Below are 56,404 nucleotides of genomic sequence, written 5' to 3' on the forward strand. Positions count from 1 at the left end.
CCCCCTCGTCATCGCCAACCCCGACCTCGTCGCCCCGCGCGAAGACGGCCTCTCGCTCGAGCCGGGCCTTTATGCCCACGCCCTGCTCGATGCCCTCCCGCTCGAAACCCACTGGTTCGGCAAACCCTTCCCCGATGCGTTCCACGAAGCCATCGCCCGCGCAGGCCATCCCGCCCACCGCCTCGCCATGGTGGGCGACACGCTCCACACCGACACGCTCGGCGGCGCCGCCGCAGGCTGCGGCACGGTGCTCGTCGCCCGTCACGGCCTTTTCAAGGGCCATGATGTAGCGCCCTACATCACCCGCTCGGGGGTCGTCCCGGATATCATCGTCGAAACCACCTGACTCTTTCCCCCTGACCGTTTCTCCTTGGCTCAAATATCCCGGGGTCCGGGGCAGCGCCCCGGTGCCGACAGCAGGCGTCAGCGCCGCCCTGCAAAGAACCCGCGCAACAAGGCCTCGGCCTCGCCCGCCGCGATGCCGTCATAAACCTCGGGAACATGGTGGCATTGGGGATGCGAAAATACCCGCGCGCCCACCGCCACGCCGCCCGATTTAGGATCGCCCGCGCCATAGTAAAGCCGCCCGATCCGCGCCGCCGAGATTGCCGCCGCGCACATCGGGCAAGGCTCCAGTGTCACGTAAAGGTCATGCCCCACCAACCGCTCCGACCCCAGCGCCGCACAGGCCGCGCGTATCGCCAGCACCTCGGCATGGGCCGTCGGATCGCACAACTCGCGCGTCCGGTTCCCCGCACGGGCCACGACCACGCCACCCCGCACGACCACAGCGCCCACCGGCACCTCGCCCCGCGCCGCCGCCGCCTGCGCCTCGTTCAGCGCCACATCCATGAAAGACCGGAATTCCATGCGCCAACTTACGGCGACCATGCCGGGCGTCAACAGCCCTCGTCGCACGGGCCTCAGGGCAACGGCGTCAAAATCACCCGAACGGCAGCCACGGGCAGCGCCGCGTAACTCTCGCGTTCAGCTTCCGTCGCAGTGGGCCGCAAATGCCGGGCAGGACGGCTTGCCAGCCACAACGGCCCCGCAGCCCCTTCGGGCAGCGCGAGTGTCGCCGCCAGACGCAACCGCACCGCCCCCTTGGGCCGCAGCGCAGACGTATAACGCAGGCGCGCCACATGCCCCGTGGCGGTATGCAACTCCAGACATAACCGCCGCGGCCGGTCAGGCAGCACCACCGCCAACTCCAGCTCCAGCCGGATGCGCCCCACCCCTTCGGCAATCCGGCCCAGCAGCAGGTCCAGCCCCGCCTCGCCCGCCCCTTCTCCCCGCCCGCCGTAGCGCAGGCGCAAGGGCCGCTCCCCCTCGTCAAATCGGCGCTCGCGGGCAAGCCGCACCTGCTTGACCAGCCCGCGCGCCAGCCTGACCGGCACCGACCACTGGCTTCTGGGCCGCGCCTCGAGCATCACGGGCACCCGCGCGATCCCCGCAGGCGACGCCTGCGCCAAGGCAGAAAGCACCGCCTCGGGCACAGCGCCGCCCAAAGGCCCGGCCACATAGCTCAGCGCGATCAGCGCGGGCAAGCTGCCGCCCCCGGCCCCGATCAGCCACAGCGCCCGGTCCCAATCCACCCCGCCCTTCGCAATCGTCGCGGCGCAATCCACGATCCAGTCGCTGTGCACATGCGCGTCCAGCCCGCTGTGCCAAAGCGATGTCGCAAGCAGTCCGGCGGGGTCGGGGTACAGCACGGGCTGGCCCAGAACGGCCCCGCTGCACGCCCCCTGCCACAGCGCCGCATCGACGCCTTGGCTGTCCCGCCCCATCGCCAGACGGTGCAGATCGATGTCCCCGAACCGCCCCGCCTGAAAGTTGACCGACCGCAGATGCCCCGCCCGCGCCCGCAGCGCAAACAGGCTTTCGCCGGTCGTGGGCCGCCAGCCCTGACCGTGAAGCGTATCGATCGCCAGGCCGACCTGCCCCGCAGGCACAAGAATGTCGAGGTCATGCGCCAGCCGCGCCCCCATCGCCTCGGGATGGGCCGCGATCCTTGCGCCCCCCTTCAGCAGCATCACCGTAACCCCGCGCTCGGCCAGCCGCGCCAAAGCGGGCAGGTTGTCGGCAAAGGCCATGCGCGACCGCGTCCACAATTGCCGCTGCAAACCCGCCAGACGCGGATAGGCGGGCAGATCGGCCAACCCCGCACGCCCGAACCGCGCCGCAATCCCTGCCAGCAAACGGTGGTCGCGAAACGTGGCATCGTCCAGCACGCGGTCAGCCAGCCAGACCCCGAACGCCGCCCGCGCCTCGGCCGCATCGCTATGGGCCGCAGCCCGCAAGAGCAGGTCAAGATCGCCCCTCGGCCACGCCCAGCCAAGGCGCGGAAAGTGCCGCGTGGCAGCGATACGCCGCATCATGTCCCGCCCCCGCCTTCTGCCATCGCCCGCCGTCGCATCAAGGCGCGTCGGGCGACCTCGATATAGCCACGGTCGCGCAGCGCATCGCGGCCAAAGGACAGCGACCCGCGATGCACGCGGCGCAGCGCCACCACATCGGGCAGCTCTTCGGCACAAAGCCCGGCGTGGCGAAACCGCGCCAGCCAGTCGAGCATATCCCCCCGCAACCCCGGCATGTCCTCGATCGGCCCGATCCGGTCAAACACCCCGCGCCGTATCACCAGCGTCGGGCGCAACATCCCGCTTTGCACCATGGGCCGGTGCAGCGGGTCATCCGAAGCAAATGTCCTGACAGCCCCCGAGACGATCTCGACCTCCGGCCGCGCCAGAAGCACCGCGATCTGGCGCTCCATCTTGTCGGGAAACCAAAGATCGTCCGCGTCCAGCAGCGCCACCAGCGGCGTATCGGTCGCAGCGATCCCTGCCATGCAGGCCGAACCCGGCCCCGCATTGGCCTGACGGATCAGCACCGCACCGGCGCCCGCCGCCACCTCGGCCGTCGCGTCGGTCGATCCGTCATCCACCACCACGATCCGGCGCGGCGGCACGGTTTGCGCGCGGGCCGAGGCGATGGTCTGCAACAAGGTGCTTGCCGCGTTCCACGCCGGAATGACGACCGAATACTCCATCACAAAAACCCGCTTTCCATCAGGGGGCCAGCGCGAAATCGGGCTTGACCAACCGCAACGCCGGATCGGCCGCCCGCCGCCTGACCGAAAGATGCAGCGCCCGCACGAAATAGCGCCGCACCTCGGCAAGGTCGCGGGTCATGTTCGCGCCGTGCTGCAAGTAATAGACGCAAACCGTCGCGGTCTGCTCGAACCGGAGTCCCGCCTCAAAGACGCGCAGCAGGTAATCGGTATCCTCGGCCTGCCGGAAACTCTCGTCCACCCTGCCGACACGCTCGATCACGCGCCGCCGCATCAGGGCGGCCGACAGGCTGATCCCCACCACATCGGCCCGCCGCGCCCCCTCGGTCGGCGCAAGCCGCGCGTAATCCAAAGCGTCCACAAGCAGCATCCGCCCATAGGTCAGATCAAGCTCGGGCCGGTCCCGCAGCACCGCCGCATCCGCCGCGATCCGCCCCGCGGGCATCACATCGTCGGAATCGAGGAAGCTCACCAGATCATGCCGCGCCGTCAGCGCCGCAAGCCCCGCATTGCGCGCCGCCGCAACCCCCGCATTGGCCTGCCGCACCACCAGCAGATTGGCATGATCCCGTGCCAGCGCGGCCAAGACTGCGGGCGTCCCGTCCTGCGACCCGTCATCGACCACGATCACATCGATCTCGTCCACGGCCCCCTGCCGCAAGACCGACCCGATCGCATGCGGCAAGAACGCCGCGCGGTTGTAAGTCGGGATGATGACCGCCGTCCTCATGCCGCGCCGCCTTCGATGAACTCCCGCAGGAAACCGGCCACTTCCACCGGATCAGGCCCCAGATGCAGCACATGGCACGGCAACATCCGCGTCAGCCGCGCGATAAAGGCCACCGACCCGCCCCGCTCGCCCGTGTTCTGCGACAGGCTCGAAGGCGCCAGCGCCAGAAACGCCTCGCGCGGCGTGGCAGGTGCCAGACGGCTTGGTCCGACCCCTGCCACCTTCGGCAAAAGGATCGCCCGCAACCCGATCCGCGCAGGCATCCCCGCCCCCGTCAGCGCGCGCAGCGTGAACTGGTGCTTTTCCTGCCAGTTCAGCGGCGGCGCAGGGTCGAGATACCGGCCAAGACCAAGCCGCCCGAACCCCGCGGGATCCTGCTTGAGCGTGTTGAAAACCGGCATCGCCACCGGCCCCGCATCAAGCGCCGCCAGCACGTAATCGTCCCCGACCGTCGCAAGCCCCGCCAGCACCCCCGCAATCACCGTACCCGATTTCCCCGACCCGCCCGCACCGGCCAAAAGCACGCCTGCATCCCCGCACGCCAGCGTTCCGGCATGCACCAACCCGCGGTCCGCACCGGCAAGCGCCCAGTGCAAAAACGCCCGCAGCGGCGCGCCCCCGTCCCACGGCGGCCGCGACCCGGGCGTCTCCATCCACTGCACCCCGACACGGGCCGCGCGGTCATAGACCTGCCAGAACCCGTATTCCGGCATGTAAACCAGCCGGAACGGCGTAGGCTCCAGCGCCATCTCGACCTCGCGCGCATGGTAGAACGCGTCGGCCCAGCGCAGCCCCCGAAACGGCGATGCCGCGTCCACCACCGCAATCCGCACCGCTTCCCCGCAGCCCTGCCCCGCGCCTTGCAGCAGTGGCGCGGCCCCCTCCAGCCAGCCGGGCAGGTTCGAAGCCACCGAAAAACGCACCCCGCCGGCATCGAAAGCCAGACGCTCCGGCAGCCCGGCAAAAACTGCATCGAACTGCGCCAGATAGTCCGCGATCCCTTGGGCAATGTCGCGGAACCGCAGCGCCTGCACCATCAGCCCCGCGACGCATCCGCCGCAGGGGCCGGACTATGGGGCCAGCCCATGTCGGCATCCACATCATGGATAGGATCGGCAAGGATCAAATCCGAAAGATCGTCGAACACATCCACGACCGGCGCTTCGGCCAAAGCCGCAAGCCTCGCCGCATCGCCGGCACCCATGTTCTCAGCCGTCTCGGCACTCGGCGCGATCAGACCCAACGCGACCAACCGCTCAAGGAACGGCGCAAGCCCCGCCGCGTCGCGCATCCCCGCCGCGATCTGCGCGCTGCCGACCCCCGCCATCAGCAGCGACCACACCGCCGACGCCGCCCCGTTCATCCCGAAATACTGCCCCGAGGCCAGATTCAGAACCACTGCGTCCCCGTCGAAATCCTCGGAAATGATATCCCGGCTTGCCGCTGCGTACCGTCCGGTCATGATACCCTGCACAAATGACAAGCAAAACCGCGCCCCGATAGGCGCCGTTATCAAACGTTAACATTTTTCCAGCCATTCACAAGGACCGCAACGAAACCCGACCGGCAGGCGCACTTAAGCGCAAGGTGGCGCAGCGCCAAAAGCCCCACGCCACCCCGCAGGTTAGATTAGTTGTTGCCAACCAGCGCGATCACGAGGCCGGAGCCGATGCCTGCCGGAGCGCCCATCTGGCCCGCGATCGTGGCGGTCATAGCGCCCGAACCCAGCGAACCGATGGCGGTGGCCGACAGGTCGGCCGCATCTGCGAGAATGCCTTCGAGCAGCGAGACCGACGCGGTCGGGACGGGATCAGCGGCCGGATCGGGGAAAACTGCCTGAGCGAGAGCGGCGTTGCCGATTGCGACACCAGTCACAAAGGCCGTCGAAGTAAGAAATTTATTCATTCTAGCGTCCTGTTTCACGGCGACGCCCCTCGCGCCTCCGCTGTTTTCTGATCCGAGGGCGACCATTCCCACCGGTCGAAGCCGGGGAATTCTTGATGCCGAACCCGACGACCCGCTTCCACCCCAAGGCGTCATTGCGGTAGTACCGCTGGATCGGCGAACATGTTCTTCTGCGGCCCCAACCGCAGCACGCCAGGCACCGGCGCATGATAAAATTATAATATGGGGCAATACCGGCAATCCATCCCCTCGCTTCTTCGCTATACCCCGACAGACCGCCTATACTTTATGCTGGCACAAACTCAACCAAGGGTGTGCACAATATTAAAAGTGCGCCTGCCGAAACGCTTCCGGCGATCGATTCAAAAGTGCCGGATCACCCATCTTTAGATTTTATGCGAACTATTGACATTGCCCCCGAAGCACAAATTCGCAAGAATCTACGTTGCAGGCATGATTGCGCCCACCTATACATAATCATGGCCACCACTGACCTGTCGGCCATTCACTGCCTTAACTGCGACTGGCCCCGGCACGCGCCGGGGCACCTTTCGCCAAAGCGTGACCGTTCCGAAATCGTCGCGCTCGGAACCATCTTCGGCGCATCGGGCGCCGGTCGCAAACCAGCCCGGGCGGATAAACCTTCGATGGGAAAATCGCGCAAAGTTTCAGCATACTATCTTTTACGCTAAAATCTCTGTAATAATATTACCCCTTCTTGCGAATTCGTGATTCATCTGCATTCATCATTGGCAATTATGAAAGAGAGAATCACGTTAAATGAAAAAGGAACTCAAGGTTCTGGTCGCCGACGACCATCGTCTCATTGTCGACATGATGGAAGTATTTCTGACAACCGAAGGCGATTTCAAAGTCCAGACCGCGAACACTTTGGCACGTGCGATCGATATCGCCACGGCCGACCCTGACTTCGACGTAATCCTGCTCGATCTTGACATGCCGGGAATGAATGGCCTGACCGGTTTCGAACGCATGATTGCGGCGGCACCGGATACCGCCGTCGTTCTGTTTTCGGGCAACGTCCGCCTCGAAGCGCTGGAAAAGGTGATGCGTCTCGGCGTCCGCGGCTACATTCCCAAGACCTTGGCCACCAAATCCCTTATCAGTGCGATCCGCTTCGTCGCGGCGGGCGAGACATACTACCCTGCCGATATGCTGCGAACGATGGTCGCGCCGCGGCAGGACTCCCCCGCGTCAAAGCTGTCCGGGCGCGAATGTGATGTGCTGCGCGAACTGGTCTCGGGGTCGACGAACAAGGAAATCTCGTCGCGCATAGGCGTTCCGGAAACGACCGTCAAAATGTGCGTCCGGTCGGTCTGCCAGAAGCTCGAGGTGTCGAACCGCACGCAGGCCGCCATGGCCGCCGTAGCGCGAGGTCTGGTCTAGACCCCGCGCCACGCAGTCAAGCTGCGACCTTCGGCTCGAACGTGATCGCCATACCCCAAGGATCGGTCACCTCGGTCTCGGCGGGCGGGCTGTCGGCAAGGATGCTAAATCCCGCAAGACCCGTGCCATAGGTGCGCGCCCCCGCCCCCCGGCTGCTCCACACGTTGGTCGCGATGTGGTGGTGATACCCGCCCGACCCGTAGAACGCCGCGCCCGGATAATGCGCCATCACCGGAAACCCGAGCCGGTCGCGGTAAAACGCCTCGGCCTGCGCGACATCTCCGACCTGCAAATGGATATGCCCGACCACCGTGCCTTCGGGCGCGCCCCGCCACGGGCCACGGGCTGCCGCGGCAAGATCGTCGATATCCAGCGGGTCGGTCGACATCTTGATCTTGCCATCCGCCCCGGTCCAGCGCTCACGCGGGCGGTCGGTGTAGATCTCGATGCCATTACCCTCCGGATCGGCCAGATAAAGCGCCTCGCTCACCAGATGGTCCGATGCCCCCTGCACCTGCAAGCGGCGGTCAAAGGCATGGTGCACCCACGCCCCCAGATCGGCACGCGCAGGCAACAGAAAAGCGGTGTGGAACAGTCCCGCCTCGCGCTTCGAACTCCGGCGCGCGGCAGGGTCGGCGATCAGCTCGACCAGCGTCCTGCCGCCTACGCCAAGGCGGGCATGGCTGCCATCGCCCCCCAGCTTTTCCAGACCAAGGGCAGAGATGTAGAAATCGGCGACCTTGGCCAGATCATTGACGACAAGACGGACAGTGCCGATCTCGAAGGGCGCGGCGGCGGTAGACATGGCAGTTCTCCTCGGATGGGACCAACGGGGCAGATCAGCGGGCAGATTTGCCCAAAGCATAGGCGCCATCCCCCAGCAGGGCCAAAGCCCAAAGGGTGATCGCCCAGAAAGCAGGGAATTCCCAGCCGCCGTTCGGGTTCGAAAAGAAGAAGCCGGCGGCGAAATGCGGGGTATAGATCGACCCGAGCAGCACGACCGACAGGCCAAGCGCGACGATGCGGGTCTTGAAGCCCGCGATCAGCGCAAGCCCGCCAAGCAGTTCAGCCGCGATCACCAGATAGGCAAGCGGTCCGGGAAGCCCGATCGACTCGAAAAACCCTGCGGTGCCTGCGGGTGTGAAGACAAAGATCTTCAGCCCTGCATGCAGCAGGAACCAGACCCCCGAGGTCACGCGCAACAGCGTGGCGGCAAGATCGGCGTTCGAGGCGGAAGACGTGGAAAGCGAAGCGGTGGTCATGGCGATGATCCTTGTTGGTAACGATGCGGGATAGATAACGCACACCCGTCCGCTACATAATCCCGCCCTTCAGAAGGATATTGCTTCCGATTTGGAATAGATGCGCCTAGCCACGGTAGCGGGCGGTCAGAAAATCGACCAACACCCGCACCTTCGCGGCAAGGTGGCGTCCGGGCGGATAGACCACATAGATGCCGCCGAAATCCTGCGCCAGATCGGCAAACAGCGCCGTGGTGCGGCCCGCGGCAAGGCTCTCGGCCACGACGAAATCGGGAACATTGGCGATGCCCAGACCGGACTCGGCGGCCAGCAGGCAGGCTTCGGCATTGGAATAGCGCAAGCGCCCCTGCAGCGGTACGCTCACCGTTCCGGCGGGCGTGTCGAACCGCCATTGCAGCGGGTCGCGATAATTCGAGTCGATGATGCAATCATGCGCGGCAAGGTCACGCGGATGCACCGGCACGCCACGACGCGCCAGATAATCCGGCGACGCGACGGTCACGATTCGCATGCCGCACAGCTTTCTGGCGATCAGACTGGAATCGACCGGGCGCCCCGCCCGTATCGCCGCATCGAAACCCTCGTCCACCAGGTTCACCACGCGGTCGGAAAAACTTACATCCAATGCGATATCCGGATAGGCCACCGCAAAATCATTCAGCGCAGGCACAAGCTGGACGATGCCAAAGGTCAGCGGCGCAGTCAGCTTCAGCACGCCACGCGGAGCAGAGCTGCGGCTTTTGACCAGCGCGTCGAGACTGTCGAAATCTTCCAGAAGCCCCCGCAACCGGTCGAAATAGGCCTGCCCCACCTCGGTCGGCGCAAGCGCGCGCGTCGTGCGGTTCAACAGCCGCACCCCAAGGTCGGCTTCCAGCCGCGACACCAGTTTCGAGGCCTGCCCCGACGATGTGCCAAGCCGCCGCGCGGCACCGGAAAAACTGCCCGTCTCCATCACGGCGACGAACATACGGTCGCAGTCGAGCCGGTCCATTCCACACTCCATCGAAAGGATCGCTGCAATGCTGCCCGCTTTCCTTCCAGTCTGGAAGGCAAAAAAGGGCCGGGCGCACAGCCCGGCCCCTGTCGTCAAAGGTCGATGAACCGCTCAGACGGTCTTGAACAGGTTCACAGCCCAGCAGACCGCACCGGCCAGCACGGCCAACTCGGCAAAGGGAAAGATGATGCCGATGCCTTCGCCAACCGCCCCGCTCATCAGCAAGAACAGACCCACCAGCAAGACCAGCGCACCGATCTGGTGCAACCAGAAATGAAGCGTGGCCAGCACGCCACCGGCCAGCGCCGGAACCAGCCGGTAGCCAAGGCCAAACACCGTCATCAGCGTAAAGCCCAAAAGGTTGATATGGGCATGGACAGGCGCAAGCGTATGGTCGCCCGACCCGCCCATGAAGCTGCCCAGACCGATCCCGACAAGCAGATACAGACTACCGATCACCATGAAGTTGCGAGAGATATTCATAGTTCCACGTCCCTGTTGACGGCGGATCATTGCCCGCCTGACGCTAACTATACTTAAGATAAGCGGCGTTTCATCCGAAAATATCGGTTTCCGACGCCCGCCCTGAAACCGCCGCTTCAGACGCGGCGGCCCCACAGGTCGTAATCGCTGGCTTCCTCGACCGTGACAGCCAAAATGTCACCGGGCATCAGGGTCTCGAAATCCTCGTCGATGAACAGGTTGCCGTCGATCTCGGGCGCGTCGGCCATGGTGCGGCAGGTGGCGCCTTCGCCGTCCACCTCGTCCACGATCACCTGCAAGGTGCGACCGACCTTGGCTTCCAGCTTGGCCTGCGAAATCGCCTGCGCCTTTTCCATGAAACGCTCGAACCGCTCTTGCTTGACCTCTTCCGCCACATGGTCGGGCAGCGCGTTCGACCGCGCCCCGGCGACATTCTCGTATTTGAAGCAGCCGACCCGGTCGAGTTGCGCCTCGTCCAGCCAGTCGAGCAGCGTCTGGAACTCGGCTTCCGTCTCGCCGGGGTAGCCCACGATAAAGGTCGAGCGCAGCGTGATATCGGGGCATTGCGCCCGCCACGCGGCGATCTCGTCCAGCGTCTTGGCCGCAGCGGCAGGCCGCGCCATGCGGCGCAGCGTGTCGGGGTGGGCATGCTGGAACGGAATGTCGAGGTAAGGCAGCACCAACCCTTCCGCCATCAGCGGAATCAGGTCGCGCACATGCGGATAGGGATAGACGTAATGCAACCGCACCCAGGCCCCCAACCGCCCCAGCTCGCGCGCCAGATCGGTGATATGCGCCCGCACCTCGCCGCCCTTCCAAGGCGAAAGGTCATGGCGGCGGTCCAATCCATAGGCCGAGGTGTCCTGCGAAATCACCAGCAACTCGCGCACGCCCGCTTCGACCAGCTTTTCCGCCTCGCGCAGCACGGCATGGGCCGGACGGCTGACCAGTTTGCCGCGCATGTCGGGAATGATGCAGAACTTGCAGGCGTGATTGCAGCCCTCGGAAATCTTCAGATAACTGTAATGCCGCGGCGTCAGCGAAACGCCCGTCGCGGGCAAAAGATCGATGAACGGATCGGGCGACGGCGGCACGGCCTTGTGCACGGCATCGAGCACGGATTCGTATTGATGCGGTCCGGTCACGGCCAACACGCGCGGATGCGCGCCAGTGATGTAATCCGGCTCGGCCCCCAGACAGCCCGTGACGATCACCCGCCCGTTTTCAACCAAGGCCTCGCCGATGGCTTCCAGACTTTCGGCCTTGGCACTGTCGAGAAAACCGCAGGTGTTTACGATGACCGCATCCGCGCCCCTGTAATCGGGGCTGATCGCATACCCCTCGGCCCGCAGGCGCGTCAGGATGCGTTCGCTGTCCACCAGCGCCTTGGGACAACCAAGCGACACCATGCCGATGGTCGGCTGTCCGGCACGGCGCGTGTCGGGCACCGCTGCGCGCGCAAGATCGGGGCGAAGGTTCGGCGGGTTCTGGGTCATGGCGGCCCTCCTTGAAGCGGGCGCTATAGCGCAACGGCGGGCTTTGCGAAAGGCCAGTGATCGCACCGGTGATCCGGCGGAGCGGCGTGCCGCCGCAAGCCATTATCTCGCCTTCGGCTCGGCGAAGAAGGGGGGCTTGTGCAGCCCCCCGTCGCGGTTCCCGCTCCTCCCCCTCGCAGGATATTTGTTCCAGCGTGAAAGGGCAGCGCGGTGTCAGAGCCCGTGGTCGGGCGCCTTGCCCGACGGGGCGAGGTAGGGGCGGGTCACGTCCTGCAAGGTCAGATCCAGCGCCTCGACCTCGATCTCCACCGCGCCGTCTCCGGCAAGGACAAGTGTCAGCTTCCCCGCGCCATCCATCCCCGCCGTCCAGCCAAGCGACAGGACGGACAACACAAGATCCTTGTCCTTCCGGTCGAACCCGAAAGAGCGCACCGCCGTGACACCATCCACGACCAGCAGCGCACGCGCCCGTTCGTAGCGGCGCCCCGCGGTTTCGGCGGCGGCGCGGTCTTCCCAGCGGAAACGGTTCAGCAAGCAGGCAAAGCGTCGCTTGGCCTGCTGCCACGTCATGTCGGGCGCCTGCAGCACCGCGTCCTGCACCAGCGCCGATATCACCGGCAGGTCATCGGCCCCCTGCGCCAGCAGTTTCAGCGGCGCGTCCTCGCCATCTTCAAAGCGTGCATCCGTCATCAGTTGCCCGTGATCCGTTCGATCTGCGCGCCGCAGGCCGAGAGTTTCTCTTCCACCCGCTCGTAACCCCGGTCGAGGTGGTAGACGCGGCTAACCACGGTTTCGCCCTCGGCCGCCAGACCGGCGAGGATCAGGCTGACGCTGGCACGCAAGTCGGTCGCCATGACCGGCGCGCCCTTGAGTTTCTTCACACCCGTCACCGTGGCCGTCCCGCCATGGACATCGATCTTGGCCCCCATGCGGATCAGTTCGGGCGCATGCATGAAACGGTTCTCGAAGATCTTCTCTTCCAGCACCGAAACCCCGTCAGCCGTGCACAAAAGCGCCATCATCTGCGCCTGCAGGTCGGTCGGGAAACCGGGGAAAGGCTCGGTCGTCACATTAACCGCCTTGACCTCGCCGTTCTTGCGGCTGACCTTCAGCCCCCGCGCGGTTTCGCTGACCGACACGCCTGCCTGATCCAGCTTTTCGGCAAAAGCGCCCACCAGTTCCATCCGCCCACCCAGCAGTTCAACCTCGCCCCCGCAGATCGCCGGAACCAGCATATAGGTTCCCAATTCGATCCGGTCGGTCACGACGGGATGGGTCGCGCCATGCAGACGGTCGACGCCCTGCACGGTGATGGTCGACGTGCCCTCGCCCTCGATCTGGGCGCCCATCTTGCGCAGGCACTGTGCCAGATCGACGATTTCGGGTTCGCGCGCCGCATTCTTCAAGACGGTCGTGCCCTTGGCCAGCGTGGCTGCCATCAGCGCATTCTCGGTCGCCCCGACCGAGACGAAGGGAAATTCGACAACCGCGCCCTTCAGCCTGCCGCCGGGCGCCTTGGCATGAACATAGCCGTCGCGCAGGTCCAATTCGGCCCCCATCGCCTCGAACGCCTTCAGATGCAGGTCGACCGGCCGCGCCCCGATGGCACAGCCCCCCGGCAAGGACACGATCGCATGGCCATCACGCGCCAGCATCGGCCCGAGCACAAGGATCGAGGCGCGCATCTTGCGCACGATGTCGTAATCGGCGGTGTGGTTGGTGATGGCGTGGCTCGACATGGCCAGCACCTGCCCGTCCTGCAGGCCTGCAACCTCGGCCCCCAGCGATTGCAACAGCTGGGTCATGGTGCGGATGTCCGACAGTCGCGGCGCATTGGTCAGCGTCAGCGGCTCTTCCGACAGCAGCGTTGCCGGCATAAGCGTCAGACAGGCGTTCTTGGCCCCCGCGATCGGGATCACCCCGTTCAACGCCCCGCCACCCTTTACTACGATCGAATCCATCAGGCCTGCCTCATCCGCTCTTGTCTTCACCGTCACGCACGGCCCCGCCCTGATCCCCTTTGGCCCGCGCCTGCGCCTTGCGCCGCGCCATATTGGCCTTGAGCGCCGCCTTCAACCGCGCATCCCGCGACGACTTGGCTGTCACGCGCGGCGGTTTTCCGGTGCTGGTGTCCTCGGGTTCCGCGTTCATTCGCCCCCTCTATACCAAGCCGCGTCACGGGTCCAGATTGCGCCGCGGGCGGCACGCGCAACGGCAGGTACGGCATCGCAAAAGAGCGGCACATCGGCACTGGAATTCCTCTTGCACCCATCCGGGAATGCGTCTAATCACCCGCCACGCCAAGCGGAAACCCGCATTCGGCCCCGGCGCTGCAGTAGCTCAGTGGTAGAGCACTCCATTGGTAATGGAGAGGTCGAGAGTTCAATCCTCTCTTGCAGCACCACCTATCCCTTTGATCACAAAAGAAACCCTTGCATCATTGGGCGACATCCCATTTCGATGTTACAAAGTTCGTTACAAAGTGCGTTGTGTGGCATGACGAGGAAGGTGCTCTATCTGCTCGAGCGCGACGGCCGCTACTACGCCCGGATCGTTGTGCCACCACGCCTCCGACCCTTTCTCGAGAACAAGACCGAACTCAGAATGCCCCTCGGTGCGGACTATAGAGACGCGGTCAAAACGCTACATGCCGCTGTAGCAGAACTTCAATTCCGGCTCAGACAGGCCGAAATACGCGCGGCAGACAAAGGTGTGGTGGCGCCGCGGTCGCCTGCGTCGTTTCCCCTGTCTGACGAGCAAATGGCTCTCCGGCTCTACAGCATCCGCTTGGAACATGACCAGAAGCTCCGTCGCGCGACCTCTAGCTATGCATCCATCAGCGTAGACGACCTTCAGATGTTTCGCCTGAAGCAGGGCTTGGCCGGGCAACTCTCCGATCCGGATCTGCTGGAACTCGTCGGCCAGCCGATCGAGTATTTCCGCAATCGTGGCCACACATCCGTCGAGTTCGGAACTTCGGCATGGCGCAAGCTGGCGATGACCCTTTGCGTGGCTGAATACGAAGCCCTCGCACGGGTCGCCGAACGGGACGAAGGAGCGCCCGAGGCCATCGCGGTATTTGGCGATGTAGGCAACGGCCTCGCCCAAGGGTGACTTTGCTGATGCCCGGGCGCGGTGATGGACCAGCCAGTCGTCGATGCGGGCGAGGATCGGGGCGGAGCGGTCTTGCCGGACGGCCAGTCGGGCGTCGGGGTCGCTGTCGCGGATCTCGGCCTTGATGACATAGAGATTGCGGATGAGAGCCACGCCTGCCTCGGCAATCGGAGCGGGTTCGCCGCGGGTGATCTCGATCAGCTTGTGGCGCGCGTGCGCCCAACAGTATCCGGGCTGGATGCCCAGACCGATCCGGTCCGCTGCAATCAGTCGGTTGTAGCCGGCATAGCCATCGACTTGCAGGATGCCGCCGAAGCCCTGCAATATCCGCTCGGCATGTTGGCCCACGACAATCTTGCTGAGTCTCAAGGGCTACGCTTCTGGCTTGTCAGGCCGCTCAGGTTGTATCGACCCAGTGAAGATCTGCCCATGCGCCAAAGGAGCAGGTTGCGATGCGTGTGACGATGGACAACAGCATCAAGCTTTGGACGGCGAAGCGTTAAGCGGCGCTGGTGGTCGAGATAATCCAGGGCAAGACGACGATGGCAGGCTAACCGGGCCAACAGATGCACGACTGCTTCGCGCTTCGCGACTGGCGTCACCATTTCTTTGGCAGCGGATCGTTCTTCGCCGCCATGTCCAGAATTTGCTGGGCAAGCAGACGCTTCAGCTTGGCATTCCCGTCTTCAAGCGCCTTCAGCCGCTTGGCCTCGGACATCGTCATCCCGGAATATTTCGCCTTCCGCGCATAGAACGTGCCTTCCGCCATCCTATGCTTGCGGCAAAGATCAGCACACTTCGCGCCTGCCTTATGCTTCTGCAAGATCCTAATGATCTGCGCTTCGGTTCGGATCGTTCGCTTCATCGTCCACCCCTTCCTTGGGGCAGCCTCTCGTCGTTGATGGAGGAAAATCTCGAAGCAGGTCAGATCCGGTCCCAAGCAGCGTCAACCAAAAGCGCGCACTGTGTCCCTCCGTCACTCTATCGCTCGCAGTCGGCCCAAAGCGGACGGCTGAAGGACCCCGTGTTTAAATCCGGAGCAGCCGCTTCCGATGCACAAGCTTTGTTTCTTCGCGGCGAACCGGCGTTTATGGGTGTTCGTTCGTGGGAGTCAAAAAAATATCTTGGCTTTGTCGAAATCCCGTTTGGTTGCGTGTCATCCTTTCAGAAGCCTCCGTCCCGGACGCTTCGGACAGATCGGAGGCACCCGTGTCCAGCACTTCCCTCTCCCTCCCGCGTCCGCCGCTCTGGTTCCATGCGGCCAGCATCGGCGGCATCGCGTGGAACGTCTTTGGCGCGGTCCAGTTCGCGGGGTCCGTCACGGCCACCGAAGCCAGCCTGATCGCCTCGGGCCTGACGGCTGAACAGGCGGCGGTAATGACCGGCTATCCGGGCTGGATGACCCTTGCCTTCGCCATCGGGGTGTTCGGCGGCCTCGCCGGAGGCGTGCTGTTGCTCCTGCGCCGGCGCATCGCCCTGCCGGTGCTTGCCGTCTCGCTGGTGGCCTATGTCGCGCTCTGGACCGGGGATGCCGTCCATGGCGTCTTTGCGGCGATGGGCCTGCCGCAGGTCGTGACCCTGACCGTCGTCGTGGCCATCGCGGCCGCGCTCTTCCTGCTCGCTCGCCATCCGGCGGCGAGGGCCTGACTTTATCTTCCTTCGTGATAACCTGAAACCAAAAGGAGACCTCCCGATGCAATTCATGCTCATTCTGACCGAAACATCCCGAGACCACGCCCGCCGCAATGATCCGGCACAGGCGGGTGAGTATTGGGGCGGGTGGAGCGCCTTCATCGCCGCCATGGCGCAGGCCGGAATCGTCGTCAACGGCGACGGCCTGCAAGGACCGCACACTGCCACGACCCTGCGCGTCCGCGATGGCAAGCGGGTGGTCGAGGATGGTCCCTTTGCCGACACCAAAGAGCAGCTTGCCGGCTATTTCATTGTCGAGGCGCCCGATCTCGACACCGCGCTGGATTGGGCGGCAAAGGCTCCGTCGGCGCTCACCGCCGCGGTCGAGGTGCGCCCCGTGCTGCCGCCCATGCCCGCAACCGGGCAGTGACAGGCCAGACCGGCCTGCAAAATGCCCGCCGGGCCGCCGAACTGGCGGCCCGCGCAAGCTATGGCAGGCTCCTCTCGGTATTGGCCGCGCGCGACCGTGACATAGCCGCAGCCGAGGACGCGCTGTCCGAGGCACTACTGGCAGCACTACGGACATGGCCGGAAACCGGAGTGCCTCTGAACCCCGAAGGCTGGCTTGTGACAGCGGCCCGCAACCGGCGCAAGAACGAAGCGCGGGCACAGGCTGTGCGCCGCGCGGCAGAGCCCGCTCTGATCCTTCAGTTCGATACGACGGCGGCCGAAGGTCCGATCGGCGACGACCGGCTGCAACTGATGCTCGTCTGCGCCCATCCCGCGATCGATCGGGCAGCGCGTGCGCCCCTGATCTTGCAGACCGTGCTAGGCCTTGACGCGGCGACCATCGCCCGCGCCTTTCTGGTCGAACCGGCAACGATGTCGCAGCGGCTGGTCCGGGCCAAGGCGCGCATCCGCGACGCCGGTCTGCGCTTTGCCATACCCGCGCCGGACGAGATGCCCGAACGTCTGGGCGCGGTGCTCGACGCCATATACGCAGCCTTCGGGCAGGGCTGGGACAACCTCGACACCCCCGACGCGCCCGAGGCGCTGACCGGCGAGGCGCTCTGGCTCGCCCGCTTGGTGGCTGACCTGATGCCGCAAGAACCTGAGCCGAAAGGGCTTTTGGCGCTGATGCTCTATTGCAACGCACGCCGCCAAGCCCGCCGCGATGCGGACGGGCGCTTCGTGCCGCTCGACCGGCAGGACACCCGCCTGTGGGACCGCAGCCGCATCATAGAGGCCGAGGGGCTGCTGACCACCGCCGCCCGCGCCGGCCGTTTCGGGCGCTATCAATGCGAGGCGGCGATCCAGTCGGTCCATGTCCAGCGCCCATTAACCGGGCAGCTGAATCTTGCGGCGCTGCGGACGCTCTATGACCTCTTGGTGTCGCAATCCGACAGCATCGGCGCAAGGATCAGCCGCGCCGTGGTGCTTGCAGAATTGGGCGAGGTCGACCAAGCGCGCAATGAACTTGATGCCTTGCCGATGGACCGGGTGCGCAACCACGCCCCCTGGTGGGTGGCCAAAAGCCGCATCGCCACCCTTTCCCGACAGGCGAATGCTGCCACCGACGCCCTGTCGGTCGCCATATCGTTGACCGGTGACTCGGCAGTCAGAAGGTTTCTCATCGAACAACGCGAAGCGTTGGAAGCGGGTTGAGGGCACGTTCGGCTGCCCTCGCTGGAAAGGCAACCTGAGCGACAGAAGTATCGCCCCAGAAAACACAATGCATGACCGCATTCCGCCCGTAGCAACTGGCGAGAACGTCACCCGTTTCCCACAAATTCCCCATCGCCCCGCTCGCTATTCTTGAAGCATCGCACATCGACGTGCGATTGCATCAAGGAAACGACATGAGCACCACACCCTAAGCCGACAGCCGCCTCGCCAAATACATCGACCGGCGGATCAACGAGCTTCATCATAAGACCCAAGCCGAAATCGCCCGCGAGGCTGGTTTTCCGAATGCAAACTTCATTTCGATGCTCAAGACGGGCAACGCGAAGCTGGCGCTCGACAGGGTGCCTGCGTTCGCAAAGGCGCTCGAAGATGATCCGGCTGTGATCATGCGGCTTGCGATCGAGCAGACGCACGGCCTCGAAATGCTGAAGATGATTGCCGATCTTCTGAGTGAAAGCCTGACAGACAACGAGCGCGCCTGGCTCAAATTGATCCGCGAGTCATCGTCGAATACCGATCCCGCACCTGCTCGGACGATCACTCGGGTGTTGAAGCTCTTCCTGCATGACGTCGAAGCTGATCCGATAGCCAAGTAGACGATCATCGCTCTGCCAACCCGACAGGACGGTGGTCGTGCGGTCCTGTCGGGTCTATCGAATCCCCGCGCCTGGAGCATAGCTGGCATCGAAACAGGTGCCATAATGGGGGTTACAGGCGCTGACATGGGGTGGTCAGAAAGCTGCCACCATGGTTGGTCCGAGGCTTCCACTCGCACCAAACACGGGTCTGCCAGTTGACGAAAAAGAAGAGTGAAAACCTCAAGCGATCAAGAAAACAAGGCGATTGATATCTTTCGACAACCATATGGTGCTGCACCGATTTTACGAGGATTTGTAAACCGGACAGCTATGCACCTATTGCAATGGTCCGTCAGATGAGACCGGCTTGGCTGGAGCTGATCGTTTGGTCCTCCCTCAGGGCGAACACGAGGAAGAGCGTGCATAGAAAGCTACATCGCTGGATGTGCACACACGTATTCCTTCCGATGTAGCTGAACGCGGATATGGCTTTCGGCGCAAATCCTGTTTCGCGGCCCTTGGCCTTGGTGCCGCCGAAACTCCCATCCGGGGTGCAGGCGCTTTCATCCCATAGGGTCTCACAGCATCACCCCGACGAGCGACACCCAAGGGGAGATCGGATATGGGGAACGCGGGCGTTGGAGAAGATAGTGTCTTCTCCAGACCGGTTCATCCCCGCGGGTGCGGGGAACGCCGCGAACCAGGCAACGATCCCGTCCCAGTTGTCGGTTCATCCCCGCGGGTGCGGGGAACGCTAGAAGTCAAGGCCAAGCGCATCGGCGGCAATCGGTTCATCCCCGCGGGTGCGGGGAACGCCGTGTCGAGTTCGGAAATAGCCGCCTCTGCTGCGGTTCATCCCCGCGGGTGCGGGGAACGCGTGAAGTGCGATAACGGTTGCATCGCTGGCCACGGTTCATCCCCGCGGGTGCGGGGAACGCCTGGGGCGGCATCCCGGCTGCGGTCTGTTTGCCGGTTCATCCCCGCGGGTGCGGGGAACGCGTCAGCTCGATTGCGCCGCCCTTGCGCTGCCCCGGTTCATCCCCGCGGGTGCGGGGAACGCCCCGCAAACCCGGGCGGCTTTCGTTTCCGCGTCGGTTCATCCCCGCGGGTGCGGGGAACGCCCAGTAACTGCCGTTGAGGTAGTAGCGGGTTTCGGTTCATCCCCGCGGGTGCGGGGAACGCCGGCTGTGGGGCAGGGGGTGGCATGATGACCCCGGTTCATCCCCGCGGGTGCGGGGAACGCGTCAACTGCCAGACAGGGTTTTCGCCCTGCGCCGGTTCATCCCCGCGGGTGCGGGGAACGCGTCAACTGCCAGACAGGGTTTTCGCCCTGCGCCGGTTCATCCCCGCGGGTGCGGGGAACGCCCCCAGACCACCTAGCAGCCCCGCCCATGGCGCGGTTCATCCCCGCGGGTGCGGGGAACGCATCGTCAGCGACACGCCCAGACGCTGGGCGACCGGTTCATCCCCGCGGGTGCGGGGAACGCCGCATTCGCTTAACGCCGTTGGGGTTTGGTTCCGGTTCATCCCCGCGGGTGCGGGGAACGCACGGCCAAAGTGCGGGTGAACGGCATTGCGGGCGGTTCATCCCCGCGGGTGCGGGGAACGCGATAAGCTGGGCGTCTACGCGTCCTCGATGTTCGGTTCATCCCCGCGGGTGCGGGGAACGCTCCGGTCTGCGCATGAAGTCATTGGCGCGGACCGGTTCATCCCCGCGGGTGCGGGGAACGCTGATAGGTGCCTGTGCCGTCATGCGTTGCCCCCGGTTCATCCCCGCGGGTGCGGGGAACGCATCTGCCCCTGCGCCATTTTGGAAACCGTGCCCGGTTCATCCCCGCGGGTGCGGGGAACGCAGGTGCAACCACCGATCAGACCCCCGGTAAAGCGGTTCATCCCCGCGGGTGCGGGGAACGCGTTTTCAGTTCCGCCACACATTCCGCCTTTGACGGTTCATCCCCGCGGGTGCGGGGAACGCCTGTTTTGGTCTGGACCAAAGCGCCGCATATCCGGTTCATCCCCGCGGGTGCGGGGAACGCGGCGGGAACGGCATCGCCGCCCCCGCCCATGGCGGTTCATCCCCGCGGGTGCGGGGAACGCTTATCCCGAACGGCTTTGTCCGCCGCCGTTTCCGGTTCATCCCCGCGGGTGCGGGGAACGCGAGACCGGGCACCATGCGCTTGAGATCAAGACCGGTTCATCCCCGCGGGTGCGGGGAACGCGCCACGTTCACACTCGAGCTAAAGGCCGTCACCGGTTCATCCCCGCGGGTGCGGGGAACGCCGTCCGGCCATGGCGTCTACCGCGGTGGCGATCGGTTCATCCCCGCGGGTGCGGGGAACGCAAGTGGCTGCCGATGCGCCGGCAAGCCCCCGGCGGTTCATCCCCGCGGGTGCGGGGAACGCAATTGAGAGAGTTGAGATTGCCGAGCCTGAATCGGTTCATCCCCGCGGGTGCGGGGAACGCGTGCGGCCACAAGCCCCAATCAAGACGAATTTCCGGTTCATCCCCGCGGGTGCGGGGAACGCATCTGGGCGCTGGCGATGAACAGCACGGCGTCCGGTTCATCCCCGCGGGTGCGGGGAACGCTTGGGATTGAAGCGTTTACGGAGCAGATCAGGCGGTTCATCCCCGCGGGTGCGGGGAACGCGGCGATGCCGACCAGTTGACGACCATGCGGGCCGGTTCATCCCCGCGGGTGCGGGGAACGCGGCGGCTTCGGCTTCGGTTGCGTTCGCCTTGGCGGTTCATCCCCGCGGGTGCGGGGAACGCGTGCCGGAAATCACCTGGTCGATCGACGGGTCCGGTTCATCCCCGCGGGTGCGGGGAACGCATGGGACACTGGGCGTTCTGCGCCCCAGTGGACGGTTCATCCCCGCGGGTGCGGGGAACGCGCCGTTGCCGAAGCCATGGCCAAGGCCAAGGCCGGTTCATCCCCGCGGGTGCGGGGAACGCGCGTGGAGGGTCTGAGATGTCATTCCTTGCCCCGGTTCATCCCCGCGGGTGCGGGGAACGCGTCCGAAGCCCTACCTCGATTGCCGAGGTCAACGGTTCATCCCCGCGGGTGCGGGGAACGCAGGCCGCACGTCCGGCCATCGCGCTCAGCAGGCGGTTCATCCCCGCGGGTGCGGGGAACGCCGCCTCGCCCGCGTTCACATCAGGACGATAGGCGGTTCATCCCCGCGGGTGCGGGGAACGCCAGCGCGATGATCGTCAGACCCAGATCGACACCGGTTCATCCCCGCGGGTGCGGGGAACGCTCCTCAGCCTCGCCGTGCGTGGCTGCGCGGTCCGGTTCATCCCCGCGGGTGCGGGGAACGCTATCACTACGAGCACGATGTCGAGATCGAATTCGGTTCATCCCCGCGGGTGCGGGGAACGCCAGGCATCAGCGCCACGGTCGCTTGCGTGTCGCGGTTCATCCCCGCGGGTGCGGGGAACGCGCGGTGCGCGCCAGCACGATGATATCGGCCTCCGGTTCATCCCCGCGGGTGCGGGGAACGCCGGCAACCCGTCATCGATCCCCAGCGCAAGTCCGGTTCATCCCCGCGGGTGCGGGGAACGCCATCCAGCGCACGGGAGACGCGAGCCGCATTGCGGTTCATCCCCGCGGGTGCGGGGAACGCTGGCTCTGGCCGGAAATGTTCGGCGACAAGGCCGGTTCATCCCCGCGGGTGCGGGGAACGCGCCGAAAGAGAACATCGAGGCGTTGCTGACGTCGGTTCATCCCCGCGGGTGCGGGGAACGCGGCGATTCCGACAGGGTCACCGCGACCAGCGCCGGTTCATCCCCGCGGGTGCGGGGAACGCCAGGATAGATCAACGCCGGCAGCGCAGGCTGCCGGTTCATCCCCGCGGGTGCGGGGAACGCACATCCCCGACCGACGCATCCCAGCACGACAGCGGTTCATCCCCGCGGGTGCGGGGAACGCCTCAGCACCACCAGGCGCGACAGATCCTGCGACGGTTCATCCCCGCGGGTGCGGGGAACGCACGATCGTCAACCATAGCGCATCGACCGCCAGCGGTTCATCCCCGCGGGTGCGGGGAACGCCGCTTACCCGGTCCAGAAGTTCAACGATGATGCGGTTCATCCCCGCGGGTGCGGGGAACGCTCGGGCGAGTTGTTGTCGGCGACGAAATCAACCGGTTCATCCCCGCGGGTGCGGGGAACGCATCGCGGCCTTGGTCTGGTCGAAGCGGTGCCTCGGTTCATCCCCGCGGGTGCGGGGAACGCCCGCTGGGGTGTGTGGCAATGAACCTGCCCTGCGGTTCATCCCCGCGGGTGCGGGGAACGCTCGGCGAATGGCTGAAGGCCAACGCCGCCGCCCGGTTCATCCCCGCGGGTGCGGGGAACGCCGTGATCTCGATCAGGCAGTTGGCGGTAATCTCGGTTCATCCCCGCGGGTGCGGGGAACGCGGCGCGCCTCGATCATCAGACCAGCACCCAATCGGTTCATCCCCGCGGGTGCGGGGAACGCACATCCCCGACCGACGCATCCCAGCACGACAGCGGTTCATCCCCGCGGGTGCGGGGAACGCTTTCAGCGGCCGGATCAGATCGCCGTTATAGGCGGTTCATCCCCGCGGGTGCGGGGAACGCTCTTCGTGTAGGGCATTGATGCACCACGGTTTTCACGATGTCAAAGAGCGCACCGATTTTCAGGCCGGTTTTTCCGGGAAGAAGCTGACCAGTTTCAGCCCGTCGAAATCCACCGGCATCCGGCGGTTTCTGCCGCAGGTTGCGAAGTCGAAGCCTTGGTCGGTGGGCGCTTTCCAGACCATCACGGCGTCGCCTTGCTCGATATAGGCTGTCACCTGCCCCCAGATCCGTTCGCGCGTGCGTGCGCTGTAGTCGCCGACATAGACGCCGGCCCGCACCTCCAGAAGCCATGCGGCCAGTCGTCCGCGCAGTCGGGGCGGGGCGTTGGCGGTGACGATGACCATCATCCTCGCATCCCCTCGTCTCCTGATGGTGGCGCGTCGGCGAAGGCCACGGGCATCGCCTCGGGCGGTGGATCGGGGCGAGGGAGTTCGCCCGCCTCGAGCACATCTTCGATGCCGGGAATGATCTTTTGCAACAGCCCCGTGCGACGAAAGGCGTCACGGCAGGCCAGACGGACGGCACGATCTGGCGATGTCTCGAGCCTGCCCTTGGCCGCAAGCCCCGCGATACGGAACGCTTCGGGCACGACGGTGGACAGTTTCCACAGATCGGCGATGTCGTAGACAAACGAAAGCGGTTTGCCGGTATGCAGGAAACCGATTGCCGGGGCATAGCCTGCGGCAAGCACGGCGGCTTCGGTCAGCCCGTGAAGGCAGGCGGTTCCGGCCGAGAGGCAACGGTTCGGAATGTCGCCCGCCTCCCAATCTGCGACATCATAGGACCGGCGCTTCCAGTCCACGCCGTGCTGCTTTGCCAAAAGAGCGTAGCTTTCGCGGACGCGCACGCCCTCGATCCCGCGCAACTGGTCGATGGACCGGCGCTGCGGGGCGTCTTCGCCGAAGCGCAGGGCATACATCTTTCGCACCACGCGCAGGCGGGCGGCATCGTCGAGCGCGATCTTGGCCTGCCAGAGCAAGCGGTCTGCGCGGGCCCCGCCGGGTTGTCCGGCCGAATAAAGACGCACGCCGCCCTCACCCACCCAAGTGATCAAGGTGCCGACCCGCGCGGCAAGGGCAATGGCGGCGTGGCTGATGCGTGCGCCGGGTTCCAGCATGATCCCTGCCAGACCGCCGACAGGAATCTGCGTCCGGGTGCCATCGGCATTCACCGCGACGAAGGCACCATCCTGGATATCCAGTTGCGCCCGCTCGACGAAGACCAGCGAGGCGCGGTCCTTCATCGGGATAGGCCGGGGCGGCGGCAAACCGGGGACATTGCCCCCGCTCATGCGCGCCGGATCAACATCAGGCCGCAGCCGTAAGACTTGGCTCGGCCAAACCCCTGCATCACGCAGTCGAGGAACAGGGCGGGGTCCGCGACTTCGAGACGTCCGGAGAGATCGAGGATGCCGAACTGCGGCTTCTTCTTCGGGTTCCGGTTTCCGGGCAAGGCGACGGTGGAGTAATCGGCAACTTCGGCACCGATCAGACGGAAACCTGAACGCGCGCCGAGGCCGGACAGCCAGTCGGTCGCGGCGGCCTGCGCCAGCTCCATTCTTTGCTCGGGGCGGGCGCTGCGCTCGCCTTTGGGCAGGTTCGACTGGCCGGTGACCCCATTCAGACGGTCCATCACCAGATCGATATGGCGTTTTTGTTCTTTGCCCGTTGCGGAAACTGTCCCCTTCTTTTCCGTCCGCGTGGCGTTGGCGCGTAGCGCGAAGGTCAACCGATCACCCTGCCCCAGCGCGGGAGCGAAGGGCTTGACCTCGGGCCGTTCGAACAGCTCCGACTCCTGCGGCGGACGGGCCGAAAGGGTCAGGAACACCCCCTCGCCTTCCGCGCGCCAAAGAAAATCGCGCTGCCGGTCCGGGCCGTCGGTGAAGACCGCCCAGAGCAGACGGTGGTGGGCATCCAACCGACGCCCATGGTCTTCGGGATTCAAGAGCGCCCCGAGCGCGCGGGCCGAGGGCGACCGCGACAGTTTCAGGCGCGAGAGATAGAGCGTCATGCGCCGCCCTCCGGCCGGATGTCGACGGTGTGGAAAGCCACCCGGCGCGGGGCGAAATGCCAAAGCTGACGATCCCGCGGCGCATCGTGACGCAGCTCGACATGCCCGCCTGTGCCGTCATCGTCGGTGATGAAGCGGGTGGCGCTGCGGCCCGCGAACCACGGCGGCAGGATCATCTTGGTCAACGCGGCCTCGGGTCCGTCAGCCAAGACCACCCGCGCACCCGGCGGGGCGGACAAGGGGCAGGATTTCCGGCCAAGATAGAGCGTGAACTGCGGGGAATTGAGCGCAGTGCAAAGCGTCTCCAAGGGGCCACCCCAGACGGCAACACCGTAAAGCACGCCCACGCGGTAATCACGAAGGGTGATCGTCGTGTTGTTTCGCAAAGGGTCTGCGCGCAGCGCCTGCGGGCGCGAGTTGGGGCGTTTCGCAACGGCGGTCGGGATTGTTTCGACCGTATGATAATCCCGCAAGCCTGCACCCTGTTCGAAGACAGCCACCCCGATCGACACCGCGTCGAGCGCCGAGAAATCATCTTCGCGCCTCAGGCCAAGTGCCGCCCCCATCAGCCCGAGGATGGCCGACCGTCCGGGCCAGAGCAGCGATCCGCGCCGTTCATGGCCTGCCAGGTCGCCCATCGCCGCCATGGTGGCGGCAAGGGTAAAGACAAGATGCGGCTGCATCATGCCACCGCGCCTTCGGCAAAGGCCACGATCTCGGCCAAGGTGCCCTCACCCGTCAGGGCGTTCAGGATGCGGTAATCTTCGGCCGCACCGGCGTGATAGCATTTGTCGAGGTTTGCGACGGTGCCGTCCATGGCACGGATCGACGCCGTTTGCAGGTCATTCGCGCCCAGATCGCGCAAGCGGGCATCGACAGGCGTGAAGAAGGCCCCCGAAAGATCGCGCGGGGCACGCGGGCCGCGTTCGGCGCGCATGTAATAGGCCATCGGATGGTGGGCATGGCTGTTCTGCTTGCCACGCGGCGTGGTCACCGGCAGGGCTGACGCCAGCGCCGCCATCGCCTTCTTCGCCAAGGCTTTGTCACCGTTCAGGTTTGCGGTCAGCAGATCGACATTCACACATATGTATTGGTAATAGATGCCTGATCCGAAGCCATGTTCCCCCAGATGCCCCGCACCGGTGTCTTCGGCCTTGTTCAAGTCATCGACGGCTGAATACCAATCTTCTTCGGCCTGCGCGCGATGAGTGGTAATGGCATGGGCGACCTGCACCGCTGCTTCGCGGTTGAATTCAGGGTCATCAGCCAGCATCCGCCCGAACATGGCAATGTCAACCGCCCCGTCCGCCTTGCGAAGCACGAGTTTCTTGAGGTCTTTGTCCTTGGGCAAATCCTCTCCCGCCGCTGCCTTGGCGGCAAGGTCATGGGCCAGCGCCCATTCATCGGGCGAGATGAAGGCAAGGGTCGTCGCCACAGTCTTGGCATCGACAGCCTTTTTGTCGGGTGTGTCCAGCTTACCGAAAATCACCGCAACCTGATCTGCGGCCTTCTGGGCTTCTGCCAAAGCAACGCCATCTGCCACAAGTCCTTCCACCAGCTTTTCATGCAGGCGCTTGGTGCGGGTGCCTGCATGATCCGCCAGGTCCAGCGCGAAGAAACTGCTTTCGCGCAGCGCCCGCTTGAGCGATTGCGACGACATCCGCAGGCGGGGTGAGCCGCCCACCATCGCCTGTTTCGGGCGGCCCTGATCGTCACGGTTGGGGTTGGAGGGGCCATAGGCCGTCAGCAGGTGGAATTGCACAAAGGTTGTCATCACTCGGACTCCGTCTTTTCGGTTTGCGGGGCATTTTCCCCGAAATAGTTGAAACACCAGGCCATGCGCGTCTTGTCGTCCCAGCGCAGGATGTCCTGCCCCAGTGCCGCGACGTTGCAGCGACCGTCCGCCATGCCGATGGCACGGCGCAGGGCGTCGCACAGTTCATCCCCCTCGGCCCGCATCAGGCGTTGGAACCGCAAGGTAGACAGGGCGGGTTCCGGCCCGCCCAGTCGTTTTGCCAGAGGCTCTGAGCCATGCTCGCGCACCTCGGCCAAAAGCCGCACCAGGAGAGACAGGCGTTCAGCGTCCCGCGCCCTCAGGCCGAGCAGGGACGCGAGGTTATGCACGGCGGGTTCTGCAAGCGCGCTGGCCGGTGTCGCCCGCCGCAACCGCGCCGCCAGCCCCCGCGCCGCGCCCGATGCGCGATCGGCCACGGCAATCGACCACCAGCCGAGGATGATCTGCCCCGGCGACTTGACTTCGGACCCACTCATGCTGCCTTGCCCTTTTTTGCCGGTTTTTCCATGCCAAGGCGGGTGAACAATTCCCCGCCCGCCTTGCCGTAACCCTTGAAGGTTACCCCGAGATAACCCCGTGCCTGAACCACGCGGGCGATCTGGTCGGTTTCGCGCTGGTCCAGCCCCTGCAACGCCAGATCGTCGAACTGGCTGAGGGCATGGCGCTGAAGGTGACCCAGCCATTGCACTGCCACTTCGGCAGGTGCCGAGCCGGACTTCAACGCGTCAAAGCAGGTCAGAAAGTCGGCTTCCGTTCGAAGGTAGAATGCCTCGCGCTCTGCCTCGCGCGCCTCACCGCCCGCTAGAACCGGTTCCAACGCGCCGCGCAACGCCAAGGCGGCCTGTTCCGCAGCAAGGATCATGCCCTGCACCATCACCAATGCGACAGGCGGCAGATCGACGTAGGGTTGGGAGGACAGGGTGAAATCGCGGGCCTTCATGTTGTCCATCGCCCAACCGGCAACCAGCACGGAGACCTGCGCCCTGCGATCCCGGCTTTGCCACGCCGTCAGACAAGCCGCGCAGTCGCGCAGGCCATCGGCCGATCCGGCAAGGATGCCGAGCCAATGGCGATAGCCGAAAAGACCGGCGCGGGGGTGGACGGGCAGCAGCTCTTCGCCCGCCTTCATGCGGTAATAGGGGGTCAAGGGGTGGACCCAGCCGCCGTAATTGGTGCCAAAGGGGCGCTGGACCACGCCCGTCACACCCGCGCCATCCGCCACGAGCCGCAGACGGCGCGGCATTCCAAAGAACGCCTCGACCCCGAAACTTCGCCCCTCGGGCGGATGGGTCACCGCGCCCTTGTCGGATACACGGGTCGCCCGCATCCACGGCAGATCTATCATCTGGCCGGGCACACCGTCGGGCACATTGGCCCAGACCATATCCCAAAGCCCGCGCCCCGGATCGACCAGCGTCACCAGCGGCCCGCCCCCCCGGATCGAGGTCCGGTTGCCTGCCCCGCCCGCCGGCGCATGGGCCTGAAAGGTGTAAAGCGCCATCGCGGCCAAGGCCGGATCGAGCGCGGTGTAACGGTCACGGTGGACCATCAGATCGGCATTGTTGCGGGCGGTATTGGTCCCAGCGCTGTCGATGAACAGCATGTCCGCGGGGTTCGCGTCTCCCTCCAGCGGATCAAGGTCTTGCAGGAACAGCGGCCCCTCGCCCAGCAGGTTGAAGGCGGGGGCATAGGCGGCCAGCCGAAGGCGCAGACGGGCCGGATCGGGTTTGCGGCGGTCGTCCCAGTCTTCGACATGGGCGGGCGGATCGGCCAGATAGACCAACCCGATCAGCAATTCCAGACAGGCAAGGTTCAAATCAGCCCGCGGCCAATCGGGCCGGATCACATCACTGTCGGCCATCTGCCACGGCGCGATCACACGGCGCGATCCGTCTTTCAGGATGACTGGAATCCAAGGATCGTCAATCAAGTTCAGGGACAAGCACACGTCCTCCACACAATCTATAGGTGCAAGAAACCAAGCTTGCGGCACTCTGTAAAGCGACTAAATATCCCGTCAGTGACAGATTCAGTCACCCTGCGGGGTGGTCAGGTCATTTTTTTCGCTGGGCATCACATTTCAGATTGATCTGCCCGTCAGGCGAACCGAAGCCCGAAACCCGCACTGTAGCTTAATCCGTCACAGATCGTGCCATCGTCCGCGACGGGGCAGATCGTGACGCTGTCGCGGCGCCAGTCCGGCCAATCTTTCTTGGCCGCCGCTATGGCGGGATGCGCCTGATCCGGCAAAGGCAGCGCATCCAGACGGGATTTGCGTGCCGAAACCTCGGCCATCGGCCATGATCCACCCCATGGTGTAACGCGACCGTCCCTTATCTGAGCAAGGGCAAGCGTGCGGCTCGCCTCACCAAGACGCGTCGGGTAATCGGCGTCTCGTCCATCCCCGCTGCCTTCGCGGTAGGACTTGCTCAGGTCGATCCGGTTTTGCCAAGCGTGCGACTTGTGGGCCATCGCCTTGCCCTCGGCCTCGCGGTCCGCCTTTTCAAGCGGCGATGGAACATCGGCGGCTTCGGGTCCGTGAACCGTCTCGATCAGGCCGCGCAAGCCTGACGGTGCGACGATCTGGCCCACGGAAAACAGGTGCTTGGCCGTGCGCCATTGCAGCCCCTGCGGATAGGTATAGGCGCCCTTGTCCAGCACCCGCATCAGCCATTGCCCATCGGTTACTTGGGCCGGATCGGGCGATAGGACGTGCAGCACGGGTGCTGGCACAGGACGCGCAACGGCGGGCCGTTGCGCCATGTGCCGCCACAGACGGCCCGCGCGCTGGATCAGCCCAGCCATGGGCGCAAGGTCGCTGACCATCACGTCAAAATCAAGGTCGAGGGAACTTTCCAGAATTTGCGTGCCGACAAGCACACGGCCCGCGCGTCCCTGTCCCGTCTTGCCGAACCGTGACAGGGTGGCCTGTTCGATCCGCTTTCGATCCGTCAAGGCAAAGCGCGCGTGCAGCAGGTCGGCTTCTATTCCTGCCGAACGCAATGCCTGAACCGCCGCAATGGCATCATCCACCGCGTTGCGGACCCAGACACAGGCCGCCCCGCCCCGCGCCAGATCGGTCAGCAGGGAAATTACCGCCCCGGCGTCGGGCAGGCGTTCCACACGAACCGGCCCCCTTGCCCCGGTTTCCTGAGGCAGATCCCGTCGCGCGGCACCGCCCGCAATCGCCAGGGCCGGATAGGCAGGGTCGTCCTCGCCGCCGCCGTATGTCGCCATCAGCTTTTTGCGCAACGCCAAGGGAAGCGTGGCCGTCAGCAGGATCGCCGATCCCCCCGCCTGCCGGTGCAGGTGCAAAAGCCGCTCCAGCACCTCGGCGATGTAGGGTTCGCCGAGTTCGTGGACCTCATCGACGATCAGAATCTTCGAGGACAGGGCGAAATGGCGCAGGGTGTGGAACTTGGTCGGCAAAGCCGCCAGCAGGGCCTGATCGATGGTGCCGACCCCGACATCGCCCAGCAGCGCCTTTCGCCGCCCATCGGCCAGCCAAGCCGTGCAAGACGGGTCTTCCGGCGCGTTTTCCTGCGCGTCGATCAGATCACGAAATTCATCCGACAGCCCTGCCTTGCCATGCGCGAGCGTCAGCATCGGCGGGGCGTCGAACAAGCGGCCGATGACGCCCTCATGTTTCAGCCGGTTGAACATCGCGTCCGATGTGGCCGTGGTGGGCAGGGCCACGAACAGCCCGCGCCCCTTGCCCGCGCAAAGCATACGCTGTGCGAGGATCAGCGCCGCCTCGGTCTTGCCCGCGCCGGTTTCATCTTCGATGACCGCAAGCATCGGCCCATCCGGCAAGGATATCTCAGCACATGCCGATTGCATCGGCCGCAGGTCGAACCCGAACAGCCGATCAGCTTTTGGCCCGACTCCGGCAAGACCGGCCTTTTGCACGGCAACCCCAGCTTTTGCACGCGCCCGTGTCAGGTATTGGGCCAAGGGCATCACGCTTCCCTCGGCAGGAAACCAATCGGGGTTCGATCCGACCCAATCCGCCGCCGACACCAGCCCGGGCAGCCACCACGACAGCGCCAACGCCTCTTCGCGCGAGACCGCCTCCAATGACGCCACAGGCCAAAGGTCAAGAAAGGCCGCAATGACGGCGCGCGCATCACGAACGGCCTCGGCGCCGGTTACCGAAAGCACATGATCGTCGTTGCCGGTCCATTTCGACGGTTGGCCATGATGCCCCGCCACCGCCGCGTAGAGTGGTTCGCGTCGCAACCGTTTCGATCCAAGGCGTCCGGCCAGAACATCGTCATGCGCGTTCAACAGGACTTCGGTCACACACCAATGCGAATTCGACTGGTAAGGCTGCCCCCGCAGCATCTTGCGAAACTGATCGTTCACCTTGCCCAGATCGTGCAACGCGGTCAGCAGCACAAGCGCATCACGCAGAGCGGCGTTGAAACCGAAGCGGGCAATCAGGATTTCGGCCACAGCGGCCACGTCAAGCATGTGGTAGACGGCAGAGTGTTCGGGATCGTTAGGGGTCGCGGGGCTTTTGCCCGGCCATGACAGGAGTTTTTCCAATAACAGACACCTCATTCACAAAAGGCTTGCGGCACGCAAGCGCGCACCCCTGTCATGCCTGCCGATATTCCAAACGTGACCGTCGTTCAGTGGTGCCCTTTAGTCAAACCACACTTCGAAGAATGCTTGATCAAAATACCGCAAGGATTGCCGACGCTATAGAAAGCCGTCCTTTCCTTCGACCTGCAGTCTACCGCGAACCGGTAATCTCGCGGTAGAACGCCTCATGCACCCATGCGATGAAGGCGGCGTCAGTTGGCGACGCGAGGCGATCCTCGCGATATCTCCAGTAGATCTCGCGCTGCACGATGACTTGCGCCCGAGCTTCTAGTGCAAAGGCGCGCGTTTCTTCAGCATGTTCTGCTCCTGCCAGCGACGCCTAGACGTAGCGCGGGCGAATGTTATGCCCTTAGATCGGGTTCGCGTAGTGACACTTCATGACGCGGAAGAGGTCCACCAACTCGGTGACGCTGTCTGGATGGAGACCACGGCCGAGAGCATCAGCCGCGCGTTGCTGCTCGACCGCAAGGTCAGCAAGCTTCGCCGGAACCCGTTCTTCGAACAGGCACGGCTCGATGCGTCCGGGTGTTTCGATCCCTTTATCGATACTTAATCTCCTCTAAATCGCTGATCTTTAAATGAAAAACGTGCTGAAACGAAGGAAATCATCGATATCTTGTTTCGATCTTCGTGCCCGCACCTGACTGACACCAGCTCGACAAAGCGAAGCTTCCGAAATCAAGCGCCGAAACAGTATCGAAACTGCGTTGACGACAGCGCCTTCCCCCGTAATTCTGCGGCACAACAGCCAATTACGGTGAAGTTTCTTGCTCAGATTAACGTCCGTCACAATGTTACAAAACCACACCTAAGTTATTGATTTGTTTGATGTATGATGGAATTCAATCCTCTCTTGCAGCACCATAAAACCCCTTGATTTCATATAAGCATTTGGTCCTAATGGATTTGTGCCGCCCCCACTAGTGCATATGGGTGGTGCAGATGAGACATGCCATGCCTAATCCTGAACCGATCAACGGGACGTACTACCTGCGTCTCCATGTCCCCCGCGACATTGCAAAGGTAGCGTCGTAGACGATGCCGAAGACCGTCAGGGCGGGCTAGGTTGTGCGACCTGCGCTGCGGATCGGGGTCATGCGATGGCCTTCGATCGGCCAGTCAAAGGTGGTGTTCGTGACGGGTGCCAATGCGATGCGCGGGCATGTCGCGCAGCGACGGGGCTGGGTGCGCTGGATGCCATGACAAGGCTGCACGATGCAAAAAGAGCTTTCGCGCATCTGGCGCGATGAAGGCGTGACGATGATCCTTGTCTCCCATGACCTCGAGGAAGCGATCTTTCCTGCCGACAGAGTGCTGGTCATGTCGAAGGATTCGCTGGATGCGCCAAGCCTCATCGAGATCGGGCCAAGCCGTCCGCGCGACCGCAGCACAGCGGATTTCGTGGCCCTGCGGCCAAGGCTGGTGGCCGAGTTCGGGCTGCCACGAGGACGTGGCGGCGCGTGTAGAAGGTCGCCAGACCTGTTGCAACGGATGAACCGCATTCGTTCGGGAACGGCGCGTTGCGAGCGGCCGATACCGCCGCTACGTGCCAAGTCGGTCAACAGCCAGGTGCGAGCCAGACACTGCAGCCTCTGACCGACAAAGACCCAACGATGAACGGTTCAGGCGGTATCCGCCGCGCCGCCTGCCCAAAGCTTGCGTGCCAACCAGATACAAAAAGGGTAAATGCGCTCTGGAGAATGGCCACCAGCGGTAATTTCGCGCTCCTCAAGGTTCAATAGGCAATGACGATCACGACTGTATCGGCATATTGCCCCGTCACCGCACGCTGACCGCCAAACACGCGACCATAGATCGTCAGGGGTTCGGTTGTCCCGGTTCCGGCACCTATCGCAGTCGAACCGGCAGCCAGCGTCCATGGTGCCGACATTCCGGCGTCGTGAAACAGCCCATAGGCCAACCCGCCCGCTCCGCTGGTCATCATGCGGCCAGTGGCGGTCGACGACTGGCCGCCGTCCAGACCGATGCTGTAGCCTACGCCATTCGTGCAGGACACCGAAAGCATCGCCGCACTGTCGATGGGGTCGTTGATCGTTCCGGTCGACAGGCCAAAGTCCATCGGGCTTGCAAAGACCGTGCAGCTGGCCGTAACCGTGGCGCTGACCGTGAAGCCGTTTACGTCGCCTGCCTGTGTGCATCCGCCTTGGCCATAGGAAAAAGCGACATCCGCCGGACCCGTGAACCGGCTGACATAGTTGCCCGCAGTTGCCATCGCACCGCTGTCGGTGATTTCGGCATAGACAAGCGGGTCGACCGTTCCGGCCCCGGTGGCATCCAGCTCCAGATCGCGCTCCAGCCGGTCGATAAGCTGCCCCCCCGCCGAGGCTGCAGCACCCTGTGTCAACTGGTAGCCGAGCCTGTCCATCTGCGCCCCCTGCAAGAAGCGCGGCGACAGGCCGCTTGACCCCCCGCCACTGCCCGCGCCGATATGTAGGCAAGTCTGCACGGTGGCCCCCGGTTCGCCGCCCGAACAGGATACCAGCGCCGTACCGAAGGTGGTGTTGTCGAACCCGTCGCGCAACGAGACCTGCCCGAGGACCAGCGGGTCGATAGCGACGCTGCACAGCAAAGCCGCCTGTGCGGCTGCGGCACCGCACGAACACACCGCCACCACCGACGCGCCAAGATAGCCATGCACCGTCATTCGCACAGCACCGGATCGATCACGACCTGCTCTCCGTCGGGATCGGGCGCATAGGCAAAGCGCGCATGGCACGCACCGGATGCCGTCGTGGCGGTCAGGTCGTTTCGCGGTTTCAACCCCTCGATCCAGACCTCGCCATCATACCCGACCGGCACACTGTCCCCCCCGCGCAGGCTGACCGATGTTCCGACCGGCAGGAACGCACCCGCAGCGTCGCGCAGCACGACAAGGGCCGACATGTCCGTGCCGCCGCCAAAGGAAAGCGAAACGCCAGACTGCCGCATCGGCACGACATCCATCGCGGTCGCGTTTACCCAAGCCGTGGGCGGCAGGGTCAGCGGATCGATGGACAGCCGGTTTACCTGATAGGATCGCAGATCACCGACCAGCGCCTTGCCGTTGCGACCTGTGACGGCGACGGGCCGGTTGTTCAGGCTGACCGGAATGCCGGGTACCCCGACATCGACGATCGCAAGGCCATCGGCGATCCTGCGTGCCGCAAAGACGCCGCCGCCACCCAGAACGACGGACCCCGTCGCCGTACCCTTCGCCGAAACCGCGCTGTTTTGGTTCCGCAAGGTCAGCTCGCTGCGCGCGTAGCGTCCCTGATGCGTCACCCCGAAGGAAGCGCTTCTTGCCGACTGCCGGTCGTAAACCGCAAGACGATAGCCCAGATCTCCGACCTCCTGTCCGGCATGGCGCGACAGATTGGCCTGATTTTCCAGCCCCCGTGGCGTAAGTCCCGTCTGGATGTCCACGCGGCGATCCGCGCCAAAGGGGAAAGACAAACCGACCGTCAGACCGGAATTCGACCTGTCGGACAAATCGAGAAAGGTGTTGATCCGGACCGATCCCCCGTCAGACCCGATGGATCGCGCATAAGAGGCTGACAAGACTACGGCTTCCCCGGCCTGCCGTTTCGTCTGGACCAGTGAAAGGCTAGCAAAGCCCGTGCCGGACCCGAGCGGCACCGACAGCGAAAGCGCCCGCTCCAGATCGGCTGCGCGGTAGCCGGTCGGATCGTCTGTACCCCCCTGCCGTTCCGACAGATATGAGCCGAGGTCCAGAAATCCCCCTAAACGCCGCCGTTCGGTTGCGCGGATATCGACCCCGGCCACCCTTGTGCGCAGGGCCACGGCGACCAGTTGCCCGCCGGACAGGTCGGTCTGGCTTTGCGCGACCGACAGGCCCAGTTCGGCACGATCGAACACCGCCATATCCACCCCCGCCCCGACCAGCAAAAGATCAGACGCCGCTGCGACATGCCCCCCGACGGTCATCCAGTCGCTTATCCCGTAGCGCAGGCTGGCCGACCCGATGCGCTCGGACCCGTAATCGAGGTTCGTCCGGCCATAGTCCTCACGTGGAAAGCCGATTTGCAGCGCGTAATCCGCGACACCCTTTCGCAGCAGGTTCCGGGTGGAAAAGAACGGCACGCGGTTGACGTATTCCCGACCGGACGCGTCACGCAGCACAAAGACTGCCTCTCCCTGCGGTGTCACCATGGGCAGGTCGCCCAGCACGAAAGGCCCGGCATCGACCTTGCCCGACCAGGCCTTTACGTTGTTGACAAACACATCCAGCGCCGACGGCAACACCGCCACGCCGGAATAGGACAGTTGCGGATCGGTCAGAAACGACGGATCAAGCGAAAAGTCGCGCCGCACCTGAACCCCGGCCATCCGCAGCGCCGAACTCCAGCTTGGCCCAGCCGACACGAAATCTCCCAATGTCAGCATCAGCATCCGGCTGCGGGCGACATGGACAAAGCGCGTGTCATGGCGCGTCCATGCGACCCCGGCATCCGCATCCGCATCCGCATCCGCATCCGGCCTGCTGGCCGCCCCCGTGACCGACAAGACCCCGATTGGCGAATAGGCCCGCAACTCAAGACCGGCATAAAGCGAGCCGACGCGCATTCCCTCGGCGGCGATGTCGTCACCCAGACCGGCGGCGAGCTGGTAATTGAGCACCATTCCCCAGCCCGACCCGGCAACAGGCGCCTCTTGGGGCGGATGGGCCAAAAGCACACGCGGCACCAACATGGCCGTGGGCACGTCGATCTCTATGGTCTGGCGCGCCGCGTCATAGACCGGGGTCGTCAGCTCCGACAGACGGATCTGGCGTCCCATGCTTGCCGGAACCTCGATTCCGGCATCCGCCAGATCGGCACGCGAAGCCGACAACGCCCCGGTGGCCTTCACAAGCGTAAACGTGCAGATGACGCCCGTATCGCGGCCATTCAGCATAACCAGAAGCTCGAGCTGCTCGGTCTCCTCCATGCCTATGACCGTGCCGAAGGTCTCGTCAAACGACTGCGCTGCGACGGGGCGCGCACAGGATATGATGCCGATCATCACTGCAAACGCGGCCCGAGTCTGCCCTGCATACCTCCGGTCCAGCCATGCGATCACTTGATCTTTCTCCAAAAGAGGCCGCCGCAAAGCCTGCAGCGGCCCTTTGTTTCAAAGTTCAGGGCGCTCCACCAAAACAAAGCGGGACAGATTGGCGCACCGTGAAAGCCACTTGCGGTTCACTGCCTGCCGGCTTTGGCAGCTTGTCGATCAGCACGCGGTAACACTCCTCGCCACGCACCGGCTTCTTCGACTTTCGCACCAGCCGGATCGTGATTTCCTGATTGCCCTTCATCCGCATGGATGGCGGGCTTGCCGTGACATCCCGCGTCGGCTCAAGCTCGTTGCGGCCGTTCTCGTTATGCCATCGCATCACTCGAACCTGACCATCCGAAACCCCGGACCCGGACGACATCACCGTCAAAGTCGCGACGCGCTCTGTTGCCGGAACGCGCAATCGTGTCGGACTGACGCTGAATTCGTCTGCTGCCGCGACTGTGGCCGCTGCCAGCGTCAGGACCAGTACCATGCGGGCGATGAGGTGTCTCAATTGGTATAAGTCACCGTCATGACCACCGAATCCGAATAGCTGCCGATTGTCGCGCTTTCCGGAACCGTCGTGGTTGCAAAAAGCGCGGCCGAATACGTCGAGTCGGCATTGTCGGTCAACGGCATGCCCGTGTCGGTGACAATCGCCGTGGCCCCCGAGGTCAGGGTATAGGCAAGGAACTCGGCACCCGTCGACAGCTTCATCCGCCGCGGCACGACACCCGCCAAGGCATTGCTCCCCACCCCGATGGTGATCGTCGGAGCGGTCGACCCCGCATTACAGGTGACCGTGATCGTCGCCGGATCGCTTTGAATGGGCGTCCCGAAGGTATCGGTCGGAAAACTGAGTGTCCCCGAAGCAACCGTGCAGGTCTGAACAACATTCAGATTGACAGCCAAGGTGTTGGTGGCCGTGTCGGCGAAACTGGGCGAGACGAAAGCAAAAGCCACAAATATCCCCAAGGGGAAGCGCAATCGGACAGACATGTCGGTACTTTCTGTGCCAAGGGCGGGCTGCCCTCGCGGTATCGCAAAGAAATCGATGCGAGCGTCAGACGATGCGCCCTGTCACGGTCTATGTCAAACTTTGCGGCCCCCTACCGAGGAATGGATGCCGCTCTATGCTCCAAAGCATGTTCCGCGCATTTTTCGCATCACCAATCGATACTTCCGATCCTTCGGCCATCGAATGAGGCCGGAAACCCCTGCCTCGAACGGTCCGGTTTGCGGGGATCGGATCAGGCCCGAACCGCGCCACCATTCCCCAAAACGCCCGGCCCGCCCGGGCCCCGCGCATTTCGCGCGACCAGATCCGCCCGCCTGCGCTAGACTGCCCGCGAACCGCAAAGCCATCACATCCCGGCCAACAGCACGCCATGCCAGACCCCGCCACCTTCCGCACCCTCGCCCTCTCTTGCGAGGGCACGACCGAAGCCCTGCATTTCGACAGGCGCGCCTTTCGCCGGCGGGTCATCTTCGCCACATTGGCACCGGATGGCGCCTCGGCCAACCTGCGCCTCGCGCCAGACCAGCAAGCGCACTGGTGCAGCCTCTTGCCGCACGCCCTCCGACCCGTCCCGAACAACTGGGGCGCGCGCGGCTGGACAACGCTCGACCTCACCACACTCGACGCAGCCGAGGCCGCCCTTCTGCTCCGCCTCGCATGGCAAGGCGCAGGCGGCAAAAGCCCCTAGCGCACCGAAGCGGCGTAAAGCCCCACCGCCGCCGCGTTCGACACGTTCAGCGACCCGAACTCGCCCGCGAACGGTATCCGCGCCACCACATCACAGGTCTCGCGCGTGCGGTCGCGCAGGCCCGGCCCCTCGGCCCCCAGAACCAGCGCCACCGCACGGCTGCCCGCGCCCGCCAAGGCATCCGCCAGCTCGACCGTCCCGTCGCCGTCCAGCCCGATCAGCACATAGCCCATCTCGCGCAACTCGCCCATCGCATCGGCAAGGTTCGTGACCCGAAGATAGGGCTGCCGCTCCAGCGCCCCGCTCGCCGTCTTGGCAAGCGCCCCGGTTTCCGGTGCCGAATGGTGGCGCGGGGCAATCACCGCCCGCGCCCCGAACACCTCGGCCGACCGCAGCACGGCCCCCACGTTATGCGGATCGGTCACACGGTCCAGACAGACGACCAAAGGCTTGCCCGCCCCCGAAATCGCCACATCGGCCAGCTTGCCCCAGTTCAACGGCCGCGCCTCGAGTGCGGCACCCTGATGCACCGACCCCTCGTCGATCGGCACGTCGAAGCGGCGCGGATCGGCAATCTCCGGCTCCATGCCACTTTCGGCAATCGCCTCGGCCAGCCGGTCCGCCGCGTTGCGCGTGACGACCAGCCGCAGCTTTTCCCGCGCGGGGTTCACCAGCGCATCGCGCACCGCGTGAATGCCGAACAGCCAGACGGTTTCCCGCGCCTCGGCCCGCCGTCCGCGTTCCTTGTCCACCACCCATGTCGGTTTCTTCATCACACGGCCTCCGGCATAATCATCCCCCCTTCCATGCCCGCACCCGCCTCTCCGATGCAAGCCGCTTTTCCCGCGCAACGCCCCTGCCGCCCGCATCCCGCGCAGGCCGCCCCTCTCGCAAACCCGGACCCCAAGCTCCGCCCAAGCGCAGCGCAAGCCGCCTCGGCATCCTGCGCGCAACCCCGACCCCAAGGCCCAAACGCAAAGCGCATCCCTGCCCAACCCCACCGCCCGCGCCCGCTGCGAAAGCCCGCGCCGCCGCCCCGTCGCGAAAATCCGACCCCATCGCCCGACCAGAAAGCCAAACGCGCGCCGCCGGTCCGGCCCGTACCCCACCAGGCAGCCCCACTCGCAAACCCGTCTCCAGAACCGGATGACCGTCTCGAAAATCCACCCCGCCTCGGCATCCCTGCCCAACCCCACCGCCCGCGCGCGCCCCGAAAGCCCGCGCCGCCGGTCCGGCCCGTACCCCACCAGGCAGCCCCACTCGCAAACCCGTCTCCAGAACCGGATGACCGTCCCGAAAATCCACCCCGCCTCGGCATCCCTGCCCAACCCCACCGCCCGCGCCCGCCCTCGCGCTAGGCCTGACACCACACCCAAGCGCGCCCCACCCTCTCGCCCGCGCCATTTACGCAGGCCAATCTCCCAAAGCCCCGATCAAAGAAGCGATGCGCGCGCCCAGCGCCATCCGCGCCTCGCAAAGGCACCCGATTTACGAATCATACCCCCAAAGCCAGACACCCCACCCAAACGCAGCGCGCCCCGCCAAGCCGCCCTGGTTGCGGGCCGATTGCCCAAAGCCCAACGCAAAGCGCATCCCTGCCCAACCCCACCTCGCACAGCCGATCAGGCAGCTCCTCGCGCAAAGGCATTGCCAAAACCACACGCCCCTCCCGAAAGCCCCCGCCCCCACCCCCGCCCACCGCCTCGCACCCCGTCGCGGAAAGCCGACCCCACCGGCCACCCCGCCCCCTCGCAAGCCTGCCAAAGCGCCGCCCGTCCCGCCCTCGGCACCCGTCGCGCAGCCGCGACCCGAAAGCCCGACCGCAGACCGAAACGCGCCATCATCCCGCCCCGCCACCCCGCCCCGAAACCCGCCCGATTTCCCCGCTTTCCGCCTTGACGCCCCTTTCCCCCTCGGCTATCCCCCGCCTCGCGTCGGGCGACGAGCTGCAAGGTGCGGCAGCGGACTGTAACTCCGCCGGGGAGACCCACGCCTGGTTCGATTCCAGGGTCGCCCACCATCCCTTCCTCTGCTAGGGATGGTGGCATGACAACCGACGCATCCTTCCGCTTCACCCACGCCATCACCCGCCGCCCCGCGGCCAGCATCACGCATGGTCTGCGCGCCATCGACACCGGCACCCCCGACCTTGCCACGATGCAGGCCCACCACGCCGCCTACACCGCCGCACTGCGCGCCACCGGCGCCACTGTCATCGAACTTGCCCCCCTTGACCCCTACCCCGATTCACTCTTCGTCGAAGACACCGCCCTCTGCCTGCCGCAGGGCGCCATCCTCATGCGCCCCGGCGCCCCCACCCGCCTCGGCGAAGCCGCCGCGATGGAACCCCACCTCCGCGCGATCTACTCCACGGTGCACGTCATCGAAGCCCCCGCCACCATCGAGGGCGGCGACATCCTCGTCACGGGCCGCGAAATCCTCGTGGGCACCTCGGCCCGCACCAATGACGCAGGCATCGCAGCCCTGAACGCCATCACCGCGCGCTGGGGCTACAGCCTGCGCCGCGTGCAAACCCCGCCCGGCGTGCTGCATTTCAAGACCGACTGCGCCCTGCTCGACGCCACCACGATCCTGTCCACCGAACGCCTCGCCGCCTCGGGCTGCTTTGCGGGCTACGACCTCATCCACACCGCCCCGGGCGAAGAAGCCGCCGCCAACGTCATCCGCTTCAACGACACCGTCCTGATGCCCGCAGGCTTTCCCGCCACCAAAGACCGGCTGACCGCCGCAGGCTACCAGGTCACCGAAATCCCCAACACCGAATGCGCCAAACTCGACGGCGGCATGTCCTGCCTCTCGCTGCGCTTCACCCCGTCCTGAGTGTCCATGTTCAACATCATAGCCATCGCCCAATCGGGCCGCCTGCAATACGAAGCCATCCTGCTCGCCGCCTCGCTCCGCGCCAGCGACCCCGCCTTCAAGGGCCGCCTGATCTTCGCAACCCCCATGGCAGGCCCGCTCTGGGATCACGACCCAAGCGTCACCGACCCCGCCACCCTGTCCCTCCTCGCAGCCCTCGGCGCGGAAATCCTGCCCTTCACCAGCCGCCACTTCGGCAGCCTCTACCCCTATGGCAACAAGATCGAGGCCCTCGCCCTCCTCCCCGACGAACCCTTCCTGTTCCTTGACACCGACACGCTGGTCACGGCCCCGCTTTCCACCCTGCCTTTCGACTTCACCCGCCCCTCCGCCTCGATGAACCGCACAGGCACCTGGCCCACGCCTGAACTCTACGGCCCCGACCGAACCGAAATCTGGAAATCCCTCTATGACCGCTTCGGCCTCGACTTCGCCTCCAGCCTCGACCAAAGCCAACCCGACGACTACTGGCAGCGCTACCTCTATTTCAACGCAGGCTGGTTCTTCGCCGCCAGCCCCCGCGCCTTCGGGGCAACCTTCCTGAAATACGCCACCGAGATCGCAGCCAAACCCGGCCCCGCCCTCGCCTGTCAAAGCCTCGATCCGTGGCTCGACCAGATCGCCCTGCCCTTGGCGATCCACGCCCACGGCGGCGGACGCCCCGGCCCCGAACTCGCGCCGCTCGACAGCACGGCCACCTGCCACTGGCGCCTTTTGCCGCTGCTCTACGCCCGCGAATCCGACGCGGTGATCCGCCATGTCGAAACCATTGCAAACGCCCCGCCGATCAAGGCGGTGCTGCAAGCCTACCCCCCTTCAAACGCATGATCTACCAAGGCAAGGGCCACGAAGTCCGCGCCCTCTTCGACCGCAACGACCTGCCCCGCCGCGAACAGGCGATCCGCAACACCATCAAACGCTCAGGGTTGTGGGTGCGCTAGGCCACCAGACGCAGACAAAACCAAAAGCATGTGCCAAGGGACGCGCCCGAACCGCGGGGCGGGGGCACGTCTGCATGCGCCCGCCCCCCAATCAGACTCGGCGGGGCAGGTCGGGCGCGTCCCGATGCTCGGGGCATCGGGGCAATCCGCATCGTTCCCTCAGCCCTACCCCCGCAACACCGGCCAAACCACGGGCCAAAGCGACAGCACCAGCAGCCCCGCCATCGTCCAGTTGAACGCCCGAAGCCGCCGCGCATCGGTCAAAAACCGCGCCACCTCGCGCCCCAGCACCGTCCAGACCGAAACCGAAGGCAGGTTCACCGCCGCAAACACCACCGCCACCAGCGCCATGGCCCAAACCCTTTGTCCCCCGTCCACTTCGGGCGCATAGACCGATGTCGCCGTCAGCGCCATCGCCCAAGCCTTGGGGTTCACCCATTGAAACCCCGCCGCCTGAAGGAACGAAAACGGCACGCCCCCCGCCTTGCCCTCCTCCGGCGCCGCCGACCGCGCGATCCGTCCCGCCAGCCACAGCATATAGACCACCGCCGCCGCCTCGAGCACCCGCGCCAAAACGGGCACCGCCACGAACACCTCGCCAACCCCCATCCCCACCAGAAACACCATCAGCGCATGGCCAAGGCTGATCCCCAGCATATGCGGCACCGTCCGCCGAAAGCCGAAATTCGCCCCCGATGCCATCAGCATCATGTTGTTCGGCCCCGGCGTGACCGAGGTCACAAAGGCAAACCCCACCAGCGCCACCAGCGTCTCCTGCATCCCCTGCCCCTTCACCCTTGCCCAAATACTCATCTTGCATCCGCCCCGCCGCGCGCCGCAGGCCTGCACAATAACTGGCCTAGAAACCGCCCAATGAAATTGCAAACCTGCCGATTTTGGCGCATCATTCACAACAAATGACACAAATAGACGCTACAAACGCCCGCATATTGCGCGAACTCCAGCGCGATGGCCGCATCAGCAACCTCGATCTGGCCGACCGCATCGGCCTGTCGCCCTCGGCCTGCCTGCGCCGCGTGCAAGACCTCGAACGCCGCGGCGTGATCAGGGGCTACCGCGCCGTGCTCGATCCGGCCAAGACCGGCACCGGGTTCGTGGCCTATGTCACGGTCGGCCTCAACACCCACACCAAAGCCGCGCAAGAGGCCTTCGAACGCTCCGCCTCCCGCGCCGCCGAAGTGCGCGAATGCCACAACATCACCGGAACGGTCGAATACCTGCTCCGCGTCGAATGTGCCGACCTCGCCGCCTACAAGCATTGGCACACCGAGGTTCTGGGTGTTCTGCCGCAGGTCCAGTCCATCACCACCTATGTCGTGATGGGCAGCCCGAAAGACGACCGCGCCTGACACGGGGCCGCCCCCCGATCAGGCTCATGCCGCCCTGAAGGACGGCATGAGCCTGCGTGCCGACCCGTCAGAAAACCAGCACGCCCCGCGCCCCGATTTCACGCTTGCCCGTATATCCTCGGGGGAGGGGGGGGGGCGCGGGGGGCAGACGGCCCCCCGTTTCCGCAGCCGGCAGGAAGAAATCCCCAACAAACCCCTAACTGGCCGCGCAAAAAGCGTGCATCGGTTGTGCATTTAACTCCCCATCAACCACTCACTGTGCAAACACCCCCTCCATCGTCGGAAACCCCTTGAACTCCAAAGGGTTACCCGATGGATCGCGGAAAAACATGGTCCACTGCTCCCCCGCCTCGCCCTTGAACCTGACCGAAGGTTCCAGCTCGAAAACCACCCCCGATTTCCGCACCCGATCCGCCAAAGCCTCCCAGTCCGGCAACAGCAAAACCACCCCGAAATGCGGCATCGGCACCAGATGGTCGCCCACCTTTCCGGTACGCTCGTTGGCAAAGGGCAGGCCCAGATGCAGGCTCAACTGATGCCCGAAAAAGTCGAAATCCACCCATGTCGCCGCCGATCGCCCCTCGGAACACCCCAGAATCGCACCATAAAATCTCCGCGCCTCGTCAAGGTCGCGCACATGCAGCGCAAGGTGGAACGGCGTCAGCATCGTCTCTCTCCCATGGTTTCAGCCAAGCTACACCTGCCAGAGACGCCGACAAGAGTAACCCGTACTCCCGCCCCGCCTCGCCACGAATGCGCCCGTCTTTTCAGGCACATCCCCCTTCCCACAAGGGTATCGCTGGCCTAGACTCCGCCCCAATTCCAAGCCAAATCCACAGGGAGTCCCCCCATGACCACCGACCGCCAGCTCGCCTTCGACACCCTCGCCATCCACGCCGGCACAGCCCCCGACCCCGCCACAGGCGCGCGGCAAGTGCCGATCTACCAGACCACGGCTTACGTGTTCCGCGATGCCGACCACGCGGCCAAGCTGTTCAATTTGCAGGAAATCGGCTACATCTACTCGCGCCTCACCAACCCCACGGTCTCGGCCCTCGCAAACCGTGTCTGCGCGCTCGAAGGCGGCGCGGGCGCGATCTGCTGCTCCTCGGGCCATGCCGCCCAGATCATGGCGCTCTTCCCGCTCATGGCCCCGGGCCGCAACATCATCGCCTCGACCCGTCTCTACGGCGGCACCATCACCCAGTTCAGCCAGACCATCAAACGCTTCGGGTGGAGCGCGAAATTTGTCGACACCGACGACCTCGACGCCGTGAAAGCCGCCATCGACGATGACACCCGCGCGATCTTTTGCGAAACCATAGCGAATCCGGGCGGTTACATCACCGACCTCGACGCACTCGCCGCCATCGCGAACGGCGCAGGCATCCCGCTGATCGTCGACAACACCACCGCCACCCCTACCTCTGCCGCCCGATCGAGCATGGCGCGACCCTCGTCGTCCATTCCGCCACGAAATACCTCACCGGCAACGGCACCGTGACAGGCGGCGTGGTGGTCGACAGCGGCACATTCGACTGGTCGGCCTCCGACAAATTCCCCTCGCTGTCGCAACCCGAACCCGCCTACCACGGCCTCGTCTTCCACCCCACGCTCGGCGGGATGGCCTTCACCTTCCACTCCATCGCCATCGGGTTGCGCGACCTCGGCATGACGATGAACCCGCAGGGTGCCCACTACACCCTGATGGGGATCGAGACCTTATCGCTCCGCATGCAGCGCCATGTCGAAAACGCCGCCAAGGTCGCCGAATGGCTGGAAAAACACCCCAAGGTCTCGGCCGTCACCTATGCCGGCCTGCCCTCTTCGCCCTACGCGCACCGCGTGCCCAAGATCACCCCCAAAGGCGCCGGCGCGCTTTTCACCTTCGCGCTCAAGGGCGGCTATGACGCCTGCGTCAAGCTGATCGACAGCCTCGAACTCTTCTCCCATGTGGCCAACCTCGGCGACACCCGCAGCCTCGTGATCCACTCGGCCTCGACCACCCACCGCCAACTGACCCCCGAACAGCAGGTCAAGGCCGGAGCAGCTCCCGATGTCGTCCGCGTCTCCATCGGCATCGAAGACGTCTCCGACATCATCGCAGACCTCGAACAGGCCCTCGCCAAGGTCTGACGCGAAAAACCGGCCCCCCCTCCGATAATTTCAAAACCCTGTGGGGGGTGCCGAAAACCCTGTGGGGGGGTGCCGGTCACGCAACGCGCCCAAGGGGCACGCCACCGAACAGACCGGCAAAGGGGGGCCACACGGCCCCCCTATCTGCTTTCGGCCCTGCCCCGCAGGGACGAAAGCTCAGGTCAGCGCGGCGGAACGCCGCTCCGCCGGATCACCGACGGAACGGCAAGATCTGCAAATCACTGCTTGATCTCAAAGACCATCGTGACCGAGGCCGTCAGCCCGACCTCGCCCCCCTCGACCGGGACCGCCTTGGCCATATCGGCCTCCATCCGGTACATCGGCATCGGCATCGGCGGCATGTATCCCCCCGCCTCGGTGATCGACACCACGCGCCCCAGCTTCAGCCCCGCAGCGCCCACCATCAACTCGGCCCTCGCCTTTGCGGCCTGCACCGCCTCGATGCGCGCCTTGTCCATCGCAGGTTCCGGATCGTCCAGCCCGAAGCTGATCCCGTTCAGCGTATTTGCCCCGTCGGTGATCGCCGAATCCAGCACCTCGCCCAGCGTGTCCAGCGCGCGCACCCGCACCGTCAGCACGTTCATCGCCACATAACCCGCGATCTTCGGGGGCTGCGTCCCGTCATTCTGCTGCCAGTTCGGGTTCAGCGACAGGTTCGACGTCTGCACGTCGCGGTCCGCAATCCCCGCCGCCTTCAGCCGCGTCACCACCGCTGCCAGCGCGGCCGAATTGGCATCCATCGCCGCCCCTGCCGTCTCGCCTTGCGTGGTTACGCCAAGCGAGATCGTGGCCAGATCGGGCGCCGCCTCGGCACGGCCCTCGCCCGTCACGGTGATGGTGGCGGGCAAACGCTCCTCTGCCAGCAATGGGCTGGCAATCGGCAGGAAAACGGCAAGACAAATAGTTGCAAGAACGCGCATTTGATCAACTCCTTGATGCACGCCACTCTGGCGCGACGAACGGCGCAGCGACAAGCCATTTGCCCGTGTTTTCCTTCCCTTCGGCGAAAAGCTGCTATAACAGGAAATCAACTGGCAGCGGTGCATTTCCGCAAAGCCGCAATCCGTGCTAGACCCGCGAAATGAAACCAAGTTTTGCCCTGAACTTCACTGACGACAGCGTGGCGCTCCTGCACCGCACAAAGCGCGGCTGGCTGGAAATCGGGCGCAGCGCTTACGACACGCCCGACCTGCCCGACGCCATGGCCTATATGCGATCGACAGCCCTCGGCCTCGCTCCGCAAGGGGTCACGACCAAACTCGTCATTCCCGCCTCGCAGGTGCGCTATTTCGATATCGAGGCTCCCGGCCCGTCCGATAGCGACCGTCGTGCCCAGATCGCAGCCGCCCTCGACGGACGCACCGCTTACGCCGTGGACGACCTCGTCTTCGACTGGTCGGGCACCGGCCCGACCTTCCGCGTCGCCGTCGTCGCCCGCGAAACCTTGGCCGAGGCCGAGGCCTTTGCATCGGCGCACCGCTTCACCCCCTTGTCCTTCGTCGCCTTGCAAGAAGACGGAACCTTTGCAGGCGAGCCTTGGTTCGGCCTGACCGAGCACGCATCCGGCGCGCTCGCAAGGGGCGAGACCGTGGAACGAGATGCCGAAGCGATCACCATCCTGTCCCGCGCCCTGCCGCGCCGCCCCGCCACAGTCGAAGCGGTTGCGCTGTCCGCAATCGACCCGCCCACTCCCACCTTGCCGGTGAATGATCCGGCACCCGAACCGGCACCCGAACCGGCACCGCGGCCGGAACCCGAACCCGAACCTGTCGTGGAACCCGACCCGATCCCCGGCCCCGCCCCGCGCCCGATGCCCGATCCGGTCACCGAACCTGCGCCGGAGCCAGAACCGGAGCCAGTGCCCGAACCGGTTCCCGCCACGGTCCCAGAACCCGCGCCCGAACTGCCCGACCCCGAGCCGCTGCAAATTCCCCAACCCGATGTCACACCCGATCCGGGCCCGGACTTGCCGCCGCCCGCCGAAATGCCCGGTTTCGATCCGGTCTCCGAACCGGTGACCATGTCGGCCGCGCCTGCCCCCGCAGCAGACCCCCCTGCAGCAGACCCCCCGCAGCAGACCCAGACGAAGCGCCGATCGCGCTCGATGTCGAAGAAGAGGATCCGCCCGCGCCCCCTCCCGCGCCCAAACCGCGCGCGATGCCGACCAACGTTACCGAAAATTCCCTGCCGCCAGATGACGGGTCGGCGGCCCTCGCAGGCGCATTCAGCAGCCGCCGTGTTCCTGCACTGGCCGGTGCGACCGCCGCCGCCGCGCAGAACATGGCACGCCGCCTTGGCGCGGCTTCGCGCAATGCAGCCCCGGCCCCGCCGGCAGCACCGCGAAGTCCCAAGTTCGGCTTTCCGGAACATGCCGAACCGGCACCGCCCCGACCTCCGGCGCCCCGACCTCCAACGCCCCGAGCTACGGCGCCCCGCCCGGCGGTCCAGCCAATCGGCCAGCAGCCGATTACACCGGCGGCCGCCCCGCCAGTCGCCCCGCCAGTCGCCCCGCCGGTCGCCGACAAGATTGCCGCCAAGATCACAGCGCAGCCAATCGGCACGCCGCTGCCAGCCTCACCTGCCGCCCGCGTCACGCGTCCGGCCACCGCCGCTGCACCGCGCAATGGCCCGCGCAGCCTCACCGCTCCGGTCAGGGGCAAGCCGCGCTACCTCGGCCTTGTCCTCACCGGGCTTTTGCTGGTTGCGCTCGCGCTCGCAGCCGCCGTCTCCAGTTACTATTCCGCCAGTTCCGACACGGCGGAACCCGCAGCCGATGCCATTGCCTTGACCTCGAACACCGATGCCCCCGCTGCGGTTCCCGACGGCACGAACGCGGAAAGCCAGCCCCTTCCCAGCGTCGATGACGAAATGCTCGCCGACGGCCAAGACATCGACGCTGGCGCCGACATCACAACTCCCGGCGGTGCTGATGCCGTCGCGGTGGTCACAGCCGCCGCCCCGCCCCGGACTGCCGCTTCCGCCACGGCCCCCGCGATGCAAGCCGCCATCACCGGCAACGACGAAATCTACCTTTCATCCGCCGATATCGCCCCCTCCGCCATCGACGCCGCAGCCCTTCCCCCTCCCCAGACGCGCGGCGATCCGCCACCGAACGCGCCGCTTCCCCCGCCCGCCTTTGGCACCGTCTACAAATTCGATGCCGATGGCCTGATCGTCCCCACGCCCGAAGGCATCATCACCCCCGAAGGCGTGAAGCTGACCGCAGGCAAACCGCCGGTCGTCCCCCCGACGCGCCCAGCCGATCTTGCCCCGCCCCCGTACCGACCGACCCTGCGCCCGCGGCTGACCAGACGCAGGTCTTTCCCGCCGATCCTGCCCTGCGCGGCAAGCGCCCCGCTCCGCGCCCCACCGAACTCGCCGCAGCGCCCGAAGCCGAATCCGCAGCCACAGACGGCGAAGCCACAGACGCCGCAGCGACAGACGGGGCCTCTCTCGCCCCGCAGGCCGACAGCCGCCTGTCCGGCATCCGCCCGCAGCCCCGCCCCGCGTCCATCGCCGCCGCCCCCGCCCAAGGCCCGTCGACCTTTGCGCTCGTCACACCCGATGGCGCAGTGTCGCCGCTCGGCGGTCTTGCCCTGTCGCCGCGCCCGGTTGCCCGCCCCTCGGCCATCGCAAGCGCCGTCGAAGCCGCCGTCGCCGCAGCAGCCGAGCAGCCCGATCCAGTCCCCGAAGCCATCCCGGCAACCGCCGAACCTGCACTCGTCGACGATGGCAACGTAACGCCCGAAACCGAACAGGAACCGCAACTCGCCAGCGCCGCCCCGTCGATCCCGACCACGGCGAATGTGGCCAAGGAAGCCACCGACAAGAACGCGCTCAACCTGTCGAAGATCAACCTGATCGGCGTTTACGGCAGCCAATCCAACCGCTACGCCCTCGTGCGCCAGCCCAATGGCCGCATCGTCAAGGTCGGCGTCGGCGACCGTATCGACGGGGGACGTGTCGCGGCCGTCACCGACGGCGAGATCCGCTACGAGAAGCGCGGCAAGATGGTCGTCCTCGCCATGCCGCGCGGCTGAACGCAGGCAACGGCCGCAACCTTTGCGCGTGACCTCGGGCCAGAAACCCCGCAGACTGCGCCCGTCAAACCGCAAAAACGATAAAGGCCGAACCGGCCAGTCGTAAGAACGCAGTAGTGGATTATCGAATGGAAGGTCTTCTTCTTCAGGCCAGCATGTATCTCGGGGCTGCGGTGCTGATCGTGCCCTTGGCCGTGCGCTTCGGTCTCGGCTCGGTACTCGGCTACCTTGCGGCAGGCATCCTTGTCGGTCCGGTGCTGGGGCTCGCAGGAACCGAAACCAAAGACCTCCAGCATTTCGCAGAATTCGGCGTCGTGCTGATGCTGTTCCTTATCGGTCTCGAACTTGAACCGAAAACCCTCTGGGACATGCGCCACCGCCTGATCGGCCTCGGCGGCGCACAGGTAGGGCTGACCACCCTTGCCATCGCCGCAGTGCTGATGCTCATGGGCCTCGTCTGGCAGGTGGCGCTCACCCTCGGCCTTGTCATGTCGCTCTCGTCGACCGCCATCGTGCTGCAAACCCTGACCGAAAAGAACCTGATGCGAACCGCGGGCGGGCGCTCGTCCTTTTCGGTCCTCCTCACCCAAGACATCGCGGTCGTCCCGATGCTCGCTTTCCTGCCGCTTCTCGCACTTCCGGCTGCGGCGATCACCGGCCCCACCGCCCAGCAATTCGGCGTGACCAATGCCGAAACCACCGTCACAGCCGCCACCAATGCCGCTGCCCCCCTCCTGAGCCTCGTCGACAAACTGCCAAACGCGGCCGTCACCGCCCTGACCCTCGCCATCGTCGCAGGCATCGTGCTCGCAGGCCACTTCCTGACCCGCCCCGTGTTCCGCTTCGTCCACGCCTCGCGCCTGCCCGAAATGTCGACCTTCATCTCGCTGCTCATCGTCTTCGGCATCGCCTTTTCCATGATGCTCGTCGGCCTCTCCCCCGCCTTGGGCACCTTCGTCGCCGGGGTAGTTCTGGCCAACTCGGAATTCCGCCACCAGATCGAGGCCGACATAAAACCCTTCAAGGGCCTCCTCCTCGGCCTCTTCTTCATGACCGTGGGCATCGGCATCGACACCCATACGCTATTCAGCGAACCCGTCACCGTCCTCGGCCTCACACTGGGTCTGATCGCGGTCAAGGCCGCCATCCTGTTTGGTCTGGGCCTCGTCTTCCGCATGCGCGGCCAAGATCGCATCCTCTTCACTCTCGGCCTCGCACAGGCAGGCGAATTCGGCTTCGTCCTCGTCTCCTTTGCCCGCCAGCAAAGCATCCTGACGGCCAGCAACGGCGAACTCGCCCTTCTCGTCATCAGCCTGTCGATGCTGCTGACCCCGCTCTTGTTCTTCGGCTACGAACACCTCTCCACCCGCCTGCGCGCCCGCACCCCAGAACAGGCACCCGACGAGATCGATGAAAAGGGCCGCGTCATCATCGCAGGCATCGGCCGCTTCGGTCAGGTGGTGAACCGCCTCGTCCGCATGTCGGGCCTGACCACGGTGGTGCTCGACTCAGACGCAGGCACCATCGAAACCATGCGCCGCTTCGGCGTCAAAGGCTTCTTCGGCGACCCGACCCGCCCCGAACTGCTCGATGCGGCAGGCCTTGCCACCGCATCGGTTCTGGTGGTCGCGGTCGATGACAAGGAAAACGCCACCAAGATCGTCCGCTTCGCCCGCAGCCAGCGTCCCGACCTGCATATCGTGGCCCGCGCCCGCGACCGCGTCCATGTCTACGAACTCTATCAGGCTGGTGCTTCCGACATCGTGCGCGAAACCTTCGACAGCTCCGTCCGCGCAGGCCGCTACGTCCTCGAAAACATGGGTTTCACCGAATACGAAGCCGCCAAACTGTCGCAAACCTATTTCAAGGTCGACCGCGCCGCGATGCGCGATCTGGCCGAGGTCTGGGTCCCCGGCCAGCCCGTCCACTTGAACGACGCCTATGTCGAACGCGCCAAGCAACTCGACCGCGACCTCGAAACCGCCCTGATCGAAGAGTTGTACGAGGTCAAGCCGATGGCCAGCGACGAAGACCCGCCCAAAGCCTCAAGCGCCTGAAACGCCCGCCTCGGCAAAGGTCATCATGCCGGAATGGCAGGCGAGGGCGCCCTTGACCACGCCGATCGCCAGCGCCGCGCCGGACCCTTCGCCCAGCCGCAGGCCCAGCGACAACAGCGGCTCCTTGCCAAGCGCCGCCAGCAGCTTGCCATGCGCGCCCTCGGCACTCACATGGCCCGCGATGCAATGGTCAAGCGACCCCGCCACGGCCTTTTCCAACACGGCTGCCGAAGCGGTGCAGATGAACCCGTCCAGAATGACCGCAATCCGCAAACTCCGCGCCCGCGCAATCGCCCCCGCCATGGCAGCCAGTTCGCGCCCGCCAAGGCAGCGCATCACCTGAAGCGCATCGCCCAATAGTGGCCCATGCAGCGCCAGCCCCGCATCGACCGCCCCCGCCTTGCGCGCCAGCCCCGCATCGTCGACACCCGTGCCACGGCCCACCCAATCGGCCCCCGCCCCCCCGAACAGCGCCGCAGCCAGCGCCGCCGCAGGCGTGGTGTTGCCGATCCCCATCTCGCCCACCACCAGCATATCTGCCTCGGGATCGACCGCTGCCCAACCCGTGGCCAACGCCGCCACCACCTCGGCCTCGGTCATCGCAGGCGCTACGGTGAAATCCGCCGTGGGTCGGTCCAGATCAAGCGCATGCACCGACATCGCCGCGCCGAAAGCCTTGGACAACTGGTTGATCGCCGCCCCGCCCGCACTGAAATTGCCCACCATCTGCACGGTCACTTCCGCCGGAAAGGCCGAAACCCCCTGTGCCACCACCCCGTGATTGCCCGCAAAGACAATCACCTGCGGCCGTTCGCAGTGCGGCCGGTCCGTGCCCTGCCAACCCGCCACCCAGATCGCCACATCCTCCAGCCGCCCCAACGCCCCCGGAGGTTTCGTCAACTGCCCGTTTCGCGCCACCGCTGCCTGAACCGCCTCGGCATCCGCAGCGGGCATCGCCTTCAGAACAGCAGAAAACTCGGCAAGCGAGGCAAAAGGCGCGGTCATGGCATGTTCTCTTTCATTGAACCCAACTCTCCCCATGGGCTACCTAGAACCATAGCCAAAGGCCAGTCGGGAAAGGACACTTCCATGCGACCCCGCGACACAGACCCCGCCCGCCTCGCCACCCAAGACCTCGTATCCGCCTTCGGCCTCCTTACCCGCCTGCCGGTTCCCCAAGGCTGGCCAATGCGCGGCGCCGCCTCGGCCTGGGCCTGGCCCATCGTCGGCCTTGTCGTTGGCCTGATCTCGGCCACCACAGGCTCCGTCGCCCTTGCTTCCGGCATGCCCGCAGGGGTCGCCGCCGCCATCGCCCTCGCCACCGCCGCCATCGTCACCGGCGGCCTGCACGAAGATGGCCTCGCCGACACCACAGACGGCCTTTTCGGCGGCTGGACCCGCGAGCGCCGGCTCGAGATCATGAAAGACAGCTCCATCGGCAGCTACGGCACGCTTGCCCTCGTCTTCACCGCGCTGGCCCGCTGGTCCGCCCTCACCGCTCTCATGGCAACCGGCCACCACTGGCAGGCGCTCGCCGCCTGCGCCGCCCTTTCCCGTGCCCCCATGGCGGTGCTGATGGCCACCCTGCCCAATGCCCGCGGCTCGGGCCTTTCGGCCAGCACCGGCGTTCCCTCGGCCAGCGTCGCCCTCGCCGCCATCGGCGTCGCGTCCTTCATCGCCCTGATCACGACGGGCGCAGCCACCCTCGCCCTGCTGCCGGTCGCAGCCCTCACCGCCCTGGCCGTGGCGCTGATCGCCAAATCCCGCATCGGCGGCCAGACCGGCGACATCCTCGGCGCGACACAACAGCTCACCGAAACCGCCGCCCTCGTCACCGCCGCCGCCCTGCTGCCCTGACCCTTCTTCTCGGCCCAAATATCCTCAAGGGGTGAGGGGCGGCAGCCCCGAGGGGACAGAATGTCCCCTTGCGACAGCGAACAAAAGAAAAAGGCCGCAGGATCGCTCCCACGGCCTTCCCCAGTCCATCAAGCGAAACTCAGGCAGCGCGGCCCGTCAGCACCGAACCCACGGTCTTTTGCGCGCCGGCCTCGTCCACACCCGAAACCGCCGCCACTTCGCGCGTTAGACGCTCCAGCGCCGCTTCGTAAAGCTGCCGCTCGGAATAGCTCTGTTCGCGCTGGTCGTCGGTGCGGTGCAGGTCGCGCACCACTTCGGCAATCGACAGCAGATCACCCGAGTTGATCTTCTGCTCGTATTCCTGCGCGCGGCGCGACCACATCGCCCGCTTGACCCGTGCCTTGCCCTTCAGCGTGTCCAAGGCCTTGGTCACGATATCGGGCGACGACAATTGCCGCATCCCGATTTCGGTCGCCTTATGCGTCGGCACGCGCAGCGTCATCTTGTCCTTTTCGAACGAGATCACGAACAGTTCGAGATGCAGCCCCGCGATCTCCTGCTCCTCGATCGAGATGATCCGGCCGACGCCATGCGCCGGATACACCACGAATTCGTTGGGACGAAAATCAGGCTTCTTGGTCTTGGTCATTCAACGTTCCTCGAAGGGACGCCCGCCTCAGGCGACAAAAAAAACCGATCGCACCCTTTCAGGTCCGGCAAAGCGGTCAGATTGTCACAAGAAGACCCCACTCAGGCGAGCAGCGCTGAGCCGGGGACAGGCTTCCGTGCTTGTATCTATCAGCCTTGTATCACAAAAATGCCGTGATTCCAACTGCGCCGAACGGGCCGCGCCCCGTCGGATGCCTTGATTTATAGCAATAATCCACAGCTATGCATCAATTGCATGGCACAAATGCCGAATCAGGCATCGCGATTCGCTCTGCCTGAAACCGGAAAGCGGGCGATCAGTTCCCTTCGCCCGCGGTTTCCGAGAAATACTTGGCCAGTTTGCCCGTCTCGCCATCCCGCTCGGTCGCTTCCAGCAGCGGGTCTTTCTTGACGGTGATCACCGGCCACATCTCGGAATATTTGCGGTTAAAGGCCACCCATTGGTCCATATCCGGCTCGGTATCGGGGCGGATCGCGTCGGCAGGACATTCCGGTTCGCACACACCGCAATCGATGCACTCGTCCGGATGGATGACCAACATGTTCTCGCCTTCGTAAAAGCAGTCCACCGGACACACTTCCACGCAATCCGTGTATTTGCAGGCGATGCAATTATCGATCACCACATAGGTCATGGACGAACTCCTCGAATATCGCTGGCCTGACTAAGCCGCTTTTGCGGATCATTCAAGCGGGGCAGTTGCCGCATCTTCGCCCCCGGGCGCGTCAAGATCGAGATAGAGCGTCCCCGCCTCGGTCGCAGGCCCGCGCCGGTAGCCCAGCGCAGTCACCCTGATCACGCGGATACGCGAACCCAGCGGAAAGGTCAGAACATCGCCGATCCCCACGCCATGCCCCGCCTTGCGCGTCGGCTGGCCGTTGATCCGCAGATGTCCGTCCTCGGCCAGTTCGGCGGCAAGGGCGCGGCTCTTGAAGAACCGCGCCTGCCACAGCCACTTGTCGATCCGCAGCGTCGGGCGCTGCACAGCACTCGGCCTTGCAGAAGGGCCGGCCAAATCAGCTCCGGTTCTTCAACGCCGCCAGCACGGCAAAGGGGTTATCCGGATCGATGGGCTTTTCCACACGCGGCGGACGGGCCTCGTATTTCTGCGCGCCCTGCGGCTTGCCGCCCCGATCGCCGCGATCCTCGCGCCGGTCAGGCTTGCCGCCGCCGCCTTTGTTGCCATCGCGGTTTCCGTCACGGTTGCCGCCCTTGTTGCCATCGCGGTTGCCACCGTCACGATTACCCTTGTAGCCACCGCCACCCTTGCCCTCGCCCCCACGGTCCCGACGCTCGCCTTGCGGACGATCGCCCGCAGGCGCCGCCCCCTCGGCAGGCTTATCACCTTCGACCTTCGGCGCACGGTCGCCACGCGGCGCACCGCGTTCGGGGCGCGCTCCACGCTCGGGCCGCACGAAACGCGGCTTGGGCGCCCATGTGAACGTATAATAGCTCTCCATCTCGACCGGAGCCGCCTCTTCGCCCTCTACCACCTCGGGTTCCGGCGCGGGCGGCGGGGCAAGCACCGATTCCCCCTCGGGGATGGGTGCTGTCGACGTGCTTTGCACAGGCAACACCACTTCGGCCTTTGCCTTTGGCCGCTCGGCCTTTTCGCCCTTGTAGCCCAGCCCCGCCATAAGGTCGGCGAACTGGTCCAAGGTCATGCCGGTTATCGACAGCATCTCGGGCGCGGCCTCAAAGCCCGCGCGGCTGTCCTTGGCGCGCAAAAGGTCGGCCAGACGTTCCAGCATGTCGATGCGAATCGCCCGCGTCCCCGCCGGATGATACCCCGACAGCGTGTAATGCTGCTTTGGCACCTCGGTGATATTGGGAATCGTCACCAAACCCGGCGGCGGACTTTCGGGGAATTCATCCAACCCGTTCGCCAGCGACCACAGCACCAGACGCAACCGAGTCGGCGCGGGCTTGAGCAGCGCAGGCAAAAATACCGTAAACTGCCCGAAGCGCACGCCATGCTTTCGCAGCGCGCCACGCGATTCCTGATCAAGTTGCTTGACCTCTTCGTTCACCGCATCGCGCGGCAAAACACCCAAAGCCTCGACCAGCCGGAAGGCAAAGCCCCGCGCCAACCCCGTCAACGCCTCGTCGCGGCTCATCGCGGCCAAAGGCTCGAACAGCGCCGCCGTCTTGCGGTCGATGAAATGCTGCAACCGGCGCTTCACCTTTTCGGCGACATCCGGCCCCGCTTCGTCGTCCACGAAAGGCTCGACCGACGCCCGCAGCGTTTCCGGCCCCTTCACCAGCTTGCCGACCGCCGTGGTTCCCCACATCAGCCCGCCCTGCT

53 protein-coding genes, 2 tRNA genes, 3 pseudogenes and 1 CRISPR repeat array (2 of these 59 only partly in view) are annotated in these 56,404 nt (G+C 65.2%); of the genes and pseudogenes, 19 read left to right on the forward strand and 39 right to left on the reverse strand.

The annotated features are described in order from the left end of the window. On the forward strand, positions 1-346 hold the 3' portion of the coding sequence (locus HYN69_RS12185) for an HAD-IIA family hydrolase (RefSeq protein ID WP_108435977.1). The gene continues 554 nt to the left of window position 1, outside the view; only the last 346 of its 900 coding nucleotides appear in the window; its start codon lies off the left edge, out of view; it ends in the stop codon at positions 344-346. Positions 347-423: 77 nt separating this feature from the next. Here HYN69_RS12185 and HYN69_RS12190 read toward each other — a convergent pair whose 3' ends face one another. The 7 genes from HYN69_RS12190 to HYN69_RS12220 form a co-directional block, all read right to left on the reverse strand. Continuing rightward, positions 424-870, reverse strand: a complete 447-nt coding sequence (locus tag HYN69_RS12190; RefSeq protein ID WP_108435978.1) for a nucleoside deaminase — start codon at positions 868-870, stop codon at positions 424-426. A 53-nt stretch (positions 871-923) separates the two neighbouring features. Next, positions 924-2,378: a nucleotidyltransferase family protein gene (locus HYN69_RS12195; RefSeq protein ID WP_108435979.1), complete on the reverse strand. Its 1,455-nt coding sequence runs from the start codon at positions 2,376-2,378 to the stop codon at positions 924-926. Beyond that, a complete protein-coding gene (locus tag HYN69_RS12200; RefSeq protein ID WP_216824600.1) occupies positions 2,375-3,046 on the reverse strand; it encodes a glycosyltransferase family A protein in 672 nt (223 codons plus the stop codon). Before HYN69_RS12200 ends, HYN69_RS12195 begins: the two co-directional genes overlap by 4 nt. Before the next feature lie 19 nt (positions 3,047-3,065). After that, positions 3,066-3,797: a glycosyltransferase gene (locus HYN69_RS12205; protein WP_108435981.1), complete on the reverse strand. Its 732-nt coding sequence runs from the start codon at positions 3,795-3,797 to the stop codon at positions 3,066-3,068. Beyond that, complete coding sequence (locus HYN69_RS12210; RefSeq protein ID WP_108435982.1) at positions 3,794-4,834, reverse strand: serine kinase; 1,041 nt, start codon at positions 4,832-4,834, stop codon at positions 3,794-3,796. Before HYN69_RS12210 ends, HYN69_RS12205 begins: the two co-directional genes overlap by 4 nt. Then, the gene (locus HYN69_RS12215) at positions 4,834-5,259 is read right to left on the reverse strand and encodes a PqqD family protein (RefSeq protein ID WP_159082452.1); all 426 of its coding nucleotides are present in this window, start codon (positions 5,257-5,259) and stop codon (positions 4,834-4,836) included. Before HYN69_RS12215 ends, HYN69_RS12210 begins: the two co-directional genes overlap by 1 nt. A gap of 167 nt (positions 5,260-5,426) precedes the next feature. Further along, complete coding sequence (locus HYN69_RS12220) at positions 5,427-5,702, reverse strand: hypothetical protein (RefSeq protein ID WP_108435984.1); 276 nt, start codon at positions 5,700-5,702, stop codon at positions 5,427-5,429. A 780-nt stretch (positions 5,703-6,482) separates the two neighbouring features. On the opposite strand from HYN69_RS12220, the gene HYN69_RS12225 reads away from it, so the two are divergent. Then, entirely contained in the window at positions 6,483-7,109 is a 627-nt protein-coding gene (locus tag HYN69_RS12225) for a response regulator transcription factor (RefSeq protein ID WP_108435985.1), read from the forward strand. A 16-nt stretch (positions 7,110-7,125) separates the two neighbouring features. On the opposite strand, the gene HYN69_RS12230 is transcribed toward HYN69_RS12225, so the two are convergent. From HYN69_RS12230 to HYN69_RS12265, 8 genes are all read right to left on the reverse strand, one after another. Next, a complete protein-coding gene (locus HYN69_RS12230; RefSeq protein ID WP_108435986.1) occupies positions 7,126-7,914 on the reverse strand; it encodes a VOC family protein in 789 nt (262 codons plus the stop codon). Between the two features lie 34 nt (positions 7,915-7,948). Then, positions 7,949-8,371, reverse strand: coding sequence for a DoxX family protein (locus HYN69_RS12235; protein WP_108435987.1), 423 nt, complete (start codon positions 8,369-8,371; stop codon positions 7,949-7,951). Positions 8,372-8,477: 106 nt separating this feature from the next. Further along, complete coding sequence (locus tag HYN69_RS12240; RefSeq protein ID WP_108435988.1) at positions 8,478-9,362, reverse strand: LysR family transcriptional regulator; 885 nt, start codon at positions 9,360-9,362, stop codon at positions 8,478-8,480. Between the two features lie 114 nt (positions 9,363-9,476). Continuing rightward, entirely contained in the window at positions 9,477-9,848 is a 372-nt protein-coding gene (locus tag HYN69_RS12245; protein ID WP_108435989.1) for a hypothetical protein, read from the reverse strand. A 116-nt stretch (positions 9,849-9,964) separates the two neighbouring features. After that, on the reverse strand, positions 9,965-11,344 hold the full coding sequence (gene rimO / locus HYN69_RS12250; protein ID WP_108435990.1) for a 30S ribosomal protein S12 methylthiotransferase RimO: 1,380 nt from the start codon (positions 11,342-11,344) through the stop codon (positions 9,965-9,967). 213 nt (positions 11,345-11,557) lie between these two features. Further along, on the reverse strand, positions 11,558-12,034 hold the full coding sequence (locus tag HYN69_RS12255; protein WP_108435991.1) for a DUF2948 family protein: 477 nt from the start codon (positions 12,032-12,034) through the stop codon (positions 11,558-11,560). After that, positions 12,034-13,305, reverse strand: a complete 1,272-nt coding sequence (murA, locus tag HYN69_RS12260) for a UDP-N-acetylglucosamine 1-carboxyvinyltransferase (RefSeq protein ID WP_108435992.1) — start codon at positions 13,303-13,305, stop codon at positions 12,034-12,036. The genes HYN69_RS12255 and murA overlap by 1 nt, the downstream gene beginning before the upstream one ends. A 10-nt stretch (positions 13,306-13,315) precedes the next feature. After that, positions 13,316-13,495: a hypothetical protein gene (locus HYN69_RS12265; protein ID WP_108435993.1), complete on the reverse strand. Its 180-nt coding sequence runs from the start codon at positions 13,493-13,495 to the stop codon at positions 13,316-13,318. Between the two features lie 178 nt (positions 13,496-13,673). Between HYN69_RS12265 and HYN69_RS12270 the strand changes: the two genes are divergently transcribed. Beyond that, positions 13,674-13,748: transfer RNA gene (locus tag HYN69_RS12270), tRNA-Thr, on the forward strand. Between the two features lie 653 nt (positions 13,749-14,401). Here the strand turns inward: HYN69_RS12270 and HYN69_RS12275 are convergent. Together HYN69_RS12275 and HYN69_RS12280 are read right to left on the reverse strand one after the other, a co-directional pair. Beyond that, positions 14,402-14,803: pseudogene (locus HYN69_RS12275) on the reverse strand (IS66 family transposase); the annotation flags it as partial. A gap of 253 nt (positions 14,804-15,056) precedes the next feature. Continuing rightward, the gene (locus HYN69_RS12280; protein WP_108435994.1) at positions 15,057-15,323 is read right to left on the reverse strand and encodes a transposase; all 267 of its coding nucleotides are present in this window, start codon (positions 15,321-15,323) and stop codon (positions 15,057-15,059) included. A 344-nt stretch (positions 15,324-15,667) separates the two neighbouring features. Between HYN69_RS12280 and HYN69_RS12285 the strand changes: the two genes are divergently transcribed. From HYN69_RS12285 to HYN69_RS12300, 4 genes are all read left to right on the forward strand, one after another. Then, entirely contained in the window at positions 15,668-16,105 is a 438-nt protein-coding gene (locus HYN69_RS12285) for a hypothetical protein (RefSeq protein WP_108435995.1), read from the forward strand. A gap of 46 nt (positions 16,106-16,151) precedes the next feature. Beyond that, positions 16,152-16,520 (forward strand): YciI family protein, encoded by a 369-nt coding sequence (locus HYN69_RS12290; protein WP_108435996.1) that lies wholly within the window; start codon positions 16,152-16,154, stop codon positions 16,518-16,520. Then, positions 16,517-17,755, forward strand: a complete 1,239-nt coding sequence (locus HYN69_RS12295; RefSeq protein ID WP_108435997.1) for an RNA polymerase sigma factor — start codon at positions 16,517-16,519, stop codon at positions 17,753-17,755. The genes HYN69_RS12290 and HYN69_RS12295 overlap by 4 nt, the downstream gene beginning before the upstream one ends. A gap of 323 nt (positions 17,756-18,078) precedes the next feature. Further along, positions 18,079-18,372, forward strand: coding sequence for a hypothetical protein (locus HYN69_RS12300; protein WP_216824601.1), 294 nt, complete (start codon positions 18,079-18,081; stop codon positions 18,370-18,372). Between the two features lie 647 nt (positions 18,373-19,019). Beyond that, a CRISPR array of direct repeats spans positions 19,020-22,953; the repeat unit is 29 nt; unit sequence CGGTTCATCCCCGCGGGTGCGGGGAACGC. Positions 22,954-23,012: 59 nt separating this feature from the next. On the opposite strand, the gene cas2e is transcribed toward HYN69_RS12300, so the two are convergent. The 8 genes from cas2e to cas3 all read right to left on the reverse strand — a co-directional run bounded on the left by cas2e (position 23,013) and on the right by cas3 (position 31,306). Then, the gene (gene cas2e / locus HYN69_RS12305) at positions 23,013-23,300 is read right to left on the reverse strand and encodes a type I-E CRISPR-associated endoribonuclease Cas2e (protein ID WP_108435998.1); all 288 of its coding nucleotides are present in this window, start codon (positions 23,298-23,300) and stop codon (positions 23,013-23,015) included. Beyond that, positions 23,297-24,196 carry a type I-E CRISPR-associated endonuclease Cas1e gene (gene cas1e, locus HYN69_RS12310; protein WP_216824602.1) on the reverse strand — a complete coding sequence of 300 codons (900 nt, stop codon included), beginning with the start codon at positions 24,194-24,196 and terminating at the stop codon, positions 23,297-23,299. The genes cas2e and cas1e overlap by 4 nt, the downstream gene beginning before the upstream one ends. A 44-nt stretch (positions 24,197-24,240) precedes the next feature. Beyond that, positions 24,241-24,963, reverse strand: a complete 723-nt coding sequence (gene cas6e / locus HYN69_RS12315; protein WP_108436000.1) for a type I-E CRISPR-associated protein Cas6/Cse3/CasE — start codon at positions 24,961-24,963, stop codon at positions 24,241-24,243. Beyond that, complete coding sequence (gene cas5e / locus HYN69_RS12320) at positions 24,960-25,649, reverse strand: type I-E CRISPR-associated protein Cas5/CasD (RefSeq protein WP_108436001.1); 690 nt, start codon at positions 25,647-25,649, stop codon at positions 24,960-24,962. Before cas5e ends, cas6e begins: the two co-directional genes overlap by 4 nt. Then, the gene (gene cas7e, locus HYN69_RS12325) at positions 25,646-26,737 is read right to left on the reverse strand and encodes a type I-E CRISPR-associated protein Cas7/Cse4/CasC (protein WP_108436002.1); all 1,092 of its coding nucleotides are present in this window, start codon (positions 26,735-26,737) and stop codon (positions 25,646-25,648) included. The genes cas5e and cas7e overlap by 4 nt, the downstream gene beginning before the upstream one ends. Further along, positions 26,737-27,234 (reverse strand): type I-E CRISPR-associated protein Cse2/CasB, encoded by a 498-nt coding sequence (gene casB / locus HYN69_RS12330; RefSeq protein WP_108436003.1) that lies wholly within the window; start codon positions 27,232-27,234, stop codon positions 26,737-26,739. The genes cas7e and casB overlap by 1 nt, the downstream gene beginning before the upstream one ends. Next, positions 27,231-28,700, reverse strand: coding sequence for a type I-E CRISPR-associated protein Cse1/CasA (gene casA, locus HYN69_RS12335; protein ID WP_159082453.1), 1,470 nt, complete (start codon positions 28,698-28,700; stop codon positions 27,231-27,233). The genes casB and casA overlap by 4 nt, the downstream gene beginning before the upstream one ends. A 155-nt stretch (positions 28,701-28,855) precedes the next feature. Continuing rightward, positions 28,856-31,306: a CRISPR-associated helicase Cas3' gene (gene cas3 / locus HYN69_RS12340; RefSeq protein WP_230426397.1), complete on the reverse strand. Its 2,451-nt coding sequence runs from the start codon at positions 31,304-31,306 to the stop codon at positions 28,856-28,858. 427 nt (positions 31,307-31,733) lie between these two features. Between cas3 and HYN69_RS12345 the strand changes: the two genes are divergently transcribed. Together HYN69_RS12345 and HYN69_RS21215 are read left to right on the forward strand one after the other, a co-directional pair. Continuing rightward, entirely contained in the window at positions 31,734-31,919 is a 186-nt protein-coding gene (locus tag HYN69_RS12345) for a hypothetical protein (protein WP_159082455.1), read from the forward strand. Positions 31,920-32,581: 662 nt separating this feature from the next. Beyond that, positions 32,582-32,962, forward strand: coding sequence for a hypothetical protein (locus HYN69_RS21215; RefSeq protein ID WP_216824603.1), 381 nt, complete (start codon positions 32,582-32,584; stop codon positions 32,960-32,962). Between the two features lie 139 nt (positions 32,963-33,101). Here the strand turns inward: HYN69_RS21215 and HYN69_RS12355 are convergent, their stop codons facing one another. From HYN69_RS12355 to HYN69_RS12370, 4 genes are all read right to left on the reverse strand, one after another. Further along, positions 33,102-34,031, reverse strand: coding sequence for a Csu type fimbrial protein (locus HYN69_RS12355; protein WP_108436006.1), 930 nt, complete (start codon positions 34,029-34,031; stop codon positions 33,102-33,104). Continuing rightward, complete coding sequence (locus HYN69_RS12360; RefSeq protein WP_108436007.1) at positions 34,028-36,388, reverse strand: fimbria/pilus outer membrane usher protein; 2,361 nt, start codon at positions 36,386-36,388, stop codon at positions 34,028-34,030. Before HYN69_RS12360 ends, HYN69_RS12355 begins: the two co-directional genes overlap by 4 nt. 115 nt (positions 36,389-36,503) lie before the next feature. Beyond that, positions 36,504-36,935, reverse strand: a complete 432-nt coding sequence (locus HYN69_RS12365) for a fimbrial biogenesis chaperone (protein ID WP_159082456.1) — start codon at positions 36,933-36,935, stop codon at positions 36,504-36,506. After that, on the reverse strand, positions 36,932-37,420 hold the full coding sequence (locus tag HYN69_RS12370) for a spore coat protein U domain-containing protein (RefSeq protein ID WP_108436009.1): 489 nt from the start codon (positions 37,418-37,420) through the stop codon (positions 36,932-36,934). The genes HYN69_RS12365 and HYN69_RS12370 overlap by 4 nt, the downstream gene beginning before the upstream one ends. Positions 37,421-37,809: 389 nt before the next feature. Here HYN69_RS12370 and HYN69_RS12375 point away from each other — a divergent pair, with 389 nt between their 5' ends. After that, positions 37,810-38,127, forward strand: a complete 318-nt coding sequence (locus HYN69_RS12375; RefSeq protein WP_108436010.1) for an MmcQ/YjbR family DNA-binding protein — start codon at positions 37,810-37,812, stop codon at positions 38,125-38,127. Here the strand turns inward: HYN69_RS12375 and rlmB are convergent. Then, complete coding sequence (gene rlmB / locus HYN69_RS12380) at positions 38,124-38,900, reverse strand: 23S rRNA (guanosine(2251)-2'-O)-methyltransferase RlmB (RefSeq protein ID WP_108436011.1); 777 nt, start codon at positions 38,898-38,900, stop codon at positions 38,124-38,126. The two genes, HYN69_RS12375 and rlmB, sit on opposite strands and share 4 nt — an antisense overlap. A gap of 1,163 nt (positions 38,901-40,063) precedes the next feature. Here rlmB and HYN69_RS20605 point away from each other — a divergent pair. The 3 genes and pseudogenes from HYN69_RS20605 to HYN69_RS12390 all read left to right on the forward strand — a co-directional run bounded on the left by HYN69_RS20605 (position 40,064) and on the right by HYN69_RS12390 (position 41,948). Next, positions 40,064-40,147, forward strand: a tRNA-Tyr gene (locus HYN69_RS20605). Positions 40,148-40,173: 26 nt separating this feature from the next. Beyond that, positions 40,174-40,968: a dimethylarginine dimethylaminohydrolase family protein gene (locus HYN69_RS12385; protein ID WP_108436012.1), complete on the forward strand. Its 795-nt coding sequence runs from the start codon at positions 40,174-40,176 to the stop codon at positions 40,966-40,968. Between the two features lie 6 nt (positions 40,969-40,974). Beyond that, positions 40,975-41,948: pseudogene (locus tag HYN69_RS12390) on the forward strand (hypothetical protein). 165 nt (positions 41,949-42,113) lie between these two features. On the opposite strand, the gene HYN69_RS12395 reads toward HYN69_RS12390, so the two are convergent. Further along, positions 42,114-42,728, reverse strand: a complete 615-nt coding sequence (locus HYN69_RS12395; RefSeq protein ID WP_108436013.1) for a LysE family translocator — start codon at positions 42,726-42,728, stop codon at positions 42,114-42,116. Positions 42,729-42,865: 137 nt separating this feature from the next. Between HYN69_RS12395 and HYN69_RS12400 the strand changes: the two genes are divergently transcribed. After that, positions 42,866-43,318 carry an Lrp/AsnC family transcriptional regulator gene (locus HYN69_RS12400; protein ID WP_108436014.1) on the forward strand — a complete coding sequence of 151 codons (453 nt, stop codon included), beginning with the start codon at positions 42,866-42,868 and terminating at the stop codon, positions 43,316-43,318. Between the two features lie 253 nt (positions 43,319-43,571). On the opposite strand, the gene HYN69_RS12405 is transcribed toward HYN69_RS12400, so the two are convergent. Continuing rightward, entirely contained in the window at positions 43,572-43,985 is a 414-nt protein-coding gene (locus HYN69_RS12405) for a VOC family protein (protein ID WP_108436015.1), read from the reverse strand. A gap of 183 nt (positions 43,986-44,168) precedes the next feature. Here HYN69_RS12405 and HYN69_RS12410 point away from each other — a divergent pair. Next, a pseudogene (locus HYN69_RS12410) lies at positions 44,169-45,454 on the forward strand (O-acetylhomoserine aminocarboxypropyltransferase/cysteine synthase family protein). A gap of 239 nt (positions 45,455-45,693) precedes the next feature. Here the strand turns inward: HYN69_RS12410 and HYN69_RS12415 are convergent. Continuing rightward, a complete protein-coding gene (locus tag HYN69_RS12415) occupies positions 45,694-46,395 on the reverse strand; it encodes an SIMPL domain-containing protein (RefSeq protein ID WP_108436016.1) in 702 nt (233 codons plus the stop codon). A 161-nt stretch (positions 46,396-46,556) separates the two neighbouring features. Between HYN69_RS12415 and HYN69_RS20610 the strand changes: the two genes are divergently transcribed. Continuing rightward, positions 46,557-48,263: a hypothetical protein gene (locus HYN69_RS20610; protein WP_159082457.1), complete on the forward strand. Its 1,707-nt coding sequence runs from the start codon at positions 46,557-46,559 to the stop codon at positions 48,261-48,263. Positions 48,264-48,621: 358 nt separating this feature from the next. Here HYN69_RS20610 and HYN69_RS12430 read toward each other — a convergent pair whose 3' ends face one another. Continuing rightward, positions 48,622-49,008, reverse strand: coding sequence for a hypothetical protein (locus tag HYN69_RS12430; protein WP_108436018.1), 387 nt, complete (start codon positions 49,006-49,008; stop codon positions 48,622-48,624). Positions 49,009-49,047: 39 nt separating this feature from the next. Between HYN69_RS12430 and HYN69_RS12435 the strand changes: the two genes are divergently transcribed. Next, positions 49,048-49,515, forward strand: a complete 468-nt coding sequence (locus HYN69_RS12435; protein WP_108436019.1) for a pilus assembly protein PilP — start codon at positions 49,048-49,050, stop codon at positions 49,513-49,515. A 128-nt stretch (positions 49,516-49,643) separates the two neighbouring features. Then, positions 49,644-51,572 carry a cation:proton antiporter domain-containing protein gene (locus tag HYN69_RS12440; RefSeq protein WP_108436020.1) on the forward strand — a complete coding sequence of 643 codons (1,929 nt, stop codon included), beginning with the start codon at positions 49,644-49,646 and terminating at the stop codon, positions 51,570-51,572. Here HYN69_RS12440 and cobT read toward each other — a convergent pair. Then, positions 51,561-52,577 (reverse strand): nicotinate-nucleotide--dimethylbenzimidazole phosphoribosyltransferase, encoded by a 1,017-nt coding sequence (cobT, locus tag HYN69_RS12445; protein WP_108436021.1) that lies wholly within the window; start codon positions 52,575-52,577, stop codon positions 51,561-51,563. The genes HYN69_RS12440 and cobT overlap by 12 nt on opposite strands. An 84-nt stretch (positions 52,578-52,661) precedes the next feature. Here cobT and cobS point away from each other — a divergent pair, with 84 nt between their 5' ends. Beyond that, positions 52,662-53,429 carry an adenosylcobinamide-GDP ribazoletransferase gene (gene cobS, locus HYN69_RS12450; protein WP_108436022.1) on the forward strand — a complete coding sequence of 256 codons (768 nt, stop codon included), beginning with the start codon at positions 52,662-52,664 and terminating at the stop codon, positions 53,427-53,429. 139 nt (positions 53,430-53,568) lie between these two features. Here the strand turns inward: cobS and HYN69_RS12455 are convergent, their stop codons facing one another. From HYN69_RS12455 to HYN69_RS12470, 4 genes are all read right to left on the reverse strand, one after another. After that, on the reverse strand, positions 53,569-54,078 hold the full coding sequence (locus tag HYN69_RS12455; protein WP_108436023.1) for a CarD family transcriptional regulator: 510 nt from the start codon (positions 54,076-54,078) through the stop codon (positions 53,569-53,571). 316 nt (positions 54,079-54,394) lie between these two features. Further along, the gene (gene fdxA / locus HYN69_RS12460; protein ID WP_108436024.1) at positions 54,395-54,733 is read right to left on the reverse strand and encodes a ferredoxin FdxA; all 339 of its coding nucleotides are present in this window, start codon (positions 54,731-54,733) and stop codon (positions 54,395-54,397) included. A gap of 48 nt (positions 54,734-54,781) precedes the next feature. Beyond that, entirely contained in the window at positions 54,782-55,084 is a 303-nt protein-coding gene (locus HYN69_RS12465; protein WP_230426398.1) for an RNA-binding S4 domain-containing protein, read from the reverse strand. A 31-nt stretch (positions 55,085-55,115) separates the two neighbouring features. After that, positions 55,116-56,404, reverse strand: partial view of a helicase-related protein gene (locus HYN69_RS12470; protein WP_108436025.1) — the 3' portion only. 1,657 nt of this gene lie beyond the right edge of the window; 1,289 of the gene's 2,946 nt are visible here — the last part of the coding sequence; its start codon lies off the right edge, out of view; it ends in the stop codon at positions 55,116-55,118.

This window comes from Gemmobacter aquarius, from assembly GCF_003060865.1.
In the GTDB taxonomy this organism is placed as follows: Bacteria; Pseudomonadota; Alphaproteobacteria; order Rhodobacterales; family Rhodobacteraceae; genus Paragemmobacter; species Paragemmobacter aquarius.

Bases quoted from the DNA above. Each gene is read 5' to 3' on its own strand.
- HYN69_RS12455 (WP_108436023.1), bottom strand. From the start codon at position 54,078: ATGACCAAGACCAAGAAGCCTGATTTTCGTCCCAACGAATTCGTGGTG.
- HYN69_RS12300 (WP_216824601.1), top strand. From the start codon at position 18,079: ATGCTCAAGACGGGCAACGCGAAGCTGGCGCTCGACAGGGTGCCTGCG.
- HYN69_RS12225 (WP_108435985.1), top strand. From the start codon at position 6,483: ATGAAAAAGGAACTCAAGGTTCTGGTCGCCGACGACCATCGTCTCATT.
- rimO (WP_108435990.1), bottom strand. From the start codon at position 11,344: ATGACCCAGAACCCGCCGAACCTTCGCCCCGATCTTGCGCGCGCAGCG.
- HYN69_RS12200 (WP_216824600.1), bottom strand. From the start codon at position 3,046: ATGGAGTATTCGGTCGTCATTCCGGCGTGGAACGCGGCAAGCACCTTG.
- cas6e (WP_108436000.1), bottom strand. From the start codon at position 24,963: ATGACGCTCTATCTCTCGCGCCTGAAACTGTCGCGGTCGCCCTCGGCC.
- HYN69_RS12280 (WP_108435994.1), bottom strand. From the start codon at position 15,323: ATGAAGCGAACGATCCGAACCGAAGCGCAGATCATTAGGATCTTGCAG.
- HYN69_RS12195 (WP_108435979.1), bottom strand. From the start codon at position 2,378: ATGATGCGGCGTATCGCTGCCACGCGGCACTTTCCGCGCCTTGGCTGG.
- HYN69_RS12395 (WP_108436013.1), bottom strand. From the start codon at position 42,728: ATGCAGGAGACGCTGGTGGCGCTGGTGGGGTTTGCCTTTGTGACCTCG.
- cas2e (WP_108435998.1), bottom strand. From the start codon at position 23,300: ATGATGGTCATCGTCACCGCCAACGCCCCGCCCCGACTGCGCGGACGA.
- HYN69_RS12220 (WP_108435984.1), bottom strand. From the start codon at position 5,702: ATGAATAAATTTCTTACTTCGACGGCCTTTGTGACTGGTGTCGCAATC.
- HYN69_RS12255 (WP_108435991.1), bottom strand. From the start codon at position 12,034: ATGACGGATGCACGCTTTGAAGATGGCGAGGACGCGCCGCTGAAACTG.
- HYN69_RS12400 (WP_108436014.1), top strand. From the start codon at position 42,866: ATGACACAAATAGACGCTACAAACGCCCGCATATTGCGCGAACTCCAG.
- HYN69_RS12360 (WP_108436007.1), bottom strand. From the start codon at position 36,388: ATGATCGGCATCATATCCTGTGCGCGCCCCGTCGCAGCGCAGTCGTTT.
- casB (WP_108436003.1), bottom strand. From the start codon at position 27,234: ATGAGTGGGTCCGAAGTCAAGTCGCCGGGGCAGATCATCCTCGGCTGG.
- HYN69_RS12405 (WP_108436015.1), bottom strand. From the start codon at position 43,985: ATGCTGACGCCGTTCCACCTTGCGCTGCATGTGCGCGACCTTGACGAG.
- fdxA (WP_108436024.1), bottom strand. From the start codon at position 54,733: ATGACCTATGTGGTGATCGATAATTGCATCGCCTGCAAATACACGGAT.
- HYN69_RS12245 (WP_108435989.1), bottom strand. From the start codon at position 9,848: ATGAATATCTCTCGCAACTTCATGGTGATCGGTAGTCTGTATCTGCTT.
- HYN69_RS12205 (WP_108435981.1), bottom strand. From the start codon at position 3,797: ATGAGGACGGCGGTCATCATCCCGACTTACAACCGCGCGGCGTTCTTG.
- murA (WP_108435992.1), bottom strand. From the start codon at position 13,305: ATGGATTCGATCGTAGTAAAGGGTGGCGGGGCGTTGAACGGGGTGATC.
- HYN69_RS12440 (WP_108436020.1), top strand. From the start codon at position 49,644: ATGGAAGGTCTTCTTCTTCAGGCCAGCATGTATCTCGGGGCTGCGGTG.
- HYN69_RS12355 (WP_108436006.1), bottom strand. From the start codon at position 34,031: ATGACGGTGCATGGCTATCTTGGCGCGTCGGTGGTGGCGGTGTGTTCG.
- HYN69_RS21215 (WP_216824603.1), top strand. From the start codon at position 32,582: ATGCAAAAAGAGCTTTCGCGCATCTGGCGCGATGAAGGCGTGACGATG.
- HYN69_RS12235 (WP_108435987.1), bottom strand. From the start codon at position 8,371: ATGACCACCGCTTCGCTTTCCACGTCTTCCGCCTCGAACGCCGATCTT.
- cas7e (WP_108436002.1), bottom strand. From the start codon at position 26,737: ATGACAACCTTTGTGCAATTCCACCTGCTGACGGCCTATGGCCCCTCC.
- HYN69_RS12375 (WP_108436010.1), top strand. From the start codon at position 37,810: ATGCCAGACCCCGCCACCTTCCGCACCCTCGCCCTCTCTTGCGAGGGC.
- rlmB (WP_108436011.1), bottom strand. From the start codon at position 38,900: ATGAAGAAACCGACATGGGTGGTGGACAAGGAACGCGGACGGCGGGCC.
- HYN69_RS12190 (WP_108435978.1), bottom strand. From the start codon at position 870: ATGGAATTCCGGTCTTTCATGGATGTGGCGCTGAACGAGGCGCAGGCG.
- HYN69_RS20610 (WP_159082457.1), top strand. From the start codon at position 46,557: ATGAAACCAAGTTTTGCCCTGAACTTCACTGACGACAGCGTGGCGCTC.
- HYN69_RS12385 (WP_108436012.1), top strand. From the start codon at position 40,174: ATGACAACCGACGCATCCTTCCGCTTCACCCACGCCATCACCCGCCGC.
- HYN69_RS12230 (WP_108435986.1), bottom strand. From the start codon at position 7,914: ATGTCTACCGCCGCCGCGCCCTTCGAGATCGGCACTGTCCGTCTTGTC.
- cas1e (WP_216824602.1), bottom strand. From the start codon at position 24,196: ATGAAGGACCGCGCCTCGCTGGTCTTCGTCGAGCGGGCGCAACTGGAT.
- HYN69_RS12290 (WP_108435996.1), top strand. From the start codon at position 16,152: ATGCAATTCATGCTCATTCTGACCGAAACATCCCGAGACCACGCCCGC.
- HYN69_RS12210 (WP_108435982.1), bottom strand. From the start codon at position 4,834: ATGGTGCAGGCGCTGCGGTTCCGCGACATTGCCCAAGGGATCGCGGAC.
- HYN69_RS12215 (WP_159082452.1), bottom strand. From the start codon at position 5,259: ATGACCGGACGGTACGCAGCGGCAAGCCGGGATATCATTTCCGAGGAT.
- HYN69_RS12240 (WP_108435988.1), bottom strand. From the start codon at position 9,362: ATGGACCGGCTCGACTGCGACCGTATGTTCGTCGCCGTGATGGAGACG.
- HYN69_RS12265 (WP_108435993.1), bottom strand. From the start codon at position 13,495: ATGAACGCGGAACCCGAGGACACCAGCACCGGAAAACCGCCGCGCGTG.
- cobS (WP_108436022.1), top strand. From the start codon at position 52,662: ATGCGACCCCGCGACACAGACCCCGCCCGCCTCGCCACCCAAGACCTC.
- HYN69_RS12370 (WP_108436009.1), bottom strand. From the start codon at position 37,420: ATGTCTGTCCGATTGCGCTTCCCCTTGGGGATATTTGTGGCTTTTGCT.
- HYN69_RS12415 (WP_108436016.1), bottom strand. From the start codon at position 46,395: ATGCGCGTTCTTGCAACTATTTGTCTTGCCGTTTTCCTGCCGATTGCC.
- cobT (WP_108436021.1), bottom strand. From the start codon at position 52,577: ATGACCGCGCCTTTTGCCTCGCTTGCCGAGTTTTCTGCTGTTCTGAAG.
- cas5e (WP_108436001.1), bottom strand. From the start codon at position 25,649: ATGATGCAGCCGCATCTTGTCTTTACCCTTGCCGCCACCATGGCGGCG.